Source organism: Trinickia fusca (assembly GCF_003628145.1).
Taxonomy (GTDB): domain Bacteria; phylum Pseudomonadota; class Gammaproteobacteria; order Burkholderiales; family Burkholderiaceae; genus Trinickia; species Trinickia fusca.
This window is the reverse complement of record NZ_RBZV01000001.1, coordinates 113,019-170,689: the sequence shown is the minus strand read 5'-3', so window position 1 is coordinate 170,689 and position 57,671 is coordinate 113,019. Positions and strand designations below refer to the sequence as shown.

Sequence of the window (57,671 nt, the reverse complement as noted above, 5' to 3'; positions counted from 1 at the left end):
GATTGCTATAGAGCGGCGTACACCAGATGCCTTTGATCGACGGATCGGTGGCCACCTGTGCCTCGACGAATGCCATGTCGGGGCCGTCCTCGCGCATGGGCACGGCGATCATGCGGATGCCGAGTGCCGCACAGATCGCGAAGTGCCGATCGTAGCCGGGCACGGGGCACAGAAAAGACACTTGGTCGGCCTTGCGCCAAGGCTCGCCGCCCGGCAGACCGAACAGCATCGCGAACGCGAGTGCATCGTGCATGAGCTCCAGGCTCGAATTGCCGGCCGCCACGACTTGCGCCGGCGGCACGCCGAGCAGCTCGGCGCCGAGTTCGCGCATTTCGGGCAAGCCGAGCAAGTGCCCGTAGTTGCGGCAATCGATGCCGTCGCGCGAACGGTAGCCCGCCGACCCTGCTTCATCGATCAGAGCCTGTGACAAATCGAGTTGCTCGGGCGCGGGCTTGCCGCGCGTCATGTCGATCGAAAGGCCCTTCTGCTTGAACTCGTCGTAAGTCATCGCATCGTCTCGTTGGCAAGCCGCGGCATGCGGCCATTGCCAAGCAGTATGCCGGGCACGTTGCCTTCAGACAAACGCGATATATTGAACGTTTCGATCAGTTTTCCTGATGGCAGACATCCACGATGAAAACACTCGACTTGGACGTTCTTGCGATGGTCGTCGCCGTGGCCGACGCCGGCAGCTTCGTGCGCGGCGCCACGCACGTGCATCGCTCGCAATCGGCCGTCAGCATGCAGATCAAAGCGCTCGAAAGCACGCTCGGCAAGACGCTGTTCGTGCGGCGCGCGCGCAGCGTCGTACCGACGCAGGAAGGCCACCTGCTCGTCGACTACGGGCGGCGTATGCTCGCGCTGCGCGACGAAGCGTGGGCCGCGCTCGTGCATCCCGACATCAAAGGCCGGGTGACGATCGGCGTACCTGACGACTACGCATCGTCGCTGCTGCCCCCTGTGCTGCGTCAATTCTCGGCGACGTACCCGAAGGTCGAGATCCGGGTCGTGGGCTTGCCGAGCCACGCACTCGTGCCGCTCGTGAAGGACAATAAAGTCGACCTTGCGTGCATGACGCGCGTCAAGGGCGTGCGCGGCGAATTCGTACGTCTCGAGCCGACGGTCTGGGCCGGCAGTGCGCGCGAGCACGGCGTATGGAAGGAGCGGCCGCTGCCGATCGCCGTATTCGCGGCCGGCAGCGTCGCGCGCGCGAATGCGATCCAGGCCCTCGAGCGTGCGCGCATCGCGTATCGCACCTCCTACGAGAGCCCGAGCCTGCTGGGCCTGTTCAGCATGGTCGAGGCCGGGCTCGCGATTGCCCCGATCGCGCGTTGCGCGGTGCCCGAGCGGCTCGTGCAGTTAGGTCGCGCACAGGGCTTGCCGGCCCTGCCGCCGCTCGAAATCGTGCTCGCTCGCAGCGCCCACTCGAAGCGCCCCGAGTGCGACTTTCTGGCCGAGCAGATTCTCGGTCAGTTGCGCGTCTGATCGATGGCGTTGACCGGCCAGCGCATTGCACGTTAGCATCGCCCGCATGTCCCATCTGGCCCCTTCCCCTACGCGCGTCGCGCACGTCCGAGCATGCTGTTGTCGCAGCTTGCCAGGGGAAGCTCGCGGCTAGCGCGTTCATCGCGCGTCGACATCCGAGCCCTGCTGGCCACCCGTCGCAAGACCGGTGGCCTTTTTGTTTTGCCCCTGGTTTTTCCCCTGTCAATCGCTTCGAACAACAAGGAAAAAAACGATGGCTCTCACCCTGTACGACACCTGGTCTCGCGCATTACGTCCCTTCGAGCCGCTGCAACCGGGCCGCGTGGGACTCTATTGCTGCGGCCCGACTGTCTACGACTACGCCCACATCGGCAATCTACGGACCTATCTGTTCGAAGACGTGTTGCGCCGCGTGCTCGAGCTCAACGGCTACGAGGTCCAGCACGTCGTCAACATCACCGACGTGGGCCATCTGGTCTCCGATGCCGACGACGGCGAAGACAAGATGGAAAAAGGCAGCCGGCGCACGGGTGAGACGGCCTGGGCCATCGCGGAACGCTACACGGTCGCATTCATGAACGACTGGCGTGCGCTCAATCTGCGCGAGCCTGCGTTGTGGTGCCGGGCAACCGACCACATCGCCGAGCAGATCGCGTTCGTCGCCGAACTCGAGCGCAAGGGCTACACGTACCGCTGCGCGGACGGCATCTACTTCGACACGAGCCGGCAGCCCGAGTATGGCCATCTCGCACGGCTCGACCGCGAAGGCCTGCAAGCGGGCAAGCGCGTCGCGCTCGGCGAGAAGCGCGACGTGACCGACTTCGCGCTGTGGAAGTTCAGCCCGCCCGGCACACAGCGGCAGATGGAGTGGGAAAGCCCCTGGGGCAAGGGCTTTCCGGGCTGGCACATCGAGTGCTCGGCGATGTCGGCCAAGTACCTGACGCCATGGTTCGACATCCACTGCGGCGGCGAAGATCACATCGCCGTGCATCACAGCAACGAGATCGCGCAGACCGAGGCTTGCCACGGCACGCGTCTCGCGAACTTCTGGATGCACGGCCATTTTCTGACGACCGACGAGTCGACGAAGATGTCGAAGTCGAGCGGCGAATTCCTGCGCATTCAGACGCTTGACGATCGCGGCATCGATCCGCTCGCCTATCGCTATCTGTGCCTGAGCGCGCACTACCGCGGCAAGCTGCGCTTTAGCTTCGACGCGCTCGATGCGGCGCAAGTGGCGCTCGACAAGCTGCGCAAGACGTACGCGAGCTGGCCCGAAGGCGGCGCGCCCGACGCGTCGTTCGTCGCGCGGTTCATCGACGAGGTCAACCAGGATCTGAACATGCCGCGCGCGCTCGCCGTGCTATGGGAGCTCGTCAAAAGCGATTTGCCGCCGGCGGTGCGCCGCGCCACGGTCGACCGCTTCGATGCCGTGCTCGGCTTGCAACTCGGCGAGTGGCGTGCACAGGCGTTCGACATCCCCGCCGCCATCACCGCGTTGGCCGATGAGCGTGCACAGGCGCGCGCCGCCAAGGATTGGGCGCAGTCCGACCGCCTGCGCGCCACGCTACGGACGATGGGCTGGCAGGTCGAGGACAGTGCACAGGGGCAGAAGTTGAGCCCGGTGGAATGATGGTCCGATGAAGGTGTGCGGTGCGGCCTTGCCGGATGGCCGCGCCGCACCCGTGTTACGCTGCGCTCGCTCAAGCTTGGTACTGCGCCTAATGCGCCATGTGGCACGAGGATCGTCCCGACGATGAAACCTGTCTCTACCCGCTTGCTGTTCGAATTCGAAGGAGGCCGCGCGCTCGCGCTCGGGCACGACGACATGTCTGCTCTGCAAGCCTTCTATGTGCGCAATCCCGAGTACTTCATGGCTGTCGAAGGCGAGCCGCCCGCCGCGGATGAAGCGCGCAGCACGCTCGAGGATGGACTCCCCCCCGAGATGCCCTACCGATACATTCGGACCATCGGCTTCGTCGACATGGACGGCGCATTGACAGCGATGGCCAATGTCGTGGCCGATATGTTCGTGCCGGGCGTCTGGCTGATCGGCCTGTTCATCGTCCAGACCGATCGGCACGGGCATGGGCTTGCACAGGCGAGCTATCGGGCGATGGAAACGTGGATGCGCAGTGAAGGTGCGCAGTGGATACGGCTCGGCGTCGTGATCGGCAATGCGAGAGCCGAGCGGTTTTGGGAGCGTGTAGGCTACGTCGAGGTGCGTACGCGCGAAGGCCTCGTCATGAAGTCGAAGACGAACGACCTGCGTGTGATGGTCAAGCCGCTTGTCGAAGAGAGCATCGCAGCGTATCTGGCGAAGGTGCCACGGGATCGGCCGGAGACGGAGGGGGCTTGATCAGGTTTCACGCAACCGGTTACCAAGCCTCTCCAAAATGCATCTCGAAACGAATTCACCACCCTTATTCACGTCGACCTTTTCGAAAATAGATCCGACGTATGATTTTCATTCCCCAAAAGTTACCGGAATGAGCCGATAACCCATGCATCAATGACGCCCAGGCGTCTTACGGCAAAGCATTGAATTATCCGTACATGTCTGTCTATATAACCACCCTACTCTTATCGAGCATAAAAGGAAGCAGAGCCCGATAGCGCTTACTCCGCACGCACCACCTGAATAACCGATCAGCTTCCTTTTTCCCCGCAATCGGGTAATATCCGGGCCAGCCACATTTATCGGATTACAGAAAAATACTGAGATCTCAGATGGCAACGAACCCCGAATCGGACACTCAAGCTGCGTATGTGAAAATCCGCGCGCGGATTCTCGATGGACGGCTTTCGCCCGGCCAGGCCATTTCGCCACGCGGCCTGACCGACGAGCTCGAACTCGGGCACACGCCGATCCGTTCAGCGATTCAGCGGCTCGTCGTAGAAGGGCTCGTGTATGTGGTGCCGCGCAAAGGCACCTACGTGGCCGCGCCGACCACCAAGGATCTCAGCGAGATCTTCCAGGTGCGTCTGGCACTCGAAAGCACGGCCGCCTATCTGGCGGCGCTGAATGGCCCGACCAAAGGGCTCAGCAAATCGGTCGACCGCTTACAACAGCTGCTCGATGGCGACTCCATGGACCTCATGGCCGAGCAACGCGCAGGCTGGACCTTTCACCAAGAGCTGTTCGCGGCTTCAGGCAACGACCGGCTGTTCACGACGTACCAGGTGTTTCGTGCGCAAACCGGCCTTGCACTGAAGGAACTGCCGCATCACGACATCGCCACCGTGCGGCGCGGTACGATCGAACATCTCGACATCTACGCGGCGATCAAGGTCAGAGAGCCCGAAGTGGTGCGCAACCATATGTGGAATCACATCGTGGACGGCACCGACGCACGAATCAAGCTGATCAGCGATCGTGAACATGACCTCGCGCACTAAGCCGTTCACGGCACCACTGCGCATGCTGGCCGCCATCGCGCTGGGCGTCGCCGCCGGCATCCTCGTGCCCGCACTCGGCGCCAAGCTCGGCATCATCTCGACCCTGTTCGCGCACGCGATCAAGATGGTCGTGATGCCGCTGATCCTGCTTTCGGTCACGCTCGGTACGTTCCGCGCGAGTTCGCAGCCCACCAAGTTCGCCAGGACGACGCTGCTCAGCATCGGCTTTTTTCTGGTGGCAACGCTGCTTGCGGCCGCATTGGGGCTGGGCCTGAATATGCTCTTTCGCCCGGGGCTCGGCGCAAACCTCGGGCCAACTGCCGCGATGCCCAGAAACCTTGCCGCGAGCATCGACTGGGCACAGTTCGTCGTCGATCTGGTGCCGGCCAACATCGTGGGCGCCTTGGCAGCAGGCAATGCGCTCCCCGTTCTCGTCTTCGGCGTGCTGCTGGGCTCCGCCTTGTCGGCGATCGGCAATCAGGCGTCGCCGATGATCGGCGTGCTCGAATCGATGATGGCCGCGCTGTTCAAAATGACTGAATGGGTCGTGGCGTGCTCGCCGCTGGCGATTTTCTCGGCATTGGCCACCCTGCTTGCCTCGAAAGGCGTGTCCGCCCTCCTCCCCTTGATCAAGCTGCTGGGCATCGCCTATCTCGGCTTGGCGGTCCTTGCGGCACTGCTCACGCTCGTCATCAAAGCCATGGGGTTCTCGCCGCTTCGCGTGATCAAGGGCGTCAGCGAGCCGCTGATCCTGGCCTTGACGACCCGCTCATCCGAAATCACGTTTCCCGTTCACCTCAAGAAGTTGACCGAGATGGGGGTGCCGCAGCCCATCGCGGCGACGATCCTGCCGCTGTCGTACATCTTCAATCGCGACGGCGCCGTGCTCTACACGGCCCTCGTCGTCGGCTATCTGGTGGACGTTTATCACATGGCGTGGAACTGGCCGCTGGCGCTCACGATCGTCGCATTGACGACCATCACGATCGACGGCGTCGCGAACGTGCCGTCAGGTGCCGTCGTCGCCATTACGGTCATCCTCGCCGCCGTTGGCGTGCCGATCGAGGCGGTAGCGTTGATTCTCGGCCTCGATGCGTTCTTCGACATGGGGCGTACCGCGTTGAACGTCTATGCGAGCACGACGGCAACGGCGGTAGCGATGAAGCTTTCGAAAGAAACGTACGCGGGCGCCGCCAGCGACGAACGCCTCGGCAGCCTCCACGGCATACGAAGAAAAACCCGATTGACGACCAGCGAAGCGATGCGCTGAATTCCAGGAGCTTGGCTAAGAGGAAGAATAGCTAGCGAAGCAAGAAAAGCGGCTGGCGCCAGTGCTGCAACACCGACACCAGCCTGACCACGGATGTTTAGAACGAGACCCCCATGGCTGTCCGTATTCTACGGCAAGGCCAGCGGCACGGAACGATGTCGAGCTCCGTCGGTGCCGCTCGGCCCAACGACTCGCACGTACCGCGTCTTGAACGGTATGCGGCACCTCGCGACTCGTCGTCCAAACGAACCCGCGTCGACGACACGCGCACACGACCTGCATACCAGCAGGCCGCACCATTCCCATTCGATATCTTTCACGATGATTGCTCGCAGCCGACTGAGGAGGAATCCATCGCCGCCTTTCATGCACGCTTGTCCGCGATCAAACGCGTCGCCGTGCATAGCGAGCGCCGCAGAAATGCAGCATCGCTCGAGCCCGGGCACTTCGGCATCTATCTGATCGACTGCGAAGGCAACGAATATCCGTTTCTGCGCTTCCAGCAAGCGGCGAATGCAGCATATGCGGCACTGCGTATCGCTGAGGTTTATCGGCTGGGCGTCGAATTCGGCAATTTCAAAGAGCCTAAATTGATCGGCGATCCTCAGTTGCTGGGCGCGGTGCCCTGCTGACCGCGAACCACGGCAGCGTATGAGACAGAAGCAGCGGCAGACCGCGTCTGCCGCCTCGGTATAGGCCGGCTCAGAACAACGAGCGCTGCCGTTGCTGCGCCATCGACATGACGTTCAGCTCGTCGAGCCGCTCACGCGCCTTGGCGAGATCGTGTACGAGCTGACGCTGCAGCCATGTTTCGGCGCCACCGCCGAACGCCTTGTCGAGCCTCAGCGCCATTTCAGGCGAAATGCCGGCCTTGCCGCTCAACAGGTTCGTCAGTGCCTGGCGGCTCACGCCGAGCACGGTCGCCCCTTCGGTGACGGTCAGGTTGAAACGCTGCAGACACAGTTGGCGCACGATCGCGCCAGGATGGAAATCGGAATCGGCCATGAAGCGGAACCTTATCGGCGAACGCGGCGCTCGTCAACCGACAAGTGCCGATTGTCGGAAAAGCGCCGCATCGGCACAACGCCCTCAGCTCGGTCGACATACCCATGCCGCCCCCTACTCAGGCGCCGATGCCGCAACGAGCCTATGCCCGCCGCGCCCGCTCACGCGACGAAGCGCAACGCCTCGTCGATGAGCGAGCGCATCAGCGGCACGACGCGCGCGGCCTTGTCCTCGTCGTAGCGGTACGGACGCGCCTCGTCCATGTACGTGATCTGCGCAAGCTCGAGCTGCACCGCGTGGACGCCGTCGCCGGGCACACCGTACCGACGCGTGATGTAGCCGCCCTTGAAGCGCCCGTTCGCCACCGCCGTATAACGCCCATCCTGCGTCACGCGTTCGGCCAATGCCTCGGCCAGTCCAGGTGCCGCGCTCGCGCCGTTCGCCGTGCCGAAGTTGAAATCGGGCAAACGCCCCGCGAAAAAGCGCGGCACCTGCGAGCGGATCGAATGCGCTTCCCAGAGCAGGGCGACGCCGTGCTCTGCCTTGATCGCGCTCAGTTGCTGGGCGAGCGCATCGTGATACGGCTGCCAGTAGCGTTCGCGCCGGCGCGCGATCTCGGCCGCGTCGGGCTCACGGCCGGGCAGATACAGCGGCGCCTTGTCGAACGTATCGACGGGCAAGAGCCCGGTCGTGTCCTGCCCCGGATACAGATTGGCGTCGTCGGGCGGACGGTTCAGGTCGATCACGTAGCGCGCGCAGGTCGGCACGATGCACGCAGCGCCGAGCTGTCGCGCGAACGCGTAGAGGCGCTCGAGGTGCCAGTCGCAATCGTCGACGTGAGCCGCGACGTCGGTCATCGATGCCTTGATGTCATCGGGAATCTGCGTCCCGACGTGCGGCATCGAGATCAGCAGCGGCACGGTGCCCGGGAGGGACGAATAGATCGGGAAATCGAGAGAAGCGCTCATACGTGGGTCCGTGGAAAACGAGAAGCCAGTCAGCTCATCAATTGCGCAACAGCGTCGCGATAGGCCGCATAGGCCTCGTCTTCGTCGACGTGCCTGCCCGCTTCGACGACCCGTCGCCCGCCCGCGTAGACCTCGCGAATCGGCGAGCCACCATGCTCGCAGAACACGAGACCCGCGAGCCAGTTCTCCGGCGCGCGGCCGTCGACGCTCGGATGCGCGCCGTCGAGCACGAGCCAGTCGGCGCGGCAGCCCACGCGCAACGCGCCCGTGGCGCGGCCCGTCGCTTGCGCACCGCCGGCAAGCGCGGCGTCGAACAGGCGCTCGGCCACTTGCGGCCGCGTGCTTGACGCCAGCACGTTACGCTGCCGGCGCGCGAGGCGCTGACCGTATTCGAGCAGACGCAATTCCGCGCGCCAGTCGACGGCGATATGGCTGTCCGAGCCGATGCCGATGCGACCGTGCGCCTCGAGGTAGTCGTGCGCGGGAAACAGCCCATCGCCGAGATTGGCCTCGGTCGTCGGACACAGTCCGGCCACGGCGCCGGAACGCGCAAGCGCGTTCGCCTCGGCCGCATCGACGTGCGTCGCGTGCACGAGGCACCAGCGCGCATCGACGTCGAATCGATCGAGCAGCCAGGCGACCGGCCGCTGCCCCGTCGCGGCAACGCAATCATTCACTTCGCCGGTCTGCTCGGCGATATGGATGTGCACGGGCGCCTGCGCCAGACTGGCATCGAGCGTGCGCAAGCCGTCGAGCAACGTGCGCAGCGACGCTTCGGACACGGCCCGCAGCGAATGCGGCGCCACACCGTAGACGAGCGCCGCATGCTCGGGCCGCGCGCGCCGTAGAGCGCCGATCAGTTCGAGCAGCGTCTCGGGCGTGTTGATGAAGCGCCCTTGATCAGTTCGCGGCGCACGCTCGCCGAAGCCGCTGTACTGATAAAGCACGGGCAGCATCGTGAGACCGACGCCGGCTTGCCCGGCCGCGTCGACGACACGTTCGGCAAGCTCCGCCCGATTCGCGTACGGGCGGCCGTCGGGCAAGTGGTGCACGTAGTGGAATTCGCAGACCGACGTATAGCCGGCCTTCAGCATCTCGACGTAGAGCCAGCGCGCAATGGCCGCGAGCGCGTCGGGCGTGAGCCGCGCGGCAAAGTGATACATGAGGTCGCGCCAGCTCCAGAAGTCGTCGCCCACTTGCGCGCGATATTCGGCCAGTCCTGCCATCGCGCGCTGAAACGCGTGCGAGTGCAGATTGGGCATGCCGGGCAGCAGCGGCCCGCTCGCGCGCGCCACGTCCGCATCGCATGCGGCGTCCGGTGTGACGGCCTCGAGCATGCCCTCATCGTTCCATTCCAGCAGCACGTTGCGGCACCAGCCCTGCGGCAGATAGGCGTGCTCGGCAAACAGCGCGTGTGCGTGAGTCGTCACATCAAGCTCCTTCGGCTTTGGTGAATGCGCCCGCCGCTTGCGGCCACTGCGCCCGATGCACGGTGACACCGGCGCGCACGACGCGCGCCGCGAGCGGCCGGCCGATCCAGTACGCCAGCTCGGCCAGCGTATCGACCGACCACGCGACGAAGTCCGCCTCGCGCCCCACCTCGAGCACACCATGTCGCGCGCTCTGGCCCAACGCACGCGCCGCATGCGTCGTCACGCCTTGCAGCACCTCAGGCACGGTCAGGCGAAACAGCGTGCAGCCGAGGTTCAGCATCGCCAGCAGCGAGGTGGCCGGCGAGGTGCCCGGATTGCTGTCGGTCGCGATCGCGATCGGGACTTCGTACCGGCGCAACAGCTCGATCGGCGGCAGCTGGGTCTCGCGGATGAAGTAGAACGCCCCCGGCAACAGGACAGCCACGGTACCGGCTTCCTTCATCGCGGCAACGCCCGCTTCGTCGAGAAACTCGAGATGGTCGGTCGAGAGCGCACGATAGCGAGCCGCCAGCGCCGAGCCCCCCATGAGGCTCAGTTGCTCGGCATGCATCTTGACGGGCAGGTTGCGCCGCGCGGCCGCCTCGAACACGCGCTCGCTCTGCGCGAGCGTGAAGCCGATGCGTTCGCAGAACACGTCGACCGCATCGACGAGGCCCTCGTCGGCCAGTGCCGGCAGCATGCGTTCGCAGACTTCGTCGATATAGGCATCGGCGCGCCCCGCGAATTCGGGCGGCAGCGCATGCGCGCCAAGAAATGTCGTATAGACGCTGACCGGATAGCGGCGCGCGAGCTCACGCGCCACGCGCAACATGCGCCGCTCGCTCGCGAGTTCGAGCCCATAGCCCGACTTGATCTCGATGGCGCCGACGCCCTCGGCGAGCAACGGTTCGAGACGCGCCGCCGACGCACGCAGCAGCGTTTCTTCATCGGCTGCGCGCGTGGCTCGCACCGTCGATACGATGCCGCCGCCCCGTCGCGCGATTTCTTCATAGCTCGCGCCAGCGAGCCGCAAGGCGAATTCGTCGGCACGCTGTCCCGCGTAGACGAGGTGCGTATGGCAATCGACGAGGCTCGGCGTGACCCACGCGCCGCCGAGGTCCTCGCGTGGCCACGCAGCGTACTGAACCGGCAGCGCCTGGGCGGGACCGAGCCAGACGAGCTTGCCGTCATGTACGGCGAGCGCGCAATCGCGAATGACTTCGTCGGGATTGCCGCGTGGACAGAGATGCAGGTGATGCCAGACAAGGTCGTTCATCGAGCAGCCCGAAAACGGAAGCGGCGGCCGATGACAGACGCGTCACCAGCCGCCGCAGGTCGATCATAAGTAACGGATGCGGATGGCGAGCGCGGTGCCGGTGCCGTCGATGGCGCAGGTCAGCGCGCGCGGCGCGTCGATGCGTAGCGTGTCCATCGATGCAAGCTCGACAGGCGCCTCGCCCTCTCCCGCTGCCACTGCCACTGCCAGTGTCACCGCCAGCGTGCCGTGCGCACAAAACACGAGTGCCACGTCGGCATCGAGCGTGTGCACACCGGCACCGCGCCACACCTCGAGCGTTGCACTCGCGCGCGCGCGCCGCAGCATCAAGTTGAAATCGCGCGTGGGGCCGTCGACGAGCGCAGCGTCGATACTCGCCTCGCCCGCGAAGTGCGCGACGGCAAACGGTTCGCTCAACACGTGGGTCGCCCCGCGCTCGTCGACGAGCCGCATGCCGGCGCCCTCGAGCAACACGAGCGTGCGATCGATACCGGCAAAGCGCGAGAACGGCCCCGGCTGGGCGACGTCGGCGACGCTCACGCGCCAGTCGAACGTATCGAAGCCCGCTTGCGGCGGATGGGCGGCGACTTCACGCGTGACGCCGCCACCGTTCTTCCACGGCACCGCGGCCAGCTCGCTCGCGCGCATGAGCGTGATCGCCGTGCGCGCGGCGCGAGCCTGCCCCGGTTGGGCTGCCGCTGGCATCGTCGCGACCATCAACGCCCCAGCATCGGCAGCTTGAGCCCGACCTCGCGTGCGGTTTGCTGCGCGAGCTCGTAGCCGGCATCGGCGTGGCGCATGACGCCTGTGGCCGGATCGTTGAACAGCACGCGTTCGACGCGGCGCGCCGCCGCATCGGTCCCGTCGCAGACGATCACCACGCCCGAGTGCTGACTAAAGCCCATGCCGACCCCACCGCCATGATGCAGCGAGACCCATGTCGCGCCGCCGGCCGTGTTCAGCAGCGCATTGAGCAGCGGCCAATCGCTGACGGCGTCCGAGCCGTCCTTCATCGCTTCGGTCTCGCGATTGGGGCTCGCGACCGAACCCGTGTCGAGGTGATCGCGGCCGATCACGACCGGCGCCTTCAGCTCGCCGCGCTTGACCATCTCGTTGAACGCGAGGCCCAGGCGATAGCGATCCTTCACGCCGACCCAGCAGATGCGCGCGGGCAGCCCCTGGAATGCGATGCGCTCGCGCGCCATGTCGAGCCAGTTGTGCAGATGCGGATCGTCGGGGATCAGCTCCTTGACCTTGGCATCGGTCTTGTAGATGTCCTCGGGGTCGCCCGACAGCGCGACCCAGCGGAACGGCCCCTTGCCTTCGCAAAAGAGCGGGCGGATGTAGGCCGGCACGAAGCCCGGGAAGTCGAACGCGTTCGCCACCCCCATGTCTTGCGCCATCTGACGGATGTTGTTGCCGTAATCGAGCGTGGCGGCGCCGCGCGCTTGCAGCGTCAGCATCGCTTCGACCTGCCGCGCCATCGACTGCTTCGCGGGCACGACGATGCTCTGCGGCTCGACCTTCTGCCGCTCGCGCCATTGCTCCACCGTCCAGCCTTGCGGCAGATAGCCGTTGATCGGGTCGTGCGCGCTCGTCTGGTCGGTCACGCAGTCCGGCGTGATGCCACGCTCCACGCATTGCGCGAACACATCCGCCGCGTTGCCGAGCAGGCCCACCGACACGGGCTTGCCGCTCGCCTTGGCTTGCTCGATCATCGCGAGCGCTTCGTCGAGCGTCGTCGCCTTCTTGTCGACGTAGCGCGTCTTCAGGCGGAAGTCGATGCGTGACTCGTCGCATTCGACGGCGATCATCGAGAAGCCCGCCATCGTCGCTGCGAGCGGCTGCGCGCCGCCCATGCCGCCAAGGCCGCCCGTCAGGATCCAGCGCCCTTTCGGATCGCCGTTGAAATGCTGATTGGCCACCGAGTAGAAGGTCTCATAGGTGCCTTGCACGATGCCCTGGCTGCCGATGTAGATCCAGCTGCCGGCCGTCATCTGGCCGTACATCATGAGGCCCTTGCGGTCGAGCTCGTGAAAGTGGTCCCAGTTCGCCCAGTGCGGCACGAGGTTCGAATTGGCGAGCAGCACGCGCGGCGCATCGGCGTGCGTACGGAACACGCCGACGGGCTTGCCCGACTGGATCAACAACGTCTCATCGTCTTCGAGATCCTTCAGCGTCGCGAGGATCTGATCGAAGCACGCCCAGTTGCGCGCGGCGCGGCCGATGCCACCGTACACGACGAGCGCATGCGGATGCTCGGCTACCTCGGCGTCGAGGTTGTTCTGAATCATCCGGTACGCGGCCTCGGTCAGCCAGCTCTTGCAGGTTTTCTGCGGGCCGCGCGGCGCGCGCACGGAGCGCGTCGGATCGAGGCGCGGGTCGGTGAATTTCGGATCGTTCATGAGAGCCTCTTCAGTGAGGGGGCAATGCGTTCGACTCGCTCGAGTCGGGTTCAAAAATGTCCGGTGAAGCGATAGCGGGTGCCCGGATGCCACAAGTTGACGACCGAGGCGACGAGCGTTTGCGTCCAGGTGCGCCGGTGCAGCACGAGACACGGCTCGCCCTCGCCCATCATCAGGTGACGGCCGGTCTCGAGCTCGGGCAGCGCCGCCTCGATGCGGTACTCGACACGCGAGAGCGGCGCCACGCGCACGAGATATTGGTTCGGCGTGATCGTCGAAAAGTCCTGCAGCGCATACTCGGGCGCGCACGCCGGGTTGACCCAGCGCGCTTCGAGCTGCAAGGGCTCGTCGTTCTCGAAGTGCAGCACGCGCGAATGAAACACGGGGCTGCCTGCGCTGACCTGCATCTCGTCGGCCAGGGCTTCATCGGCCACGGTCGCGCCCAGATCCAGCACGATGGCGCGATGACGATGGCCGCGCGCAGCAATCTCGTCGGAGATGCTGCGGATCGCGACCAGCGTCGATTCGTACTTGGGCCGTGCGACGAACGTGCCAGCCCCTTGCACGCGCGTGAGCACCTGCTCGGCCGTCAGTTCGCGCAGGGCACGGTTGACCGTCATGCGCGCGACCTTGAACTCGCGCGCGAGCTCGTTTTCGGACGGCACCTGATCGCCCTCGGCCCATTCACCGGAGTGAATGCGCGCGAGGATGAAGTCCTTGATGCCTTGGTACGCGGGGGCGTTCATGCGCGGCAAGTGTCCTTCGTTGCGTGCATCACTGCACAACGGGGGCTTCGGACGCGAACGAGAACGGGCTCGATTGCGCGATGGTGCCGTCCTGCACGAGCCGCGCGATGGCCGCGATGTCGGGCGCGAAATAGCGGTCCAGATCGTAGTGCGGCACGACTGCGCGCACGACGCCCATCACGGCCTGCAGCCGCTCGCTCGTGCGATGCGGCGCGCGCAGGTCGACGCCTTGCGCAGCCGCCAGCAGTTCGATCGCGAGGATGTTCGCGGTGTTCTCGGCGATGTCGGCCAGCTTGCGCGCCGCGAACGTCGCCATCGACACGTGGTCTTCCTGGTTTGCCGAAGTCGGCAGCGAATCGACGGAGGCCGGATGGGCGAGCGTCTTGTTCTCCGACGCGAGCGCCGCCGCCGTCACGTGCGCGATCATGAAGCCCGAGTTCACCCCCCCGTCCTTGACGAGGAACGGCGGCAGGCCCGAGAGCGTCGCATCGATGAGCAGCGCGATGCGGCGCTCCGCCAGCGCGCCGATTTCGGCCGCGGCAAGCGCGAGGTTGTCGGCCGCGAACGCGACGGGCTCGGCGTGGAAGTTGCCGCCCGACAGCACTTCGCCCGTGTCGGGGAAGATCAGCGGGTTGTCGGACACGGCGTTTGCTTCGATCAGCAGCACTTCAGCCGCGTGGCGCATCTGGTCGAGACAGGCGCCCATGACCTGCGGCTGGCAGCGCAGGCTGTACGGATCCTGCACCTTGCCGCAGTCGCGATGCGACAGGTTGATGCCCGAGCCTTCGAGCAGCGTGCGATAAGCCGCCGCCGCATCGACCTGACCGCGATGGCCGCGCAGTTCGTGAATGCGCGCGTCGAACGGCTTGACCGAGCCCGCGGCCGCATCGACCGACAGTGCGCCCGCCACGAGACCCGTGCGGAACAGGTCTTCGATGGCAAACAGGTTGTACAGCGCCAGCGCCGCCGAGGCCTGCGTGCCGTTCAGCAGCGCCAGCCCCTCCTTCGCTTGTAGTGTGAGCGGTGCCAGGCCCGCGAGCTTGAGGCCCTCGGCCGCGCTCATGCGCTCGCCGCGCGCATGCACTTCGCCGATACCGAGCAGCGTGGCCGACATATGCGCGAGCGGCGAGAGATCGCCCGACGCGCCGACCGAACCTTTGACGGGAATCACGGGCAGCACATCGGCGTTGAACAGCGCGACGAGCGCTTCCATGACCTCGCGACGAATACCCGAATGGCCGCGGCCGAGGCTCGAGAGTTTCAGCGCGATCAAGAGCCGCACGACCGGCGCCGCCATCGGCTCGCCGACGCCCACCGCATGCGACAGCACGAGATTGCGCTGCAGCAGCTCCAGTTGATCATGCGGAATGTGCGTGCTGGCCAGTCGCCCGAAACCCGTGTTGATGCCGTAAGCGGGATCGCCCTTCGCGGCGATGTCGGCGACGGTCTTGGCGCTTGCGTCGATGGCGGCATAGCTGGCCGGATCGAGTTTGAGCGTCACGCGCTCGCGGGCGATGCGGCGCAATTGCGGGAGAGTCAGATGGCCTGGCGTGAGAATCATGATGAGGGCGTCCTGGTTTGCTGGTTTGCGTCAGACAGTCAGTCAGTGTGTAAGCCAGTCTAGTCTTGCCAGCTTGTATATACAACTCGTTTTTGCAAAATTGACGTCAGGGATTTCCATTAGTCACCACGCGTCACACCAATGGGCTCAAGTGCTTGCACCGCAATGAATCCACGACAGAGAGCGCCATCGTCAGCACCCTGCCCCCAGCCTGCCCATGAAAATCCGTCACATGCCAAGCCGGAAAACTTGTCTATACACGCCATGACCCTTCCCGTGCCACGCAATCGGGCGACGGCACCTCGGCGGTGCATGCCGCTCGTGCCTGACGCGACGTGCCGGTGCACCGAGCCGAGCCCCGCGCCCCGTGCCGGCACTTGGCTGGCCGCGCTCGCACGGCGCGCGTACGGCGCCAGGTATGGACCATGCTTCATTCCAGGTGACCTCCGGGCACCCGCCCTTTCAGCCACGAAGAAAAGACGACAAGGACAACGACAAATGAACCTCATCGAATTGGCCAGAGAATCCGGTATGGCTGTCTTGCTCGATGCGCGGATCGGCCGCGAGGAGTACTTCAGCGTGAGCGGCTCGCTCGCCGCGCTCGCCCGTTTCGCGGACGCGGTCCGTGCCGAGCCGCAGCCAGCCGAGACGCCCGAGAACGGCAAACGCTGACGCGCGCGGTGCCGGGCCGCCGCGCTCGATCGCACCGGTTTGACCCGCCTTCCCTCTCCCCACCCTCGCTGGATTTCGTCAGGCGAATCGTCGGCGCCCGCTATACTTGTCGACGATCCGATCTGCGAGTTCGCGCGCAACCGCTCGCAGGCCCGCCGTCCTCTAGCCGGCATTCGCACGCACGAACTTGCCCATGCGCTGTCCGCTCTTCTCCGCCTTTGCGCATTCGCGCACGCCCAGCCCGCCCACCGCATCATGCTGACCCGGCGCCCCAACCTCATCATCGCGTTGAGCGCGGCGCTGGCTGTCGTGTTTCTCGCGCTGTGCGTGCTGGTGCTTTGGCAAATGCGCAACGACGCGGCCCGACGTGCCCAGGACGGCGCGCGCAACCTCGCGCTGCTGATCGAGCGCGACACGGCCCGCAACCTCACGCTGTACGACCTTTCGCTGCAAGCGGTCATCGAAGGCATGCGTCTTCCCGATATCGCGCAGTTACGCCCCGAGGTGCGCCAGATGGTGTTGTTCGACCGCTCGGCCAGCGCCGAGGACGTCGGCGCGATCCTCGTGATCGATGCCGAGGGCAACGTCGTCTACGATTCGCGCTCTCTCGCGCCCAAGCATGTGAGCGTGGCCGATCGCGACTACTTCAAGGTGCAGCGCCAGTCCGACGCCGGCCTGTACGTCAGCGGCCCGTTCATGCCGCGTCGTTCGGGCGGGTCGATCAGCATCGCGATGAGCCGCCGGCTCTCGCGCCCCGACGGCAGCTTCGCCGGCGTCGTCGTCGGCACGCTGCGGCTCAATTACTTCCGCAAGCTGTTCGCGGGCATGAATCTCGGCCCGAAAGGCTCGATCGCGCTGATGCGCGCCGACGGCACGCTGCTCATGCGCCGGCCTTACGACGAGCAGCGCATCGGTCAACCGGTCATCGACGCCGAGCGCTTCGAGCGCGCCCCGAGCGGTACGTTCTATGGCCAGGCAACCATCGATGGCGTCTGGCGCTGGTACGCGTATCGCCGCATCGGCGACTTTCCGCTGATCGTCGACGTCGCGGTGTCGACCGACGACATCTACGCCGAGTGGCGCCATCGCGCCTGGGTGCTCGGATCGATCGTCGGCGTGCTCGACATCGCCATCGTCGCGATGTCGCTGCTGTTCGCCGGCCAATTGCGGCGCCGCCTCGACGCCGAAGCGGAACTGAACGTGCTCGCGCGCACGGACGGGCTCACGCGCCTCGGCAATCGCCGCGCATTCGACGAGCTCGGCGATGCCGAGTGGCGCGCTTGCGCAGGTGGCCGGCTGCCGCTCGCCGCGCTGCTCATCGACGTCGATCATTTCAAGGGATTCAACGACCTGTACGGTCACGCGGCCGGCGACGACGCGCTGCTCGCAGTCGCGCACTGCATCAAGGAGGGACTGCGCCGCCCGACCGATCACGCGGTCCGCTACGGCGGCGAAGAGTTCGTCGTGCTACTGCCGGCCACCGAGGCCACCGGCGCCATGTGTGTGGCCGAAAGCATTCGCGCGCGCGTCGAGGCGCTCGGTGTGCGCAACGCGGCCAGCGTGCATGGCGTGCTGACGGTCAGCGTCGGCGTCGCCAGCACGACACTGCGTGCATTCGTCGAGCTGCGCGCACTCGTCGATGCAGCCGATGTGGCGCTTTACGCAGCCAAGGCAAATGGCCGCAATCGCATCGCATGTGACGGGGCGGGACCGGATGGCAGCCCCCCGTCCGACAGCGCCGTAGCGGCACCTGCACGGCCCCATTTCGATCGGGCAGTTTGAGTGTCGTTCGACGCTCGCCACCCAGTAGACGCTGCGGCTACGCAGGCGACAGGCGGCGCGCGCCGTCGGCCCCGTCAGCGCAGCGCCTCTCGCGACCACGCCACGCACGCGCTATAGCCTGCCGGCGCCACGCACCACCGCGCCTCGTACGCATCGACGCCCGAGACGCCAACCCGTGCCGGCACCGGCGTCAGATGAACGTCGGGCACGTCGACGTTCGCTCCGAGCACCGAAAAGCCGGTCATGCCGCCCTCGACCGCCATCCCCGCACCGAGCGCTTTGAGTAGCGCCTCCTTGGCGGTCCACACCGCATAGAACGCCTCACGGTGCGCTTCAGGCGAACGCGCATCGACGTACGCCCGATCGCGCGGCCCGAACGTGCTATCGGCAACCGAACGCCAATCGAAACCGTCGCGCCATGCCTCGATGTCGACGCCGACCCGGCGTCTGCGCGACAGCGCAATCAACGCGTACTCGCCCGCGTGCGAAAGATTGAAGTCGTATTGCTCGTCCCAAGGCGCGGCCAATCTCGGGCGCCCCGTCGTATCGCTGACGAAGCGCAGTGCGTGAGCGGGCACGGCGAGCCGCGCCGCCAACGCTTCGCGCAACGCGGCCCTGCCGGCGGCATGCCGCAACGCATCTTCGCGGCGCAAGAAGCGCGCAGCGCGCGCCTGTTCGTCGTCGGCCAGCACAGCGTATGCGCGCGCATCGAGCGATGCATGCATGTCGATCGAGACGCGCAACAACTCGACGCCGGCCGCTTGAGCATGCGGCACATCGAGCGCGATTGTTTCGAACGGAGAACGATCGTTATGCAAAACCATGTCGGGCAAGGGGCGGCGCGGCCTACTAGAGGAAATCCTCGAATGAAATTGATGCGCCGCGTATGCCCGCGGCATGCGGTACGTATGGTGCACGTATCTCGGCTTCGCATGCTCCTACCAAATGTGGCAGTTCCCGATTCGCATAGGAATCGCTTAAATCCGGCGACTTGAGGTCTGTTCGCATGCGGGACGCAGACACGGCTTCGCAAGCGAACAGATCGGGCCTGCTACGTCGATGCGTTGACGAGAAGGAATGCAGCTGAAGCTCACAGCGAGCCCTGTCGAAGCGTGCTCCGATGCGGCCCGTTCGCTTTGACGCCGAGCGCAGAGCACGGCTCAAGCTTCGCTTACGCCGCTCCCGTGATGCAGCGCAGGCCCGCGCTCGGAGACAAGGCGACCCGGCGCATCGCTCGCGAGCGTGCCGGTGCGAATCCAGCGCAGCGCGATCTGCCAAAGGGTGGCTTCGAAACGACGATGAAAGAACGAAAAATGTCCGATCTCCTTCACGCCGGCTTGCGCCGGCTCGACGCGCCAATGCGCGCGCGTCGCGCTGCCGCTGAAGTAGCCGAGCAGCCGCTCGATCGCAGCCACCGTGCCGAACGGATCGTCGGTCGTGCTGAAGGCGAGGATCGGCGCGCGCGCTTGCGCGAACTGGCTCACGAGCGCGGCGCGTTCGGGTTCGCTGCGGGCGAGCGCCCCATGCCGGTAGGTGTCTTCGAAGCGTGCCCGGCTGCGGCTCCACGACTGCGTGACGCCCTTGGGCGTGTCCTCCATCCAGCCGAGCCGCTGCGCGGGAAGGTAGCCGAACAGCGCGGCGAGCAGCGGCATCGCAAGATGCCATTTGACGAGCATGCCGGGCTTCGCGCGCGGCGCGTAGTCGCGCCAGTACGCGTACTGGGCGCCCATCGTGAAGATGCGCCGGATCGCATGATTCGACGGCGCGAGGCCGATGACGAACCCGCCGATGCTATGCGCGACCACATCGATCGGTTGGCCGGCGAACGCGCTTTGCGCATAGCGCAGCACCGCCTCGAAATCGAGCCGGCCCCAATCGAGCCAGGTTGCCCCGAAACCGGCGAGCTTCGCAGGCCGGCTCTCGCCGATGCCGCGATAGTCGTACACGATCACGTCGCACCCGCGCGCATGCAGGAACGCGGCGAAGCGGAAGTAGTAGCGGCAACGCACCGATGTGGCCGCGTTGACGATGACCACGGGCCGCGCGCGCCCGTGTGCCTGTTTGCTCTCGTAGCCGGCGCGCGAGCGCCAGACGAAGCCGCCGAGCGGGCAGCCGTCCGCGGCCGTCAGCGCGAGCGGCTGCGGCGCGAGTTCATTCGCTTGCGTTTCAATCATCCTCTCTCCCGCTGGGGGCCTGCGTGAAAGCGGCGCACGCTCCTCTTGACGCGGCACACGCGCACCGTTGGGCGTCATTTGACCTTGACGCGCGCATGGGCCTCAACCAATCTCTTTGCAACTTTCACATGAGGTAGACGCATGGCTACGCCCCTCGTTCGGCTCGCTTCGCTCGACCTGATCCGCGGCTTCGTCGCCGTCGGCCGGCGCATGAGCGTCACACTCGCAGCCGAAGACCTATGTCTGACGCAATCGGCCGTGAGCCGACAAATCCACTCGCTCGAAGATGCACTCGGCCTGTCGCTGTTTCATCGCGGCTACCGGTCGATCTCGTTCACGCCGGCCGGCGAGCGCCTCTATCGCACGGCCGACAGCGTCGTGCGGCAGCTGCAGGACGCGTTCGATTCGCTGCGCCCCGCCGAGCGCCAGCCCGTGACGATCACGGCCAGCATCGGCGTGACGGCATTATGGCTGCTGCCGCGACTCGGCAATCTGCAGCAACGTCATCCGTCGCTCGATGTGCGTGTCGCCGCGAACGACAAGCCGCTCGATCTGCGCGCCGAGGGCATCGACCTCGGCATTCGCTATGCCTCCGCCGAAACGGCGCCCTCCGGCGCCACGCGCCTGTTCGACGAATCGATCATTCCGGTCGCGCATCCGTCGCTGGGGCTGGCACGTCTGGACCCCCACTCGCTCTCGCAGCAGGTGCTGCTCGAGTTCGAAGGGCCGCGCCGTCCGCTGCTGCGCTGGGCCGACCACCTCGGCGCGATGGGTCTGGCCGATGTGCGTCCGCGCAGCATCCTGCGCTTCAACCAGTATGACCAGGTCGTGCAGGCGGCGCTCTCGGGCCAGGGCATCGCACTCGGCCGTGCCGCGCTCGTCGAGCCGCTCGTGGCCGACGGCCGCCTCATCGCACTGGGCGACGGCCCCGCCCGCACGAGCGGTTACGCCTATTGGCTCTATCGCGCCGACGACGCGGCACGCCAGGACGTCGCCGATGTTGCCGACTGGATCATCGGCGAAGCGCGCACGCACGAGCCGGCCAACGACAGCGTGCATACGGTGCGCGAAGCGGTTGCGGTTGCGCTGTCGTGAGGCGAGGTGAGGTGAGGCACGCGCCAACGCAAGGCGTGCGCTGACGCGACGTAACGTCTTTCGGCGAGACGGACGCGCTTCTCGAGCGGCACCCTGTCAGTTCTGGTAGTTGTCGCGACCGGATGCGGCTAGTGAAATCGACGGCATTGCGCGCAATGCCGTCGATCGGGAACGGGTGCGCCTTCAAAAAGGAGACGACGCGTGACCAGCCCGCTGCCGTTGCTGCAAATCGAAACGCTCGTTGCCGGCCACGGCAGGCTCGACGTGCTCAACGACGTATCGCTCGCCCTCGCCCCCGGCGAGCTCGCCTGCGTGCTCGGCCCTCCGGGGGCCGGCAAGACCACGCTGCTGATGGCGATCGCGGGGCTCGTGCGCGCCAAACGCGGCTCGATCCGCTTCGCCAACGAGGAAATCCGCCGCAAACGGCCCAGCGACATCCTCGCGCGCGGCATCGCGTACGTGCCTCAGAATCGACTGCTGTTCAGCAATCTGTCGGTGCGCGAAAACCTGCTCGCGGGCGTCTGGCGCGAGCCCGATCGCGCCCGCATCGAAGCCGACGTCACCCGGCTGTTCGAGCGGTTTCCCAGCCTGAAGGCACAAGCCACGCAAAGCGCCGGCAAGCTCTCCAGCGGCGAGCGGCAACGGCTGGCGATCGCGCGCGCGTTGATGTCGCGGCCGAGTCTGCTGCTGCTCGACGAGCCGTCTTCAGGACTTGCGGCACCCGACGTCGACGACGTATTTGCCCTGCTCGCCGAGCTCAACAGCGAAGGCACAGCCGTGGTATTCGCCGAGAAGACGACGCGTGAAGCGCTACGCATCGCGCGTCACGTGTACGTGCTCGAGCAAGGCCGCATCACGTTCGGCGGCGAAGCCAAGCACTTTGGCGCCGCCGGCTTCGCCCAACCGGCCTGAACGCCGCTGGACGCCCGCCCGCCGGCCCCGCATCGCATGCCTATGACGCATGCGATGCATTCCGAACTTTCGGTTGAGACGGACCCTTCCCGCGCGCTCCAATGGGTGTGAGCCGCCGGCATCGGGCCGCGGCGACACTCGGGGGAACGGGCGATGGGCAGTATCGGCAAAGCTTCGCTGCATCGGTGGTGGATCGTGATCGCGGGCGGTGCGGTCATGGGCGCGGCGCTCGGCACACGTCACGTACAAGGCCTGTTTCTGACGCCCGTCACACTCGATCGGGGCTGGACGCGCGAAGCGTTCGGCTTCGCGCTGGCGCTCCAGAATCTGCTGTGGGGGCTCGCGCAGCCATTCACAGGCATGATCGCCGATCGCTTCGGGTCGGCCAAGGTCCTCTTCGCGGGCCTGCTGGCTTATGCGTTGGGCCTCTTCGCGATGGCGCATTCGACGTCGCTCAGCGCCTATACGCTCGGTGCCGGCGTGCTCGTGGGGACGGCGTTGTCAGGGACAGCGTTCGGCACCGTCTATGGCGCATTGAGCCGGCTCGTCACGCCGGAGCAGCGCGGCTGGGCGCTCGGCGTCGCCGGTGCGGTCGGCGGGCTCGGCCAGTTCTGCATGGTGCCGATCACTCAGAGTCTGCTATCCGCTGTCGGCTGGGTCGCAACGTTGACCATCCTTGCCGTCGGGATGGCCATACTCGCGCCGCTCGCCATCGTACTGCGCGAGCCGGCCGTCGCAAGCACGGACAACGTCGCGCGCGAATCGCTGCGCACAGCCCTCGCGCAGGCGTTCTCGCACCGCGGCTTTTGGCTGCTCAACGGCGGCTTTTTCGCATGCGGGTTTCAGCTCGCCTTCATCGGCGCCCACCTGCCGGCCTACCTGCTCGACAAGGGCTTGAGCGCACGCGACGCCAGCACGGCCCTCGCGCTCATCGCGCTGGCCAACGTCGCGGGCACTTATCTATGCGGCCACGCGGGCACGTTGATGCGTCGCAAGTATGTGTTGTCGGCCATCTACTTTGCCCGCGCGGCGGCCACCGCGCTGTTCCTCGCGCTACCGCTCACGCCGCTCAGCGTCGACCTGTTCTCGTTCGCGATGGGCTTCATCTGGCTCGGCACGGTCCCGCTCACGAACGGCATCGTCTCGCAAGTGTTCGGCGTACGGTACATCGCGACGCTGTTCGGCTTCGTGTTCTTCGGCCATCAGCTGGGCGGCTTCTTCGGCGTGTGGCTGGGCGGGATCGTCTTCGATGCCACACATTCGTACGATCTGCTCTGGTACGGGTCGATCGCACTCGGCATGGTCGCGGGCATCATGCATCTGCCGATCGACGACGCTGCGCTTGCTGACCGCGCAGCACCGGTTGCACACGCCGCATGACGATGCGTACCGCCTCAGGCCGCCAGATCTTGCGCCGCGTGCGGGGCAAGTGCGCGGTCGGCGCGCTCTGCGCGGCGATCGCTGCGCTCATCGCCTGGTGCTTTGCCGGCTACCTGACGCCCACCGCCCTTTTATCACTGCTCACGACGATTTCCTTTTGCAGTTAATTGCAGATCGTTTCGCGAATTCCCTCTTTTCATCACCCAGTCACGATTACTGATCCCGGATATTTTCGGTTAATTTTTCGCGCCACAACCAGCGCCTGAAAAGGCTTTCACCGATACCGACCGATCTCACCCGCTTCCATGCCGCCGAGAAATCGACCTTAATTCCCAACCGTCGTTTGAATAGAGTTTGGAAACGATATTTCCGCCTCCATTTCCATTTTAGCAATACTGCAATGACACAGCACATGCCCATGAAGGCAATTGATCGCCGCCGGCGCAATTGCACGCCGCGTTTCGCTGCGCCTGCCGCGCCACCGACTCGCTCAGTTCAGCAAGCCCAGCATCGCGGCACGCACCACGGCCGCCGTCTTGTTCGTGGTCTTGAGCTTGGTGACCGCATTCTTCACGTGGAAGTTGACCGTATCGACCGAGATCACGAGGATCTTCGAGATCTCGCCAGAGGTCTTGCCGTCTGCCGCCCACTTGAGCACCTCGACCTCGCGGTCGGTCAAGCCGCGCTCGGGATCGGCCATCAACGTCGGCATCAGCACGCGCTTGAGCGACAGGTGCGCGGTATTCACCAGCCAGCGCATCTTCAGTTCGTTTTCAGCCAGCTCGGTCGCGCCGAGCGGTTCGCGCGAGCGCGCCAACGTGAGCATGCCGCCCACGCCGCAGCTATCGAATGCCGATTGCGCCCAGCCGAAGCGCAGCCCCGCCGCCTGCGCCTCGCCCCAGAACTCGGGCACTCCCGAGAACAACGAGTCGCTCCAGACCACTGGCGTTTGCGACCGGCGTGCGTGCTGCACCGTCGGGTCGATCTCGATGTAACGCGCTTCCTGATAGCGCTTCTGCCATGCCTCGGGGTAATTGTTGACCAAGCGCGTCTTCGGCTTGGACAGCGGCCAAGGTGCGCGCAGCCCATACGCGCAATATTCGAAGCCAAGCCCTTGTGCCGCGGCTTCGATTTTGCGAAATATCTCCAAATCGGAGGTTGATTGATTCAGTTCGTGCAACAGCTCTTCGGCCCAGCTTTTCATTGTTGCCTCCTTGTCGTCGCGCAACCGCACGCACGGCATGCGCGATACCGGAACGGCCGCACTTGGCGGCGGTAATCTCGACATCCCGGCGCACGCCCTCTCCACGCCCGGCCTATCGCCGGTCGCGGCTCTCGAAAGAGGAGCGCGCACCAAAGGCTCTTTATTTCAACACTGAACTGCGATTGAAGACTGCGGGACTCGCGCCTCGTCGCGATACTCAGCCGATCAGCTCAAGGGCCGCCGGCCGTTTTCTAATAAGGGGTATATGCTACCCCATTACAGCAATCGTGTATTGCCACCACCTCGCTTTACTTCAGCGCCAGCCTGACTGGACAACGCCAATGCTACCGCCCTATTGGCAGCGGGGCCCGCCACGATTTAAACACGACAATGATCGCACATTTTCGCGAAACAAGAATTCGAAGCAATGCTCTTTAAAATTACCGCCCGGAACGCAATTAAGAAATTAATACCGAAAATAATCGGGCGATTTTCCATGAACGTCAGAATTACACCAAGCCGTCGATGTCGTGCCCCGGCGCGCCGATATCCTAATTCTTACGAATGATCAGAGCAAACGAAAATCGTTTCCAGCTCTCGTAGTCAGGCCTTTGAAGCGAACCGGTCCCATCGGGCCGGCCCTTCGCGCCTTGCCTCGGGCTCGTGTTTTGCTCGCTTGACAGGCGAGTCGTGCTTACGCCTTCACGCGCGCGGCATGACCGGACAGCCCATTCGTGCGCCAGGCAACACCGGCTGTACAGGCGTTCCAGCATGATTAAACTAGTACCCAACGTCATCGGCGAAAAGCCGACGACACGGTGCACGGCGCGAGGCGCCGTTTTGCGCCGCGTACCCGGGGCGATATTCGGGGCCGGATGGGGAACGTCTTCCGACGCTGCCTTTCGGGCTGTGCGCGGCGCCGAGGCACTTCAGGAGTCACCATGAACCGCCCGCTTGCCCGCCTGCCGTTTCGCGCCATCGCCACGATGTCGCCGGGCACCCGTCTGAAGTGGCTCCTGATCCTTGCCGTGGCCGGCGCACTGGGCCTGCTGGCCTACTTCCTGGCACTGGAAATGCAGACTTCGCGCCTACAGGCGCGCTATCTGGCCGGCATCGGGCGCGAAGTCTCGTTCATGGTCGAGCCCGGCGCAAGCAACAGCATCCGCTTCCCGTCGCACGGCGGCCCCTACGACATGCGCCTCGGCTACGCGCGGCTGCCCGATATCGAGCAACGTCTGCGCGCGCGCGGCTACGTCGTGACGAGCCAAGCCCGCGACTCGTCGATGATGACCTCGATCGTCGACCGGGGACTGTTCGTGCCCTATGCGGAAAAAGATCAAGCCGGCCTGCAATTGTTCGATTCGCAAGGCGAACTCCTGTTCGACGCGCGCTACCCCGCGCTCGCCTATGACAGTTTCGAGGCGATTCCGCCGATCATCGTGAGCGCGCTCACGTTCATCGAGGATCGCTATCTGCTCGACATCAAGGAGCCGACCCGCAACCCCGCGATCGACTGGGGCCGATTCTCGCGCGCCCTGTCCGACCAGGCGTTGCGACTCGTCCATCGGGGTCAAGCGACGCCGGGCGGCAGTACGCTCGCCACACAGACCGAGAAGTTCCGCCATTCGCCGGGCGGTCGCACCGGATCGCCCCCCGAGAAACTGCGGCAGATCGCGTCTGCCTCGGTGCGCGCCTATCTAGGTGGCGAAAACACGCTGCCGGCACGCAAGATCATCGTCATGCACTACCTGAACACCGTGCCGCTCGCCGCGCAGCCCGGCATCGGCGAAATCCAGGGGCTCGGCGACGGCGTGACCGCCTGGTATGGGCGCAACTTCGACGACGTCAACCGGCTGCTCACCCAGGCGAGCTTCACGACGGGCGACGCGCTTGCGCCGGCCGAACTCGCCGCGCAAGGGCTCGCGTTCAAGCAGGTGCTGTCGCTGATCATCGCGCAGCGCGCGCCGTCACACTACCTCGTGCGCAACCGCGCAGCGCTCGATCGGCTCACCGACAGCTATCTGCGCGTGCTCGCCGCCAATGGCGTGATCTCGCCACCGTTGCGCGATGCGGCGCTCGCCGCCCCGCTCGAGTTGCACCGCGCGGCGCCCCCTGCGCCCGTCGAATCGTTCGTCGCGCGCAAGGCCCTCACGCTGTTGCGCGCTCGGCTACAAGGCGCGCTCGGCGTCGACAGCTTCTACGACCTCGATCGCTTCGATCTGACCGCGCGCGCGACGCTGAACAATGCCGTGCAGCGCACCGTCAGCGAAGGACTCGCGCGCGCGACGACCGTCGACGGCGCCAAGGCCGATGGGCTGTTCGGCTTCGAGATGCTGCGCCCGGGCGACAACCCGGCGAGAATCGCCTACAGCTTCACGCTGTTCGAGCGCCGCAACGGCGAAAATCTGCTGCGCGTGCAGACCGACAGTCTGAACCAGCCGTTCGACGTCAACAGCGGCGCGCGGCTGAACCTCGGCTCCACCGCGAAACTGCGCACGATCATCACGTACCTGCAGATCGTGACGACGCTGCACGAGCGTTATGCGTCGCTGTCGAACACCGAGCTCAAGCGCGTGCAACCCGATCCGCTCGATGGGCTGACGCGCTGGGCTCTCGACTACCTGCAGCACACCTCCGATCGCTCACTTCCTGCGATGCTCGACGCGGCCGTTGCGCGCAAGTACTCGGCGAGCCCGGGTGAAGCGTTCTATACGGGCGGCGGCGCACAGACCTTCACGAACTTCGACAAGTCCGACAACGGCCGCATCCTGACCGTGCACGACGCGTTTCAGCACTCGGTCAATCTCGTATTCGTGCGGCTCATGCGCGACATCGTTCACTACGAGATGGTGCAGGCCGCCGGCCCGTCGGAACACTGGCTCGACGATCCCCAACTGCGCCGCTCGTACCTGCTGCGCTTTGCCGATCAGGAAAGCCTCGTCTATCTGCATCGCTTCTACGTGAGGTACCACGGCAAGCGACCCGACGAGGCGCTCGATACGCTCATCGCCGACATGCGCAAATCGCCGCCGAAGCTCGCGACGGCACTGCGCAGCGTGGCGCCCGACGCACCGCAGTCGTGGTTCAACGCGCGCATGCGCGCAGCGCTGAAGGGCACGCCCGCGGCGACCATCCTCGACGACGAAGACCTAGCCAAGCTCTACGCGAAGTACGGCATCGACAAGTTCAATCTGAACGACCGCGGCTACATCGCAAGCGTGCATCCCATCGAACTGTGGCTGCTCGCCTATCTGCGCACGCATCCCGACGCGAGCGAGGACGAAGTGCGCAAGGCCAGCAAGGACGCGCGGCTCACGTCGTATGCGTGGCTCTTCAAGACGCGCCATCACCTGACGCAGGACCGCCGCATTCGCCGGATGGTCGAGCTGCAGGCCTATGACGCAATCGGCAAGTCGTGGCGCGCGCTCGGCTATCCGTTCGAGCGGGTCACGCCGTCGTTCGCGGCCGCCGTCGGTGCGTCCGGCGACCGGCCCGATGCGCTCGCGCAGTTGATCGGCATCGTCGCCAACGACGGCAGGATGCTGCCGCCGCAGACGATCGGCACGCTCGACTTCGCCGTCGGCACACCGTATGAAACGCACTTCGCGCATGCCGCCACGCCGGGCCGCGCCGCCGTGAGCCCCGAGATCGTCGACGTCGTGCACGGACTGCTGCGCGACGTCGTGCTCGGCGGCACAGGCGCCCGGCTCGCCACCGGCCTGCCGCTCGGCAACGGGCGCGTCGTCGACGTCTACGGCAAGACCGGCACCGGCGACCAGCGCTTCGATGTCTACGCGCGCGGCGCGCGACTGATCGAATCGCGCAAGGTCAACCGGACGGCCACGTTCGTGTTCGTCGTCGACCATCGCTTCTTCGGCACGCTGACAGCCTATGTCCACGAACCGTACGCCGCGCGCTACGCGTTCACGAGCGCGATGGCCGTACAGTTGCTGAAGTCGCTCGGCCCGTCGCTCGCCCCGCTGTTCGCCGATGACGGCAAAGCGCATCCGAGTGCCCCGCCAGCAAGCGCGCAAGCGCTCGACGCTTCGCCGCCCTCGTTCTAAGGCTGCCCGCGCCAGTGCCAGGCTTCCCAGCCGCATCGGCCGCATCAGCCGCAACGTCAAAATCCATTTGACGGTCTGTCAATTTAAGCTTGAATTGTCAATTGCGCTTAACCGCTCGACAATCGGTGCACGCTCTTCCTGCCCGGAACTCGGAATAGACCCACCATGACCCAATCGACTCCTGCCCCCGTCGTGTCCTCGACGTTGCACGGCAACGTTCTCGTTCTCGCCATCGATCATCCCCCCGTCAACGCGCTCAGCGTCGATGTGCGCCGCGGCCTGCTCGCGGCCATCGAAGCCGCCGAGCTCGACGCCGCCGTCGCGGCCGTGCTGATCGTCGGTGCCGGCCGCAACTTCATCGCCGGTGCCGACATCCGAGAATTCGGCAAGCCGCCGCTGCCGCCCCTGCTCCCGGCCGTCTGCAATCGCATCGAAGCCTGCTCGAAGCCTGTCGTCGCCGCCATTCACGGCGCGGCGCTCGGCGGCGGACTCGAGATCGCGCTGGCCGCGCACTATCGTCTGGCCGTGGCCGGCGCCAAGCTCGGCCTGCCTGAAGTGCAGCTCGGTCTGCTGCCAGGCGCGGGCGGCACCCAGCGCACGCCGCGTCTGATCGGCGCCGCCGCTGCGCTCGATCTCATGCTGTCGGGCCGTCATGCAAGCGCCGAGGAAGCCGCGACACTCGGGCTCGTCGACCGGCTCGGCACGAGCGACGACGTGCTCGGCGAAGGCCTCGCCTACGTGCGCGAGCTGCTGGCTGCAGGGAGCGCAGCGCGTCCGACGCGCGCCGCCGACGCATTGGCCGACGAAGCCGCCAGCCGCGCCGCAATCGATGCGGCGCGCAAGCAGACGGCATCGCGCTCGCGCGGACTGTTCTCGCCGCTGAAGATCATCGAGGCCACTGAAGCCGCGCTGACGCTGCCGTTCGACGAAGGCCTCGCGCTCGAGCGCAAGTTCTTCCTCGAATGCCTCGAGAGCCCGCAACGCGCGGGGCTCGTGCATGCGTTCTTCGCCGAGCGTGAAGTCGCGAAGGCCCCCGAAACCCGGGCGGCCACGGCGCGCCCGATCGCCAGCGTCGGCGTCATCGGCGGCGGCACGATGGGTGCCGGCATCGCCGTGGCCGTGCTCGACGCGGGGCTGCCCGTCACCATGATCGAACGTGACGATGCCGCGCTCGCACGTGGCAAAGCGCAGGTCGAGCGGGTCTACGACGGCCTCGTCGCAAAAGGCCGCATCAGTGCCGATGCGAAGGCCGCCGCGCTGGCGCGCTTCACGGGCAGCACCTCGTATGACGCGCTGGCCCAGGTCGATCTCGTCATCGAAGCCGTGTTCGAGGACATGGCCGTCAAGAAAGCCGTCTTCACCGAACTCGAGCGCGTCTGCAAGCCTGGCGCGATCCTCGCGACGAACACCTCGTACCTCGACATCGACGACATCGCAGCCACGACCTCGCGCCCCGCCGACGTCGTCGGCCTGCACTTCTTCTCGCCGGCCAACGTGATGAAGCTGCTCGAAGTGGTCGTGCCGGCGCGCGTGTCCGCCGACGTCGTCGCAACGGCGTTCGAATTCGCCAAGCGCCTGCGCAAGGTGCCCGTGCGGGCGGGCGTCTGCGACGGCTTCATCGGCAATCGGCTGCTGGCCGTGTACCGCACGGCAGCCGACTACTTGATGGAAGACGGCGCTTCGCCCTACCAGATCGATCGCGCGATGCGCGAGTTCGGCTATCCGATGGGCCCGTACCAGGTCGTCGATCTCGCGGGCGGCGACATCGGCTGGGCGGCACGCAAGCGCCGCGCGCCGACACGTGATCCGCGCGCCCGCTACGTGCAGATCGCCGACCGGCTGTGCGAGCGCGGCTGGTTCGGCCAAAAGACGGGCCGCGGCTTCTATCTGTATCCCGAGGGCGCACGCACGGGCACGCCCGACCCCGAAGTCGAAGCGATCATCGACGAGGAACGGCAACGCGCTGGCATCACGCCGCGCAGCTTCGGCGACGAGGAGATCGTGCGCCGCCTCATGTGCGCCGTCATCAACGAAGCCGCGAACGTGGTACGCGAAGGCATCGCGCTGCGTCCGCTCGACGTCGACGTGACGCTCGTGCACGGCTACGGTTTTCCGCGTTATCGCGGCGGCCCGATGAAATACGCCGACATGCTGGGCCTGGCCCACGTGCTGGCCGATCTGCGCACGTTCGAGCAAGAAGATGCGCTGTTCTGGAAGCCGTCGCCGCTGATCGTCGAACTCGTCGAACGCGGTGCCGACTTCGCCAGCCTGAACGGCACGGACGCCTAACGCCTCTCCTGTCAATCGATACCCTACCCGCATGGGTGCCCGGCGCGCATCACGGATGGGCGCGTCGGGTGCCCTCGTGCAACGTCCCGATCAAGAACGAGGTGACGCGATGGACTTGAATTTCACCGCGCAGGAGCAGGCATTCCGTGAGGAGGTGCGGCATTTTCTCGATGGCGAGTTGCCGCTGCGCATCGCCGACAAGGTCAAGCACGGCCGACGCCTCACGCGTGAGGACATGGCGCACTGGCACGCGATCCTGAACACACGTGGCTGGCTCGCGAGCCACTGGCCGCGTGAATACGGCGGCACGGGATGGAACCCGATCGAACGCTTCATCTTCGACAACGAGTGCGCGCTGGCCGGCGCACCGCGCATCGTGCCGTTCGGCGTGAACATGCTGGGACCCGTGCTGATCAAGTACGGCAGCGAAGCACAAAAGCGCCACTGGCTGCCGCGCATTCTCGACGGCTCCGACTGGTGGTGCCAGGGCTACTCCGAACCCGGCGCGGGCTCCGATTTGGCCTCGGTGAAGACGAGCGCCGTGCGCGCAATCGATCGCGACGGCAAGCACTACATCGTCAACGGACAGAAGACGTGGACCACGCTCGGCCACTACGCGAACATGATCTTCTGCCTCGTGCGCACGGCCACCGACGTGCGCAAGCAGGAAGGCATCAGCTTCTTGCTGATCGACATGACGACGCCCGGTATCGAAGTACGCCCGATCGTCACGCTCGATGGCGAGCATGAGATCAACGAAGTGTTCTTCACGGACGTGCGCGTCCCGGTCGAGAATCTGGTCGGCGAAGAGAACAAGGGCTGGACGTATGCGAAGTATCTGCTGACGTACGAGCGCACGAACATCGCGGGCGTGGGCTTTTCGGTCGCGGCGCTCGAGCGGCTCGAATGCGTAGCGGTATCGGTGCTGAGCCACGGCCGTCCGCTGATCGAAGATCCGCTGTTCTCGGCCCGTCTAGCGCGCGTCGCGATCGAACTCGAAAACATGAAGACGACGAACCTGCGCACGCTCGCGGCCGTCGCGGGCGGTGGCGCACCCGGCACGCAGAGCTCGATGCTGAAGATTCGCGGCACCGAAATCCGTCAGGAACTGGCCGCGCTGATGCGGCGCGCGATGGGCCCCTACGCGCAGCCGTTCGTCGATGCCGCGTTCGACGAGGACTACGACGGTCGATCGATCGGCCCGGCCGACGCGGCCGACGCCGCCAAGAGCGACTTCAATCACTACAAGCTGTCGATCTTCGGCGGCTCGAACGAAATCCAGAAGAACATCATCGCGAAAGCGATGCTGGGACTGTGAGGGCGCCACGATGAACTTCGATCTGACCGAAGAGCAGCGCATGCTCGCCGCCACGCTGACACGCTTCATCGCCGAGCAATATAGCTTCGCCACGCGCAGCAGCAGCGCGTGCTCGCCCGAAGGCATGAGTCGTGCGCTTTGGCGGCGCTTCGGTGAGCTTGGTGCGATCGGCGCGTTGTTCGATCCTGCCGATGGCGGCTTCGGCGGCACCGGCGATGACATCGCCGTCGTGTTCGAGTGTCTGGGCCGCGGGCTCGTCGTCGAGCCGTTCTTCGGCGCGCTCGTGGCGGGGCGTGCGATCGCGCGCGCGGGCAGCACTGCTCAACGCACTTGGCTCGCCCGGCTCATCGATGGCGAGGCCGTCATGGCACTCGCACACGGCGAGCCCGAATCGCGCTACGAGCTGGCCCGCGTCGCCACACGCGCCACGCGCACCAGCGACGGCTGGCGACTCGACGGCGCCAAAGCGGTCGTGATCGGCGCCGAACAAGCCGACGCCCTCGTGGTCTCGGCGCGCACACAAGGTGCGCTCGACGATGAAGACGGCATCTCGCTGTTTCTCGTGCCGCGCGACACGCCGGGCTTCACGCTGACCGGCTATGCGCTGATCGACGGCGGACGCGGTGCCGACCTGACGCTCACGGGCGTGACGCTCCCACCCGACGCTCTGTTGGGCGCCGAAGGCGAAGGCTTCGCGACGCTCGAGTCCGCGTTGGGCGGCGGGCTGCTCGCCTTGTCGGCCGAAGCGCTGGGTGCGATGGAGACGGCCTTCGCGGCCACGCTCGACTATCTGCGTACGCGTCGCCAGTTCGGCGTGCCGATCGGCAGCTTCCAGGCGCTGCAACATCGCATGGCCGATCTGGCCATCGAGCTCGAACAGGCGCGCTCGGCCGTCATCAATGCGCAAGCCGCGCTCGATGGCCCACGCCTTGCGCGTGAGCGCGCGCTGTCGGCGGCCAAGTACACGATAGGCCGCACGGGTGGGCACCTCGCGCGCGAAGCCGTGCAGTTGCACGGCGGCATCGGCATGACGTGGGAACTGCCGCTGTCGCACTACGCCAAGCGCCTCGTGATGATCGACCACCAGCTCGGCGACGAAGACCATCACCTCGCCCGCTACATCGCACTCGGACGCGCGGCGCCGCACGCATAGCGGCGAAACGCTCGATGCGTGCACCTGCGCGCATCGAGCAAGCGGTATTCAGTGCCGATGCCGGTGATGAATGTCGGGGAAATGCGCGTGGGTATGCGTGATCGGCTCGTGCCGATGCGGATGCGCATGCGGCTCGCTGCCGTCCCAGGCGAAATCGTGCTCGTGTTGATGATGAGCGTCGTGCCGATGGCGATGGCTGTGCTCGAGCGCCTCGTGCGTATGCTCGTGCTCGTGACGCTCGCGCAGGTGCAGCCAGATCCCGAGTGCCATCAGCACGGCCGCGATCCAGAACGAAGCCGGTGGCACGGCCGGCCATAGCGCCAACGACAGCACGACGCCGAACAGTGGTGCGACCGAGAAATACGCGCCGGTCCGCGCGGTACCGAGATTGCGCAGCGCGACGACGAACAGGACGAGGCTCACGCCGTAGCCGGCGAAGCCGGTCACCATGGCAGCGGCCACGCTTGCCGCATGCGGCAGCCGCGCGCCCGCCGCGAGCCCGATGGCGAGATTGACCGAACCGGCGACGAGCCCTTTCACGCACGCGATGACGGTCGCATCGTTGGTCGACACCTTGCGCGTCAAGTTATTGTCGACGGCCCACGACGCGCAGGCGGCGATCACGAGCAAGGCGCCGAGCGGCACGCCGGCCGCACCGGGCTGCCACGACAGGGCGACGCCCCCCGCGACGATCGCGACCATGCCGAGGAACACCTGCCAGTCGACGTTCTCGCGAAACACGACCCACGCGATAACGGCCGTGAAGACGCCCTCGAGATTGAGCAGCAGCGAAGTGACGGTGGCCGGCGTCGTCGTCAGGCCGAACATCAGGAAGGCGGGCCCGGCCACACCACCGGCCGCGATCGCACCCGCGAGCCACGGCAGCTCCCGCGCCGGAATGCGACGCGCCTCGCGTGCCTGAGCGCGCGCTTGCGGCGATTGTGTTGAACGCGAGAGGCTCTGCACGAGCATCGTCACGGCGAGCCCGATCCCGCTGCCGAGATAGAACAGGCCGGCCAGCACGAACGGCGACAGCGTGCCGAGCAACGCCTTGGCAAGCGGCGTGGTGGCGCCGAACAACGCGGCGGCGAGGAGTGCCGTCAAAGCGGCGGAGTGGATGCGATGGGTCATGCGAAAGAAAGATACGGCGAGGAAATGCGGCGAGCGTAGGCGGGACGGTATGCGGCGTCAACCGTGCACGATGGACCTCGGGCCTCACTCGCCGACGTTGATCTGCAGCGTCTCTTTGATCTCTTCCATGACGACGTAGCTCTTGGACTGCACGGCGCCCGGCAATTGCAGCAGGATGTCGCCGAGGAGCTTGCGGTAGTCGGCCATCTCGCCGATACGCGCTTTGATCAGGTAATCGAAGTCGCCTGACACGAGGTGGCACTCGAGCACTTCGGGAATCTTCTGCACCTCGCGCCGGAACTGCTCGAACATGTTGCCGCTCTTCTGGCCCAGCGTGATCTCGACGAACACGAGCAGCGCGGCGCCAAGCTGGGCCGGATCGAGGTGAGCATGGTAACCGGTGATCACGCGGTCGCGCTCCATGCGCTTGACGCGCTCGATACACGGCGTCACCGTCAATCCGACGCGCTCCGCGAGATCCTTCATCGCGATGCGTCCGTCCTCCTGCAGCAGCTTCAGGATCTTGTGATCGAGTTTGTCAAGCTTGCGGACAGGCTGTCGTTCCGTTCTCATTGTATTTCTACCAAAAACCGGAAAAGTACAGAAACAAAAACTGCCTTCGTAGCAATAGTATAGCGGCGATAACTGGATCGGCCGGTTTTTTTGGAGTTGCTATGCGAGTCATCGTTCTGGGCAGCGGCGTCGTTGGCGTGACGACTGCGTACTATCTGGCGCGTGAGGGTCACGAAGTCACCGTGATCGACCGCGAAGCCAGCCCTGCGCTCGAGACGAGCTTTGCGAACGCCGGCCAGATCTCACCGGGCTACGCCGCGCCGTGGGCCGCACCGGGCGTGCCGCTGAAGGCCGTCAAATGGATGTTCCAGAAGCATGCGCCGCTCGCGATCCGTCTCGACGGTACCGCGTTCCAGCTGCGCTGGATGTGGCAGATGCTGCAGAACTGCACGGCCGATCGCTACGCCGTCAACAAAGGCCGCATGGTGCGCCTGGCCGAGTACAGCCGTGACTGTCTGCAAGCGCTGCGCGCCGAAACCGGCATTCAATACGAAGGCCGCACGGGCGGCACGCTGCAAGTGTTCCGCACGCAACAGCAGCTCGACGGAGCACAAAAGGACATCGCCGTCCTCAAGGACGCAAACGTGCCGTTCGAGCTGCTCGGCCCCGACGAGCTCTCGCGGGCCGAGCCGGCGCTCGCGGCCGTCTCGGGCAAGCTCACGGGCGGGCTGCGCCTGCCTGGCGACGAAACGGGCGACTGCCAGCTGTTCACGACGCGCCTGGCCGCGCTCGCCGAAACGCTCGGCGTGAAGTTCCGCTTCCATACGCAGATCGACGCGCTCGAGATGGCCGGTGACCGCATCGTCGGCGTGCGCTGCGCCAATGAAACGCTGCGCGCCGACACCTACGTCGTCGCACTGGGCTCGTACTCGACGCATCTGCTCTCGGGCATCGTGAAGATTCCGGTCTACCCGCTCAAGGGCTACTCGATCACGGCGCCGATCGTCAACGCGGACGCCGCGCCCGTGTCGACGGTGCTCGACGAAACCTACAAGATCGCGATCACGCGCTTCGACGATCGCATCCGCGTCGGCGGCATGGCCGAGATCGTCGGCTACGACAAGAAGCTGCGTCAGGCGCGCCGCGAAACGCTCGAGCTGTGCGTGAACGACCTGTTCCCGGGCGGTGGCGACACGTCGCGCGCCTCGTTCTGGACGGGGCTGCGTCCGATGACGCCCGACGGCACGCCTGTCGTGGGCCGCACGCCGGTCTCGAACCTGTACCTGAACACGGGTCATGGCACGCTCGGCTGGACGATGTCGTGCGGTTCGGGCCAGCTGCTGGCCGACCTGATCTCGGGCAAGCGCCCGGCGATCCAGGCAGACGACCTGTCCGTGCACCGCTACCTCGGCGATACCGGCAACAGCCCGCGCCCTGTCTACGCGTAACGGCTCACGCTTACCGAAGCAGCCGACACTGCCCGTAGCAAGACAAAAGGCGCCCAACCGGGCGCCTTTTGCGTTTATGGCCAGCGGGGCAACGAATGCCGCCCGCCCCTTCGCGCGAGCGGGTCCGGCCCCGATCAGCAATCAGAACTGATCTTCGCTGAGTGCGAGCACACCCTCGCCGCCCTTGCAGCTGCGAATCGCCACTTCGAGCGCCGCCGCTTGCGGCAGCACTTGCTCGGCATAGAAGCGTGCCGTCGCGAGCTTGGCGCCGTAGAACGCCGGATCGCTCGCTTGCTCGCGCGCCGCGACGAGCATCGCACGCGCCATCTGCCAGCCGCACAGCACGATGCCCGCGAGCTTCAGGTACGGCACGCTGCCGGCAAAGACGGCGTTCGGATCCTGCTTCGCGTTGGCGAGCACGAAGTCGACGACGTTGGCCAGCGCTTGCTGTCCATGAGCCAGTTGCTCACGCATCACCGCGAACGCCACATCGTCTTGCGCAGCCAGTTCCTGGATCGTCTCGCCGACACGCGCGATCAGCTTCCTGGCCACCGCGCCGCCGTCGCGCAGCGTCTTGCGGCCGACGAGGTCGTTCGCCTGGATGGCCGTCGTGCCTTCGTAGATCGGCAGAATGCGCGCGTCGCGGTAGTACTGCGCGGCGCCCGTTTCTTCGATGAAGCCCATGCCGCCGTGCACTTGCACGCCGAGGCTCGCCACGTCGATCGACAGCTCGGTGCTCCAGCCCTTCACGACCGGCACGAGATATTCGTAGATGGCCTGATGCTCGTCGCGCACCGCAGCATCGGCATGGCGATGCGCGATGTCGCTATGCGCGGCGGCCACGTAGGCGAGCGCACGGGCGCCTTCGGTCAGCGCGCGCATCGTCGAGAGCATACGACGGACGTCGGGGTGGTGAATGATCGACACGGCGTTCTTGGCCGAACCGTCGACGGGCCGGCTCTGCACACGCTCCTTCGCATACGCGACGGCCTTCTGATAGGCACGATCGGCGACGGCGACGCCCTGCATGCCGACCGCGAAGCGCGCGGCGTTCATCATGATGAACATGTACTCGAGGCCGCGGTTCGCTTCGCCGATGAGATAGCCGATGGCGCCGCCGTGGTCGCCGAATTGCAGCACGGCCGTCGGGCTCGCCTTGATGCCGAGCTTGTGCTCGATCGACACGCAATGCACGTCGTTGCGCGCGCCGAGCGAGTCATCATCGTTGACGAGGAACTTGGGCACGATGAACAGCGAGATGCCCTTGACGCCTTCGGGCGCGTCGGGCGTGCGTGCCAGCACGAGATGGACGATGTTCTTCGCCATGTCGTGCTCGCCCCACGTGATGAAGATCTTCGTGCCGAACACGCGATAGGTGCCGTCACCCTGCGGCTCGGCGCGCGTCCTGACGAGCGCGAGATCCGAGCCGGCCTGCGGCTCGGTCAGATTCATCGTGCCGGTCCACTCGCCCGAGATCAGCTTGGGCACATAGCGCTGCTTTTGTTCTTCGGTGCCGGCCGTCAACAGCGCCTCGATGGCGCCGTCGGTCAGCAGCGGACACAGCGCAAACGACAGGTTCGCCGCGTTGAGCATCTCGACGCACGGCGTCGCGATCAGCTTCGGCAGACCTTGTCCTTCGTAATCGGTGGGATGCTGCACGCCTTGCCAACCGCCTTCGGCGAACTGGCGGAAGGCGTCCTTGAAGCCGGGCGCAGCCGTGACGGCGCCGTCCTTCCATACGCTCGGATTGCGATCGCCTTCGACGTTCAACGGCGCCAGCACCTCGCCGCAGAGCTTCGCCGACTCGTCGAGAACGGCTGCCGCCGTCTCCACCGTGGCATCTTCGAAGCCCGGCAATGCCGCGACTTCGGGCAGGCCGGCCAACTCTTTCATCACGAACAGCATGTCCTTGATGGGCGCGGTGTAGCTCATCGTGTTCTCCTCCGAGGATATGAAAAAGGGGCGCGTCGTGCGCCCCTTCGTTTGCGGTCAGGCGCCTTCCCTACCGGCGCATGTGCGTTCAGCCGAGCTCGTTCACGAGCTCCGGCACGACCGTGAACAGATCGCCGACGAGGCCGTAGTCGGCCACGCTGAAGATCGGTGCTTCGGGATCTTTGTTGATCGCCACGATCACCTTCGAGTCCTTCATGCCGGCCAAGTGCTGGATCGCACCCGAGATCCCCACCGCCACGTACAGCTGCGGCGCGACGATCTTGCCGGTCTGGCCCACTTGGTAGTCGTTCGGCACGTAGCCCGCATCGACCGCCGCGCGCGAAGCGCCCAGCGCCGCACCGAGCTTGTCCGCCAGCGGCTCGAGCACCTTCGTATAGTTCTCGCCGCTGCCCAGGCCGCGGCCACCCGACACGATGATCGACGCCGAGGTCAGTTCCGGGCGATCGAGCTTCGTCACTTCGCGGTTCACGAACTGCGAGATGCCGCGGTCAGCCGCTGCTTCGATTTTCTCCACCGCTGCGCTGCCGCCTTCGGCCGCCACCGCGTCGAAGCCCGTTGCACGGACCGTGATCACCTTGAGCGCGTCGCTCGATTGCACCGTCGCGATCGCGTTGCCCGCGTAGATCGGGCGCTCGAACGTGTCGGCCGACACCACTGCGGTGATTTCGCTGATCTGCGCCACGTCGAGCTTGGCCGCGATACGCGGGGCCACGTTCTTGCCGTAGGCCGTGGCCGGCGCGACGATGTGCGAGTAGTCCTTCGCCACGTTCAGCACCGTGGCTTCCACGTTCTCGGCCAGCCCCTCGGCGAGCTGCGGCGCATCGGCCAGCAGCACCTTCGAGACGCCTGCAATCTTTGCTGCCGCGTCTGCCGCGCCTTGCGCGTTGTGACCCGCCACCAGCACGTGGATGTCGCCGCCGATCTTCTGCGCAGCAGCCACCGTGTTCAGCGTGGCGCCCTTGATCGACGCGTTGTCGTGTTCGGCAATTACCAGAATCGTCATCTTTCTCGCTCCCTCTTACAACACCTTGGCTTCGGTCTTGAGCTTCTCGACCAGCGTCTTCACGTCGGGCACCATCACGCCCGCGCTGCGCTTCGGCGGCTCGGCCACCTTCAAGGTCTTCAGGCGTGCAGTCACGTCCACGCCAAGGTCTTCGGGCTTGATCGTCTCGAGCGGCTTCTTCTTCGCCTTCATGATGTTGGGCAGCGTCACGTAACGCGGCTCGTTCAGGCGCAGATCCGTCGTCACCACGGCCGGCAGCGTCAACGTCAGCGTTTCCGCGCCGCCGTCCACTTCACGCGCGACCGTAGCCTTGCCGTCGGCGACCGTCACCTTCGACGCGAACGTCGCCTGCGGCAGGTTCGCCAGGGCCGCCAGCATCTGGCCCGTCTGGTTCGAATCGTCGTCGATCGCCTGCTTGCCCAGGATCACCAGCTGCGGCTGCTCCTTGTCCACCAGCGCCTTGAGCAGCTTGGCCACGGCCAGCGGCTGCAGATCCTCGTTCGATTCGATGAGGATCGCGCGGTCCGCGCCGATCGCCAGCGCCGTGCGCAGCGTCTCCTGCGCTTGCGCCACGCCCGCCGACACCGCGATCACTTCGGTCGCCACGCCGGCTTCCTTCAGGCGCACGGCTTCCTCGACCGCGATCTCGTCGAACGGGTTCATCGACATCTTCACATTCGCAATGTCGACGCCCGTACCGTCCGACTTCACTCGGACTTTGACGTTGTAGTCGACCACGCGCTTGACTGGCACCAAAATTTTCATGCACACGCTCCAAAGTTACGAATACGTCAACCCAGCGGCCATTATAACGACAGCCAATACGGCAACCGCACTGGGCCTAGGATGTCCAAGGGTTTCCCCTTTGACGGCGCGCTTTAGATAACGAACGATCGTTTTATTTTAATGACAAAGAATCCCGGACGCCAAGTCCGGGTTTTCGATCAATGCCTCTAGGTCTAGGACTTGTCGTGCGCGCCGTTCAACAAGTCCCGCCCTGTTCACCGGTGGCTGAGCCGCCGCACGAGCCAGTCGCCGAACGACTGCACGAGCTGCACGAACACGATCAGGATCACGACGACGGTCAGCATGACCTCCGGCAGGAAGCGCTGATAGCCATAGCGGATGCCGAGATCGCCGAGCCCGCCGCCGCCGATCGCGCCGGCCATCGCCGAGTAGCCGACCAGCGACACGAACGTGATCGTGAGGCCCGCCAGGACGCCGGGCAGCGCTTCGGGCAGCAGCACCTTGAACACGATCTGGCTCGTCGTCGCGCCGAGCGCCTGAGCCGTCTCGATGAGGCCGCGATCGACCTCGCGCAGCGCCGTCTCGACGAGCCGCGCGATGAACGGTGCGGCGGCGATCGTCAGCGGCACGATCGCCGCGGCCGTCCCGATCGACGTGCCGACGACGAGCCGGGTGAACGGAATCACGGCCACGAGCAGGATGATGAACGGCACCGAGCGCACGGCATTGACGATCGCGCCCATGACGCGGTTCGCCGTCACGTTCTCGAGCACACCGCCGCGTTCGGTCAGGAAAATCAGCACGCCGAGCGGCAGCCCCGCGAGTGCGCCGAGCACGCCCGAGACGATCACCATCTCGAGTGTTTCCCAGAACGACTGGACGAACATCGAGGTCATTTCATCAAACATGCGACAACTCCTCTACCACCACGCCTTGTTCGCGCAGGAAGGCCAGCGCGGCGTCGAGCTGCTCGGGCTCGCCGTCGGCCAGCACGGCCAGCGAGCCGAACGCGCGGCCTTGAATTTCGTCGACCTGCCCGTGCAGGATGTTGAAGTCGAGCGCGTAGCGCCGGATCGTCTCGGACAGGACCGGCTTGTCGACGCTCGCCCCCGCGAACGCAAGCCGCAGCAGTTGGCCGGCGCCCGTCTCGAGATGTGCGGCCACGCGCGTCTTCACGGCGCTCGGCAGCTCGTGCGCAATGACGTCGCCGAGCAGCGCGCGCGTCACGTCATGACGCGGCTGCAGGAACACGTCGACCACGCGGCCCTCTTCCACGACGCGGCCCGCATCGAGCACGGCCACGCGGTCGCACACCTGTTTGATGACCTCCATCTGATGCGTGATCATGACGATCGTGAGGCCGAGTTCGCGGTTGATGCGCTTGAGCAAATCGAGGATCGCGCGCGTCGTCTCGGGATCGAGCGCCGACGTCGCCTCGTCCGATAGCAGCACCTTCGGTTTGTTCGCGAGTGCGCGGGCGATGCCGACGCGCTGCTTCTGCCCGCCGCTGATCTGCGCGGGATAGCGGTCCTTGTGCGCGGCGAGGCCCACGAGATCGAGCAGCGGCAGCACCACCGCGTCGATCGCGGCGCGCTTCATGCCGGCGAGCTCGAGCGGCAGCGCGACGTTCTCGAACACCGTGCGCGAGTTGAGCAGGTTGAAGTGCTGGAAGATCATGCCGATCTCGCGGCGCGCCTCGCGCAATTGCGCGCTTGTCAGCGTATTGAGCACGCGAGCGCCGACCACGACCTCGCCGGCGCTCGGGCGCTGAAGCAGATTGATCGTGCGCACGAGCGTGCTCTTGCCCGCGCCGCTGCGCCCGATGATGCCGAAGATCTCGCCCGAAGGAATCGTCAGATTGATGTCGTGCAGCGCCTGGACCCAGCCCTCGGGGCCGCGAAAACGCTGCGAAATGTTGCGTAGTTCGATCATGAGAAAAACAAAACGGCGACACCGTCGAAAGTGCGTCTCGCGTTTCGACAGTTGGCCGCCGTTGCTCGTTTGGAATGGTGCGATTTTACCGCGCCGCACATATGAGCTTTAATAATTAATCGACAAGTTCAAATAACGAAAGGAAATTAGAGGCCGGTGCCGCCTGTGAAGCCGTGCAGCGCGCGCCGCGCACACTATCATCCTTGCCACCGTAGCCCTTCCCCCTTCGCAAAGGACCTGTCATGGCAAGCGTCGAGACGACCTCCGCGCACGCGGCATCCGGCATGGATGCGCGCCCCCCGCAAGCGAGCACCGTGCAGACCGACGACGGTGTGAGGCTCGCGCTGTACCGCTGGCCAGTCGATGGCGCGCGCGCCGTACGCGCCACCGTCGCGCTCGTGCACGGTCTGGCCGAGCATGCCGGCCGTTATGCGGCCCTCGCCGAACGGCTGAACGCGGCCGGCATCGAGCTCGTCGCCGTCGATCTGCGCGGCCATGGCCGCTCACCCGGCGAACGCACGTGGGTCACGCGCTTCGACGACTATCTGCTCGACGGCGAAGCATTGCTGGGCGCCGCGGCCCGCCCAGGCACGCCGCTGTTTCTGATGGGACACAGTATGGGCGGCACGGTCGCCACGCTGTTCGCGATCGAGCGGCTTGCGCGCTTTGCGGAGCGCACGCGCGCGCTGTCCGGCCTGATCCTGTCGAGTCCCGCGCTGGCACCCGGGCACGACGTGCCGCGCTGGAAGATCGCGGCAGGCAGCTTCATGAGCCGTGTCTGGCCGCGCTTTCCGGCCATGAAGATCGATGCCGGGTTGCTTTCGCGCGATCGCGCGGTCGTCGACGCGAACCGCGCCGATCCGCTCGTGCATCACGGCAACGTGCCAGCTCGCACGGGCGCCGAGATTCTCGCCGCGATGGCACGCATCGAGAACGGCCGCGCAACGCTCGCGTTACCGGTCCTCGTCTATCACGGCACCGAGGACAAGCTGACCGAACCCGACGGTAGCCGAGACTTCGCCGCGCAGGTGGGCTCGCCCGATTGCACGTTGACGATTTACGAAGGCAGCTATCACGAGACGATGAACGATCTCGATCGCGACCAAGTCATCGCGTGGCTGATCGACTGGATCGCCGCGCACCCGTAACCGTCGCCGTCACGCCGAGCCGCCTCATGCGCGCCAGTTCGGCGCGCGCTTGTCGACGAACGCCTGCATGCCCTCCTGGGCGGCCTCGTCCATCGCGTTGCAGGCAATCGTCTGCCCAGCCAGCTGATAAGCGGCTTCGATGCCCATCTCGAGCTGGCGGTAAAACAGCGTCTTGCCGGCCCGAACGGCGCTAGCAGGCTTTGCGCAGATACTGGCAGCGAGCGAATGCACTTCGGCGTCGAGCGCGTCCGCCGGCACCATCCGGTTGATGAGACCCAGTTCGCGCGCTTTGGCCGCATCGATGAACTCGCCCGTCAGCAGCATCTCGAGCGCGGCCTTGCGCGAGATGTTGCGCGACAGCGGCACGGCCGGCGTCGCACAGAACAGGCCGAAGTTGATGCCCGAGACGGCAAAGCGCGCCGTATCGGCAGCCACGGCCAAATCGCACATCGCCACGAGCTGACAGCCGGCCGCGGTCGCCATGCCCTGCACGCGCGCGATGACGGGCTGCGGCATGCGCTGGATCGTCATCATCAGCGCCGAGCAGCGCGCAAAGAGCGCCTGGTAGTACTCGAGCGACGGACTCGTGCGCATCTCCTTCAAGTCGTGCCCCGCACAGAACGCCCGCCCGTCCGCCGCGATGACGGCCACCCGAGCCTCGGTTCGCGCGATATCGGCCAGCGTGGCCTGCAATCGCTCCAGCAGCGCCTCCGACAACGCATTGAAGGCCTCAGGCCGGCTCAACGTCACGCATACGGCACCGGGCAGCCCATAGGCATCGCGCTCGATGCGCAACATGTCTCCATCGGACGATGCCGATGCGGACGACGAAAGCGTAGTCGAATTCATGGTGGCGCCTCTCTTTTTCGCGAACGCCGGCAGGTCATGCCTGCCCGGCGCCGCTCAAATGCCTGCGAGCGCGCGCAGGTGCGCGACGACGCTGCGTCCGAGCGCCGACAAGTTGTAACCGCCTTCGAGGCAGCTGACGATGCGTCCGCGCGCATGGCGCTCGGCGATCTGGCGGATCTGCTCGGTAATCCAGGCGTAGTCGTTCTCGACGAGTCCCATGTTGCCGAGATCGTCTTCCCGATGCGCATCGAAGCCGGCCGACACGAAGATCATCTCGGGCTTGAACGCATCGAGGCGCGGCAGCCAGATCATGTCGATGGCTTCGCGCACGGCCGTCCCATTCGTGCGGGCGGGCAGCGGCAGATTCACCATGTTCGCGGCCTGGTTCTCGGCGCCGCTGAACGGGTAGAACGGATGCTGGAAGAAGCTGCACATGAGCACGCGCTCGTCGCCGGCGAACGCCGCTTCGGTCCCGTTGCCGTGGTGCACGTCGAAGTCGACGATCGCCACGCGCGCCAGAGCGTGCACTTCGAGCGCATGCCGCGCCGCGATCGCCACGTTGTTGAAGAAGCAAAAGCCCATCGCGCGGGCGGGTTCGGCATGATGGCCAGGTGGGCGAATGCTGCAAAACGCGTTCTCGTAGCGGCCTTCGATGACGGCATCGGTCGCCGCCACCGCCGCGCCGGCCGCGCGCAGCGCCGCCTGCCACGTATGCGGATTCATTGCCGTGTCCGGGTCGAGCCACGTGTGGCCCTCGCCGGGCGCCTGACGCTGTACGTAGTCGATGTGCGCGCGCGTGTGCACGCGCGCGATCTCGGCCACGTCGGCAAGCGGCGCCTGCTCGCGCTGAAGGAACGACTCGATGCGGCTCGCGATCAACTGGTCTTCGATCGCCTGCAAGCGCTCCGGGCACTCGGGATGCCCCGGGCCCATCTCGTGCAGCAGGCAATCGGGATGTGAGTAAAAAGCAGTCGCCATGATCGTTCGCTTGCCGCCACGCGGCACATCTCCTTGTTATCGGCTCAGGCTCGAAATCGGGACACGTTACCACAGGCCGCATGCGCTGCTCGCGCGAGCCATGCCCGTACGCCGCCTCCTGTCTCTTTTCTCCCCTGCCAGCAACGGCCCCGTTTCGCGGCCGACGCCCCTTCGTTATACTGCGCCGAACCCTGGTGTCATGCTTGCGCAGGGCACGTCCGCCGTCTTTTTACGTTCGCCATGACCGTCAATCTCGCCTCACCCGCAGCCAAGCCGCTGCGCCTTGCCGTGCTCGTCGCCGCCGTCTGCTCGAGTCTGGCCGTCGCCAGCTGGCCGAGCCTTGCACAGGCGCAGAAGGCGCCCGCCAAGCGCTCCACCCTGCACGTCGCGCAACAAAGCCCTTCGGCGTCTCCTTCGAGCGGCCAGACCTTCGAAGAAGAAATCGTGCCGCAGCGCTATGCGAACAACCCCAATGTCGACGCGTTCATCGACGACATGGCCGCCCGCTACGACTTCGACCCCGCCGCGCTGCGCACCATGTTTGCGGGCGTCAATTACTCGGCGACGGTCGTCAAGCTCGTCACGCCCGCTCCCACGCCGTCGATCAAGAACTGGCATGTCTATCAAGCGCGCTTTCTCGACCCGGTGCGCATCAACGCGGGCGTGAAGTTCTGGCATGACAATCAGGCCACGCTGCAGCGCGCTTACGAACAATTCGGCGTGCCGCCCGAAGTCATCGTCGGCATCATCGGCGTCGAGACGATTTACGGCCGCTACATGGGCAACTTCCGCGTGCTCGATGCGCTGACGACGCTCGCGTTCGACTACCCGAACACACCCAATCGCGCCGAGCGCGAGATCACGTTCCGCAAGAACCTCGAGGACTATCTCGTGTGGACGCGCGACGCGCAGCTGGATCCCACCAGCGTGCTCGGCTCGTACACGGGTGCGGTCGGCATCCCGCAGTTCCTGCCGAGCAGCATCATGAAGTACGCGGTCGACTACGAGGGCAACAAGCACATCGATCTGCGCAAGAGCCCGGCCGACGCCATTGGCAGCGTCGCCAACTATCTGAAGGAAAACGGCTGGGAAACGGGGCGCCCGGTCGTGTGGAAAATCGCACGGGACGCCGGCAGCATCGGCATCGCGCAAGCGGCCGCGGACGGCCAGCCCGAACCGCATTGGCCGCTCGAGCAAATGCTGCGGGCCGGCATGACGCTCGACGAGCCGGGCCTCGACACGACGGCCGAAGCCGCCACGCCCGTCGCCGTCGTCGATCTGCCGACGCCCGCACAACCGACCGAGTACATGCTGGGCCTGCAAAACTTCTACGTGCTCACGCGCTACAACCGCAGCTTCTTCTACGCGCTCGCGGTCTATCAGCTCGGCGAACGCGTGAAGGCACACATGGGCGCCGACGTCGTGACAGCCGGCTCGAACGCGGCCGCGAACAGCGCGCCGGCACCTGTGCTCGCACCCGCTTCCTCATCCCCGGCTGTACTGCCCGCCCCTGCGATGGCGCCCGCTCCTGCCGCTGCCCCGGCGCCTGCGCCTGCGGCTGCACCTACACCCGCGCCGGCTCCGGCTTTCGCACCAGCCCCGGCTACGGCTCCCGCACCGGCTTCGTACTGAGCCCGCACCGCGGCCCCCGCGCAATGTCCGCGCCGGGGCCGCTCATGCTTGAAGGCTTCAAGACCGGATCAACACCGGAATCAGAACGTCAGACTCGCGCTCGTTGGCGCGACGTTCACGCCATAGTTGCACGCGGGCGCATCGCTCGGCATGAGACCACTCGACTGCCACGGCACCTGCGTGTTCTGCTTGTTGACGTCTTGCACCAAGACGTCCGTGAAGTCGACGAAGCCATTGCTTGGATAGTGATCGCATGAGCTCACGCCATAGACCTCCACGACGCCCGCCATCACCCAGTCAAAGGTTTGGCCATAGCTGCTCGACTGCTTGAGCAGCGTGCGTTGCGTGTTGTTGTTGTCGGTCGTGACGATGTCCCACGTCGAGCATACCGAGCCGGCCGCGCAATCGCCGCGGATCGCGCCGACGATCTGGTCGCCGGTCGACACACTGACCGGGTTGCTATGATCGGCATTGCCGCCCATGCAGCAGTTCCAGCTCGCGATCGTCCAAGCCGAATCGTTGAAGCCATTCCAGCCGAGCACCGGTTGGAGGATCGTCTGGACGTTTTCGGCATCCTCGAGGCCCGGGAAGAAATAGAGCACCTGACCCACGTTGGTGGCCGGCCCCGATGGCACCAGCCACTTGGCGCTGATGCCGCCGTACGGCGCGCTGTTGGTATACCAGCTCGCTTCGAGCCAGCCGTTGACGTCCGGCGCCTTCGCGGACCGGCTTTGCATCATCGGATGCGACGGCAGCGCATTGCCCTCGAGCCGCACACCGTCTTTCGTGTAGTGCGGATAGCGGCAAGCCGAGGCGCGCGTGACACTGCCGTCAGCCTCCTTGACGCTGCCGTCGGCCTGCAGCACGCTGCGTTCGCCGATCGTGCGCACACACGACGCATGGAAATAGCCGAACGGCGTGACGACATAGCCGAACGGCACGTTAGCCGGCGCGTGCTTCGCCATAGTCGGCGAGCTTGTGGCGGTCAGCCCGCCTGTGCTGCTCGCGGTATCGGCCGCGTGGGCCATGGCCGCACCGAACAACGAGACGATGAAGATAAAAAAGCCGCCCAAGGCGGCCATCGACGACCCCAAACGCTGAGCTCTCATAGTGCCTCCGGTTGAAACGACAGATTGCGCCGGGCCTTGTAGGGCCCAGCCCCTAACCGAGACAACTATAGGTAGCGAAATGGAGAGGAGTACCTATTACTTCCAGTAGGTTGGCGGAATCGCCCGCCGCGTGCTGCGTTTTTGGCAGCACGCGACGAACGGAAAACAGAAAGGTCAGGCCGGGAAGACGCCCGTCGACAGATAGCGGTCACCACGATCGCAGACGATGAACACGATCGTCGCATTCTCGACCTGCCGTGCGACGCGCAGCGCGACCTCGCAGGCCCCGCCCGACGAGATGCCGCAGAAGATGCCTTCGACGGAGGCGAGGCGTCGCGCCATCGCCTCCGCTGCCGCCTGCGAGACGTTCTCGGTGCGGTCCACGCGCGAGCGGTCGAAGATCTTCGGCAGATAAGCCTCGGGCCACTTACGGATACCGGGAATGCGCGAACCTTCCTCGGGCTGCGCGCCGATGATCTCGATCGAGCTCGACTGCTCCTTCAGATACTGCGACACGCCCATGATCGTGCCCGTCGTGCCCATCGACGAGACGAAGTGCGTGATGCGCCCTTCCGTGTCGCGCCAGATCTCGGGGCCCGTGCCCTCGTAGTGCGCCAGCGGATTGTCGAGGTTCGCGAATTGATCGAGGATGACGCCCTTGCCCTCGCGCTGCATTTGATCGGCCAGATCGCGCGCGTACTCCATGCCGCCCTTCACGGGCGTCAGCAGAATCTCTGCGCCGTAGGCGGCCATGCTCTGCCGGCGTTCGACCGACAGATCCTCGGGCATGATCAGGATCATCTTGTAGCCGCGAACCGCCGCGGCCATCGCAAGCGCGATACCGGTGTTGCCGCTCGTCGCCTCGATCAGCGTATCGCCGGGCTTGATGCGTCCGCGCGCTTCGGCCTTCCTGATCATCGACAACGCCGGGCGGTCTTTCACGGAGCCGGCCGGATTGTTGCCTTCGAGCTTGGCGAGGATCACGTTGTTGCGGCTGCGGATTTCGTCGTCCGGCACACGGACGAGCTGCACGAGCGGAGTATTGCCGATCGTATCTTCGATGGTCTTATAGGACATGGACGTTGCGCCTTGCGCGCTTTATGCGTGAACGGTGACAGGATTGGCACGATTGTAAAACACCGCATGATTGCGCGCCGAAACCGCCCTCGCCGGGCGCCGCGCATGCAAAAAACCCGCGGCAGGAACCGCGGGAAGCCGTCATTGAACTGACGGCTGAAGGAGCCATGGATCCGAGGCAAATGGACGGCTCGAGCGGCACGCGCACCGTACGCGTGCCGCACCGATCAACGCTTTACCGCCACTGTGGCGCGGTTCTTCTGCGCACCTGTTGTGCGAGGCGCTTGCGTGGCTCGTGCGGCGGGCACCGCGTCGACCACGCCGATCGCCAGCCCCTCGGCTTGCAGACGCTCGACGGTCTGCCCACCGAGACCTTTGACGCGCTGCCCGAGATCGGCTGCATCCTTGAATGGCCCGTGCGCGCCGCGCTCGTCGACGATGGCTTTGGCTTTGGCGGGGCCGATACCCTTGATGCCGCGCAGCGCGGCTTCATCGGCGGAATTGACGTCGACGGCGGCAAAGGCCTGACCGATGGCAGCAACGAGCGCCGCCGCGGCGAGAAATCGTTTGAGCATGGGATCTCCGTTGAAGATGGCGGCCGGCAAGCACCGGCCGCGAGATCCCAGTGTAGGGAGCGCTGCTGGTGGCTTACAGCTGGCCGGACAGCCAACGCACGTAGCGATCGACGCCCTCTTGCACCGTCAGGAACGGCGCGTCGTAGCCGGCTGCGCGCAGGCGCGTGGGGTCGGCCTGCGTGAAGCACTGGTACTTGCCGCGCAGCGCATCGGGGAACGGCACATACTCGATGAGCCCGCGCTGTACGAGCTCGGCCAACGACAGCGGCGCTTGCCCCTCGAGCGCGCGCAGCGTGTTGACGACGCTCGAGGCGATGTCGTTGAACGGCTGCGCACGACCTGTGCCGAGATTGAAGATGCCCGACTTCTCGGGATGATCGAAGAAGAACAGATTCACCTTCGCGACGTCTTCGACCGACACGAAATCGCGCGTCTGCTCGCCTGCCGCATAGCCGTTGTATTCGCCGAACAGCTTGACCTTGCCCTCGGCGCGGAACTGGTTGAAGTTATGGAACGCGACCGAGGCCATGCGACCTTTATGGCCTTCGCGCGGCCCGTACACGTTGAAGTACCGGAAGCCGACGATCTGGCTCTTGGCCGTCGGCAGCACGCGGCGAATCAACTGGTCGAACAGGAACTTCGAGTAGCCGTACACGTTGAGCGGCGCTTCCACTTCACGGTCCTCGACGAAGCGCGTCGAGCCACCGTAGATCGCCGCCGACGACGCGTACAGGAACTGCGTCCCTTGCGCGAGACACGCATCGAGCACCGCACGGCTGTAGCGGAAGTTGTTGTCCATCATGTAGCGGCCGTCGGTTTCCATCGTGTCCGAGCAGGCGCCTTCATGGAACACCGCGCGCACCTTGCCGAAGTCGCCGCGCGCAAAGCGTTCGACGAACTCGGTCTTGTCGAGATAGTCGTCGATCTCGCAATCGACGAGGTTCTTGAATTTGTCGGCCCGCGTCAGATTGTCGACGGCGACGATGCGTGCTTCACCGCGGTCGTTGAGTGCCTTGACGATGTTGCTGCCGATAAAACCGGCCGCGCCGGTGACGATGATGGTCATGGTCGTGGTAACTGGTGAATGTAAGATGGCTGCTTGACGAGGGCCGCGTGTCCGTACCGGCCGCTTCAGCGCACGCCTGAAAAGAGTTCGTCATAGTCGACGGTGGCCGTGCCGAGCTTGCCGACGACGATGCCCGCGGCACGGTTCGCCAGCGCGACCGCATCGACGAGCGAGAGCCGTGCGCCGAGCATGACCGCGAGCGTCGCGATGACGGTGTCGCCGGCACCCGATACGTCGTACACTTCGCGCGCCAACGCAGGCGTGTGCAGGGCTTCGCCGTCGGCCGTGAACAGCGTCATCCCCTCTTCCGAGCGCGTGAGCAGCAGCGAATCGATTTCGAGCGACGCACGCAGCGCGGACACGCGTGCGAACAAGTCTTCTTCGGATTTCCACTGCCCCACCACTTCGCGCAGCTCGGCGCGATTCGGCGTGATCAGTGTCGCACCGCGATAGCGCTCCCAGTCGTCGCCTTTCGGATCGACGAGCACCGGTTTGCCCGCGGCGCGCGCCTTCTCGATCATGCGCGTGACGTGCGTGAGGCCGCCCTTCGCGTAGTCCGACATCAGGATCACGTCGTGTTCGGCCAGCAGCGCGTCGAAACGCGCGAGGCCGGCCAACAGCACCTCGTGCGCGGGCGTCTTCTCGAAATCGACGCGCAGCAACTGCTGCTGACGCGACAGCACACGCAGCTTGATCGTCGTCGGCAGTTCGGGGTCGCGTTCGAGATGCTGCGCGACGCCGCTGTCCTGGAGCAGTTCGACGATGCGCTCACCGGGTTCGTCGCCACCGACCACGCATAGCAAGCCGGCCTGCGCGCCGAGCGCCGCCGCGTTGCGCGCCACGTTGGCCGCGCCGCCGAGGCGGTCTTCCTGTCGCTGCACGTGCACGACGGGCACCGGCGCTTCCGGCGAAATGCGGTTGACGTCGCCGAACCAGTAGCGATCGAGCATGACGTCGCCGACGACGAGCACACGGGCGGCGGCCAGCCGCTCGCGCGGCACCACGGGCACATCGGCGCCCGGATTGGCGCTCGGCCCGCGAAGCACGCTACCCACGGCGGCGTCAGGCACGTTCATCGGCTGAGGAATCGATTTGGACATGAGGACGCCCGATCGCGTAGTAATCGATGCCCAGTTCGGCCATCGCTTGTGGTTCGTAGAGATTGCGGCCATCGAAGATGACGGGCGATTTCAGCGCGGCCTTGATGGACACGAAGTCGGGGCTCTTGAATTCCTTCCACTCGGTCAGGATCACGAGCGCGTCGGCACCGGCCAGCGCCTCTTCCTGCGTCGTCACGAACGACACGCGAGTGAGCGCATCGGGCGTCTCTTTCAGATCGAGCGCAAGCACGCGTCGCGCTTCGTCGAGCGCCACCGGATCATAGGCGCGCACGTGCGCGCCGCGTGCGAGCAGCGCCGCGATCACGCGCCGGCTCGACGCCTCGCGCATGTCGTCGGTATTCGGCTTGAACGACAGGCCCCAGACCGCGAACGTGCGCCCGCTCAGGTCCTGGCCCAGCGAGCGCTCGATCTTGCGCACGAGCACTTCCTTCTGCTCGTGGTTCACGTCCTCGACGGCCTCGAGAATGCGCAGACGATGACCGTTCTCGCTGGCCGTGCGCACGAGCGCCTGCACGTCCTTCGGGAAGCACGAGCCGCCATAGCCGACGCCCGCATAGAGAAAGTGATAGCCGATACGCGGATCGGAGCCGATGCCGCGACGCACGGCCTCGATATCGGCACCGACGCGGTCGGCCAGATTCGACATCTCGTTCATGAACGAGATGCGCGTGGCCAACATCGCGTTGGCCGCGTACTTCGTGAATTCGGCCGAGCGCACGTCCATGTACAGCGTACGCTCGTGATTGCGATTGAACGGCGCGTAAAGGCGCTTCATCTTCTCGCGTGCCAGCAGCCCGGCTTCGTCGTCGTCGTTGCCGATCACGATGCGGTCCGGCCGCATGAAATCGTCGACAGCCGCGCCTTCCTTGAGGAATTCGGGGTTCGACACGACCGAGAAGCTGTGCTGCGCGCTATTGCCGAAGCCGCGCGCCGCGAGTTCGTCGGCGACGACGGCACGCACGCGCTCGGCCGTGCCGACCGGCACCGTCGACTTGTCGACGATCACCTTGAAGCCGTTCATATAGCGGCCGATGTTGCGTGACGCTTCGAGCACGTACTGCAAATCGGCCGAGCCGTCCTCGTCAGGCGGCGTACCGACGGCAATGAACTGGATCTCGCCGTGCTCGACGCTCGCCTTCACGTCGGTCGAGAACGTGATGCGGCCGTGGGCGCGCAAGCGCGCGATCATCTCTTGCAAGCCCGGTTCGTGAATCGGCACACCGCCATTGTTCAGGATGTCGATCTTGCGCTGATCGACATCGAGACAAAAGACGTCATGGCCGATTTCGGCAAGGCAGGCACCCGTGACAAGGCCGACGTAGCCCGTGCCGATAATGGTGATTTTCATACGCGTTCCGGTGGTTGATGCCGGCCATCCATGACGGCCACTAATCGGTGGCGGCCGAACCGTCCGGCACCCTGCTCCGGCGCCGGCGGCCTGCTCGCCGCGTCAATCGTATTGGGCGAGGCGCACGTTGCCACGCGCCTCACGGTCGAGGTCAACTTTGCGCCGCCATCGCCTCGACACGGCGTGGCGCATAAGTCTCCCAGCCACTGCAGCCAGGACACTGCCAATAAAACAGGCGCGCCCTGAAGCCGCAATTCTGGCATGTGTATCGTGGCAAATTTTTGGTGCGCTGCTTGATCAGCGTGCGCATGAGGTCGAGCTCGGTGCGCCGCGGCTCCTCGGCCGTGGCCATCTGCGCTTCGATCAGCCGCGTCATGCCGGCCAGATTCGGTGCGCGCTGCATTTGCGCGCGGGCCAACCCATGCGCGGCCTCGGCACCGGAGAGTTCGGCGACGTGCGGATAGGCCAGCTCGAGCAGATCGTTGGAGCCATAGCGCTCGACGTATTCGGTCAACCGCGCGGCGCCGTCGGCGGCACGCCCGAGCGCCGCATAGCCCTTCATCAGCTTCTCGGCCACGAGCGGCAGATAAGCGGGATTCTGACCTTCCACGCGCAACCATGCCTCGATCGCTTGCGCGTGATGGCCGGCCGCTTGCTCGACGTCGCCGGCCAAAATCGTCGCCCGAACGTTCTGAGCATTGGCTTGCAACGCGAGCTTCAATTGCTCGGCGGCCTCGGCCGTCTGTTTGCGTTGCAGCGCTTCCTGGGCAAGCTCGCAATGAAACTGCGCGATCTCCTTCGCGAGCGAATCGGTGCCCATCGTCTCGAGCCGGCGCGCCGCACCGATTGCCTTGATCCAATCCTTCTCGATCTCGTAGATCGTCAGCAGCGCACGCTGCGCGTCGCTCGCGTACTCGCCCGCCTCGAGCTTCATCAGCGCGTCTTCGGCGCGGTCGAGCAAGCCCGCCTTGAGGAAGTCCTGCCCCAGTTCGAACAGCGCGTGATCGCGCTCGTTCTCGGGTAGATCGGGACGTCCGAGCAGATTCTGGTGGATGCGAATCGCGCGGTCCGTCTCACCGCGCCGGCGAAACAGGTTGCCGAGCGCGAAATGCAGTTCGATCGTGTCGGGATCGAGTTTGACGACCTCGATAAACGCGTCGATCGCCTGGTCAGGCTGCTCGTTCAACAGGAAATTGAGGCCGCGGAAGTACGACCGCGGCAAATTGGCGCTCTCTGACAGCAGCGTCTTCAGGTCATAGCGTGCCGCCGCCCACCCGAGCGCGAACGCCAGGGGAATAACGAGCAGCCACCAGAAATCGAGATCCATGCGAAGGTCGTGAATGCGAAAGAAAGGCAGGTTGGCGCGTGTGCAGCGCTCAGACGATCGGGGGCATCGGCGGCTCGACCGTCACGGCCGGCGTCTCGCGAGCCGTGCGCAAGTCACGCCGCAAGCGCCCGTTCTCGAGCTTCAGCCGAACGAGCGACGGCAATGCCGAGACGAGGCCCGCCAGCAAGCCTACGCCGAAGAACGCGAGGCCGATCAGAATCAGCGGCGCTTGCCAGGGATGAGTGAGCAAGTTCAGCGTGGCGCTATGCATATTGTCGAGCGCCAGCACGAGCAACAGCACGAACACGAGCACGCGGATCAACCAGACGATGAATTTCATAGAAGGTCTCTTGACTGCGACGGCAGCGGCTCACGTACGCCGCCGGTTCAGAAGTGCCCCGTATTGTAAAGGAAGCCCTCGCAGGCAGGCGCGCCGGTGGGATATCGACAACGATGGCCAAGTCAACAGACATAAAAAAAGCGCCCGAAGGCGCTTTTTCGATCGTTGCCGGCCCGGCTGTCGGAAGTCGGCGGCAATCCGCACAGGTCGTGGACCCTACGTGCCCGAGGGAGCCTAGCCCTCCCCCAGGCGACGCTCACAGATTGTCGTCCGCCTCCGCAAGCTTCAGCGGCTCGCCTGCCCTGCCATCCACCCGCTCGCGCAACTCCTTGCCGGGTTTGAAGTGCGGCACGTGCTTCTCGGGCACCAGCACTTTTTCCCCCGACTTCGGATTACGCCCCACGCGGGACGGACGGCGGTTCAGACCGAAACTACCGAAGCCACGAATTTCGATGCGATGACCTTTGGCAAGCGCCTCCGACATCGCATCGAGCATCGTCTTCACCGCGAAATCCGCATCCTTGAGGACAAGTTGCGGAAATCGCGCTGCCAACTGGGCGACCAATTCCGATTTGGTCATACTGCGGCAGACCTCTTAAGGCTTATTACTGATTCTGGCCGTCGAGCTTGGCCTTCAGCAGCGCGCCGAGGTTCGTCGTACCCGACGCAGCCGAGCTCGAGTCGGCCGCGAGGCCACGCATCGCTTCTTGCTGCTCAGCCGAATCCTTCGCCTTGATCGACAGGTTGATACCACGCGACTTGCGATCGATGTTGATGATCATCGCGTTGACCTTATCGCCTTCCTTCAGCACGTTGCGAGCATCTTCCACGCGGTCTTGCGCGATTTCCGAAGCACGCAGGTAGCCTTCGACTTCAGCCGACAGCGCAACCACAGCGCCCTTGGCATCGACCGACTTGACGATACCGTCGACGATCGAGCCCTTGTCGTTCATCGCAACGAAGTTGCTGAACGGGTCGCCCTCGAGCTGCTTGATGCCGAGCGAAATGCGTTCCTTCTCGACGTCGATGCCGAGCACGACCGCTTCCACTTCGTCGCCCTTCTTGTACTTGCGAACCGCTTCTTCGCCAGTTTCGCTCCACGACAGGTCCGACAGGTGGACCAGGCCGTCGATGCCGCCAGGCAGGCCGATGAACACGCCGAAGTCGGTGATCGACTTGATCGCGCCGCTGATCTTGTCGCCCTTCTTGAAGTTACGGCTGAAGTCGTCCCACGGATTCGGCTTGCACTGCTTCATGCCGAGGCTGATACGACGACGGTCTTCGTCGATCTCGAGCACCATGACTTCGACTTCGTCGCCGAGCTGAACAACCTTCGACGGTGCGACGTTCTTGTTCGTCCAGTCCATTTCCGACACGTGGACCAGGCCTTCGATGCCCGATTCCACTTCGACGAATGCGCCGTAGTCGGTGATGTTCGTGACCTTGCCGAACAGGCGCGTGCCCGACGGATAGCGACGCGAGATGCCTTCCCACGGATCGTCGCCCAGTTGCTTGATGCCGAGCGAGACGCGGTTCTTCTCTTGGTCGAACTTGAGGATCTTGGCCGTGACTTCCTGGCCGACCGACAGGACTTCGCTCGGGTGACGCACGCGGCGCCATGCGATGTCGGTGATGTGCAGCAGGCCGTCGATGCCGCCGAGGTCCACGAACGCACCGTAGTCGGTGATGTTCTTGACCACGCCGTTGACGATCGCGCCTTCCTTGAGCGTCTCGAGCAGCTTCGCGCGCTCTTCGCCTTGCGTCGCTTCGATCACGGCGCGGCGCGACAGCACGACGTTGTTACGCTTGCGGTCGAGCTTGATGACGCGGAATTCGAGGGTCTTGCCTTCGTACGGCGTCGTGTCCTTGACGGGACGCGTGTCGACGAGCGAGCCGGGCAGGAACGCGCGGATGCCGTTGACCATCACGGTCATGCCGCCCTTGACCTTGCCCGTGATCGTGCCGGTCACGAGTTCGTTGTTGTCGAGCGCCTTTTCGAGCGACAGCCACGAAGCGAGACGCTTCGCCTTGTCGCGCGACAGGATCGTGTCACCGTAGCCGTTTTCGAGCGCGTCGATCGCGACCGAAACGAAGTCACCCGCCTGCACTTCTACCTCGCCCTGATCGTTCAGGAATTCCTCAATGGGAATGTAGGCTTCGGACTTGAGACCAGCGTTGACGACCACAAAGTTGTGGTCCACACGCACGACTTCGGCGGAGATCACTTCGCCGGCGCGCATGTCTTGCTTGGTCAGCGACTCTTCGAAAAGGGCCGCAAAAGATTCGGTGTTCGGGTTGGAGGTTTGCAGGTCGGACATAAAAATCGTAATTGCATGGCTTCGCGCTGCCAGCCCGATCGATCAGACCGGGACAAATACGGCATGGCTGCGAGCACCATACGGGGTTAAGGGTTGATACCACGCTCCGCGCGCGAACGCGCGAAACACCTACTGTGCCTGATACCACTGCACCACTTGATCGACCGCCTGGTCGATCGTCAGCGCCGAGGTATCGAGCAGCTTTGCATCTGCTGCGGGTTTGAGCGGCGCGACTGCGCGATTGCTGTCGCGCGCATCACGTTCACGCAAATCCCGGAGCAAGTCATCCATATTAGCAGAAAATCCTTTTTGGATCAATTGCTTATACCGCCTCGCCGCGCGGGCCTCGACGCTCGCCGTCAAAAACACCTTGAGCGGGGCGTCCGGGAAGATCACCGTGCCCATGTCGCGGCCGTCCGCGACGAGCCCCGGCTCCTTGCGGAACGCGCGCTGGCGGGCGACGAGCGCGGCACGCACGGCCTGGTG

The 57,671-nt window shown here is 65.4% G+C and carries 50 protein-coding genes and 1 pseudogene (2 of these 51 cut by a window edge); 19 read left to right on the top strand and 32 right to left on the bottom strand.

The annotated features are described in order from the left end of the window. Nucleotides 1-535, bottom strand: a pseudogene (locus D7S89_RS00800) (aspartate aminotransferase type Ic) (its annotated part extends 716 nt beyond the left edge of the window); the annotation flags it as partial. Nucleotides 536-633: 98 nt separating this feature from the next. Between D7S89_RS00800 and D7S89_RS00795 the strand changes: the two are divergent. The 6 genes from D7S89_RS00795 to D7S89_RS00770 all read left to right on the top strand — a co-directional run bounded on the left by D7S89_RS00795 (nt 634) and on the right by D7S89_RS00770 (nt 6,786). Further along, nucleotides 634-1,485 carry a LysR substrate-binding domain-containing protein gene (locus D7S89_RS00795; RefSeq protein ID WP_121274836.1) on the top strand — a complete coding sequence of 284 codons (852 nt, stop codon included), beginning with the start codon at nt 634-636 and terminating at the stop codon, nt 1,483-1,485. A gap of 253 nt (nt 1,486-1,738) precedes the next feature. Further along, nucleotides 1,739-3,118, top strand: coding sequence for a cysteine--tRNA ligase (cysS, locus tag D7S89_RS00790; protein WP_121274835.1), 1,380 nt, complete (start codon nt 1,739-1,741; stop codon nt 3,116-3,118). Nucleotides 3,119-3,241: 123 nt separating this feature from the next. Beyond that, nucleotides 3,242-3,844 (top strand): GNAT family N-acetyltransferase, encoded by a 603-nt coding sequence (locus D7S89_RS00785; protein WP_121274834.1) that lies wholly within the window; start codon nt 3,242-3,244, stop codon nt 3,842-3,844. 371 nt (nt 3,845-4,215) lie between these two features. Continuing rightward, nucleotides 4,216-4,884 (top strand): GntR family transcriptional regulator, encoded by a 669-nt coding sequence (locus tag D7S89_RS00780; protein WP_121274833.1) that lies wholly within the window; start codon nt 4,216-4,218, stop codon nt 4,882-4,884. Then, a complete protein-coding gene (locus tag D7S89_RS00775) occupies nt 4,868-6,154 on the top strand; it encodes a dicarboxylate/amino acid:cation symporter (protein WP_121274832.1) in 1,287 nt (428 codons plus the stop codon). Before D7S89_RS00780 ends, D7S89_RS00775 begins: the two co-directional genes overlap by 17 nt. A gap of 113 nt (nt 6,155-6,267) precedes the next feature. After that, nucleotides 6,268-6,786 (top strand): hypothetical protein, encoded by a 519-nt coding sequence (locus D7S89_RS00770; protein WP_147426575.1) that lies wholly within the window; start codon nt 6,268-6,270, stop codon nt 6,784-6,786. Nucleotides 6,787-6,856: 70 nt separating this feature from the next. On the opposite strand, the gene D7S89_RS00765 is transcribed toward D7S89_RS00770, so the two are convergent. The 8 genes from D7S89_RS00765 to hutH all read right to left on the bottom strand — a co-directional run bounded on the left by D7S89_RS00765 (nt 6,857) and on the right by hutH (nt 15,527). Further along, the gene (locus tag D7S89_RS00765; protein WP_121274830.1) at nt 6,857-7,159 is read right to left on the bottom strand and encodes a HigA family addiction module antitoxin; all 303 of its coding nucleotides are present in this window, start codon (nt 7,157-7,159) and stop codon (nt 6,857-6,859) included. 161 nt (nt 7,160-7,320) lie between these two features. Further along, nucleotides 7,321-8,127: an N-formylglutamate deformylase gene (gene hutG, locus D7S89_RS00760; RefSeq protein WP_121274829.1), complete on the bottom strand. Its 807-nt coding sequence runs from the start codon at nt 8,125-8,127 to the stop codon at nt 7,321-7,323. 29 nt (nt 8,128-8,156) lie between these two features. Continuing rightward, nucleotides 8,157-9,557: a formimidoylglutamate deiminase gene (locus D7S89_RS00755; RefSeq protein WP_121274828.1), complete on the bottom strand. Its 1,401-nt coding sequence runs from the start codon at nt 9,555-9,557 to the stop codon at nt 8,157-8,159. A gap of 1 nt (nt 9,558) precedes the next feature. Continuing rightward, a complete protein-coding gene (hutI, locus tag D7S89_RS00750; RefSeq protein ID WP_121274827.1) occupies nt 9,559-10,815 on the bottom strand; it encodes an imidazolonepropionase in 1,257 nt (418 codons plus the stop codon). A gap of 63 nt (nt 10,816-10,878) precedes the next feature. Continuing rightward, nucleotides 10,879-11,532, bottom strand: coding sequence for a HutD/Ves family protein (locus tag D7S89_RS00745; protein ID WP_245982572.1), 654 nt, complete (start codon nt 11,530-11,532; stop codon nt 10,879-10,881). Then, complete coding sequence (gene hutU, locus D7S89_RS00740) at nt 11,532-13,220, bottom strand: urocanate hydratase (RefSeq protein WP_121274826.1); 1,689 nt, start codon at nt 13,218-13,220, stop codon at nt 11,532-11,534. Before hutU ends, D7S89_RS00745 begins: the two co-directional genes overlap by 1 nt. A 50-nt stretch (nt 13,221-13,270) precedes the next feature. Then, complete coding sequence (gene hutC, locus D7S89_RS00735) at nt 13,271-13,966, bottom strand: histidine utilization transcriptional repressor HutC (protein ID WP_121275938.1); 696 nt, start codon at nt 13,964-13,966, stop codon at nt 13,271-13,273. Nucleotides 13,967-13,994: 28 nt separating this feature from the next. Next, entirely contained in the window at nt 13,995-15,527 is a 1,533-nt protein-coding gene (hutH, locus tag D7S89_RS00730) for a histidine ammonia-lyase (protein WP_121274825.1), read from the bottom strand. A gap of 498 nt (nt 15,528-16,025) precedes the next feature. On the opposite strand from hutH, the gene D7S89_RS27325 reads away from it, so the two are divergent. Both D7S89_RS27325 and D7S89_RS00725 read left to right on the top strand, forming a co-directional pair. After that, nucleotides 16,026-16,199, top strand: a complete 174-nt coding sequence (locus D7S89_RS27325; RefSeq protein WP_183085053.1) for a hypothetical protein — start codon at nt 16,026-16,028, stop codon at nt 16,197-16,199. Nucleotides 16,200-16,454: 255 nt separating this feature from the next. Next, the gene (locus tag D7S89_RS00725) at nt 16,455-17,981 is read left to right on the top strand and encodes a GGDEF domain-containing protein (RefSeq protein WP_121274824.1); all 1,527 of its coding nucleotides are present in this window, start codon (nt 16,455-16,457) and stop codon (nt 17,979-17,981) included. Nucleotides 17,982-18,055: 74 nt separating this feature from the next. On the opposite strand, the gene D7S89_RS00720 is transcribed toward D7S89_RS00725, so the two are convergent. Next, a complete protein-coding gene (locus D7S89_RS00720; protein ID WP_245982571.1) occupies nt 18,056-18,799 on the bottom strand; it encodes a 4'-phosphopantetheinyl transferase family protein in 744 nt (247 codons plus the stop codon). Nucleotides 18,800-19,141: 342 nt separating this feature from the next. Further along, entirely contained in the window at nt 19,142-20,155 is a 1,014-nt protein-coding gene (locus D7S89_RS00715; protein WP_121274823.1) for an alpha/beta hydrolase family protein, read from the bottom strand. A 141-nt stretch (nt 20,156-20,296) separates the two neighbouring features. On the opposite strand from D7S89_RS00715, the gene D7S89_RS00710 reads away from it, so the two are divergent. From D7S89_RS00710 to D7S89_RS27320, 4 genes are all read left to right on the top strand, one after another. Continuing rightward, complete coding sequence (locus D7S89_RS00710; protein WP_121274822.1) at nt 20,297-21,250, top strand: LysR substrate-binding domain-containing protein; 954 nt, start codon at nt 20,297-20,299, stop codon at nt 21,248-21,250. Nucleotides 21,251-21,451: 201 nt separating this feature from the next. Next, entirely contained in the window at nt 21,452-22,162 is a 711-nt protein-coding gene (locus D7S89_RS00705) for an ABC transporter ATP-binding protein (protein ID WP_121274821.1), read from the top strand. A 153-nt stretch (nt 22,163-22,315) separates the two neighbouring features. Next, nucleotides 22,316-23,542: an MFS transporter gene (locus tag D7S89_RS00700; protein WP_245982570.1), complete on the top strand. Its 1,227-nt coding sequence runs from the start codon at nt 22,316-22,318 to the stop codon at nt 23,540-23,542. Then, complete coding sequence (locus tag D7S89_RS27320; RefSeq protein ID WP_183085098.1) at nt 23,539-23,709, top strand: hypothetical protein; 171 nt, start codon at nt 23,539-23,541, stop codon at nt 23,707-23,709. The genes D7S89_RS00700 and D7S89_RS27320 overlap by 4 nt, the downstream gene beginning before the upstream one ends. A 323-nt stretch (nt 23,710-24,032) precedes the next feature. Here the strand turns inward: D7S89_RS27320 and D7S89_RS00695 are convergent, their stop codons facing one another. After that, on the bottom strand, nt 24,033-24,746 hold the full coding sequence (locus tag D7S89_RS00695) for an autoinducer binding domain-containing protein (RefSeq protein ID WP_121275932.1): 714 nt from the start codon (nt 24,744-24,746) through the stop codon (nt 24,033-24,035). 941 nt (nt 24,747-25,687) lie between these two features. Here D7S89_RS00695 and D7S89_RS00690 point away from each other — a divergent pair. From D7S89_RS00690 to D7S89_RS00675, 4 genes are all read left to right on the top strand, one after another. Further along, complete coding sequence (locus tag D7S89_RS00690) at nt 25,688-28,810, top strand: transglycosylase domain-containing protein (protein ID WP_121274820.1); 3,123 nt, start codon at nt 25,688-25,690, stop codon at nt 28,808-28,810. A gap of 165 nt (nt 28,811-28,975) precedes the next feature. Continuing rightward, the gene (locus tag D7S89_RS00685; RefSeq protein WP_121274819.1) at nt 28,976-31,099 is read left to right on the top strand and encodes a 3-hydroxyacyl-CoA dehydrogenase NAD-binding domain-containing protein; all 2,124 of its coding nucleotides are present in this window, start codon (nt 28,976-28,978) and stop codon (nt 31,097-31,099) included. A 109-nt stretch (nt 31,100-31,208) separates the two neighbouring features. Beyond that, entirely contained in the window at nt 31,209-32,417 is a 1,209-nt protein-coding gene (locus D7S89_RS00680; protein ID WP_121275930.1) for an acyl-CoA dehydrogenase family protein, read from the top strand. Nucleotides 32,418-32,427: 10 nt separating this feature from the next. Next, complete coding sequence (locus D7S89_RS00675) at nt 32,428-33,570, top strand: acyl-CoA dehydrogenase family protein (RefSeq protein WP_121274818.1); 1,143 nt, start codon at nt 32,428-32,430, stop codon at nt 33,568-33,570. Nucleotides 33,571-33,618: 48 nt separating this feature from the next. On the opposite strand, the gene D7S89_RS00670 is transcribed toward D7S89_RS00675, so the two are convergent. Both D7S89_RS00670 and D7S89_RS00665 read right to left on the bottom strand, forming a co-directional pair. Continuing rightward, nucleotides 33,619-34,701, bottom strand: a complete 1,083-nt coding sequence (locus D7S89_RS00670; RefSeq protein WP_121274817.1) for a DMT family transporter — start codon at nt 34,699-34,701, stop codon at nt 33,619-33,621. A gap of 84 nt (nt 34,702-34,785) precedes the next feature. Then, nucleotides 34,786-35,274: an Lrp/AsnC ligand binding domain-containing protein gene (locus D7S89_RS00665; RefSeq protein WP_121274816.1), complete on the bottom strand. Its 489-nt coding sequence runs from the start codon at nt 35,272-35,274 to the stop codon at nt 34,786-34,788. 101 nt (nt 35,275-35,375) lie between these two features. Here D7S89_RS00665 and D7S89_RS00660 point away from each other — a divergent pair, with 101 nt between their 5' ends. Then, nucleotides 35,376-36,662 carry a D-amino acid dehydrogenase gene (locus D7S89_RS00660; RefSeq protein ID WP_121274815.1) on the top strand — a complete coding sequence of 429 codons (1,287 nt, stop codon included), beginning with the start codon at nt 35,376-35,378 and terminating at the stop codon, nt 36,660-36,662. Nucleotides 36,663-36,803: 141 nt separating this feature from the next. On the opposite strand, the gene D7S89_RS00655 is transcribed toward D7S89_RS00660, so the two are convergent. From D7S89_RS00655 to D7S89_RS00635, 5 genes are all read right to left on the bottom strand, one after another. Continuing rightward, nucleotides 36,804-38,594: an acyl-CoA dehydrogenase gene (locus D7S89_RS00655; protein ID WP_121274814.1), complete on the bottom strand. Its 1,791-nt coding sequence runs from the start codon at nt 38,592-38,594 to the stop codon at nt 36,804-36,806. 88 nt (nt 38,595-38,682) lie between these two features. Beyond that, nucleotides 38,683-39,618 (bottom strand): electron transfer flavoprotein subunit alpha/FixB family protein, encoded by a 936-nt coding sequence (locus tag D7S89_RS00650; RefSeq protein WP_121274813.1) that lies wholly within the window; start codon nt 39,616-39,618, stop codon nt 38,683-38,685. Between the two features lie 15 nt (nt 39,619-39,633). After that, a complete protein-coding gene (locus D7S89_RS00645) occupies nt 39,634-40,383 on the bottom strand; it encodes an electron transfer flavoprotein subunit beta/FixA family protein (protein ID WP_121274812.1) in 750 nt (249 codons plus the stop codon). A 236-nt stretch (nt 40,384-40,619) separates the two neighbouring features. Further along, entirely contained in the window at nt 40,620-41,273 is a 654-nt protein-coding gene (locus D7S89_RS00640; RefSeq protein WP_121274811.1) for a methionine ABC transporter permease, read from the bottom strand. Then, nucleotides 41,266-42,297, bottom strand: a complete 1,032-nt coding sequence (locus D7S89_RS00635) for a methionine ABC transporter ATP-binding protein (protein WP_121274810.1) — start codon at nt 42,295-42,297, stop codon at nt 41,266-41,268. Before D7S89_RS00635 ends, D7S89_RS00640 begins: the two co-directional genes overlap by 8 nt. 314 nt (nt 42,298-42,611) lie before the next feature. On the opposite strand from D7S89_RS00635, the gene D7S89_RS00630 reads away from it, so the two are divergent. After that, a complete protein-coding gene (locus D7S89_RS00630; protein WP_121275929.1) occupies nt 42,612-43,445 on the top strand; it encodes an alpha/beta hydrolase in 834 nt (277 codons plus the stop codon). Nucleotides 43,446-43,469: 24 nt separating this feature from the next. Here the strand turns inward: D7S89_RS00630 and D7S89_RS00625 are convergent, their stop codons facing one another. Next, nucleotides 43,470-44,243 carry an enoyl-CoA hydratase gene (locus D7S89_RS00625; RefSeq protein WP_425470727.1) on the bottom strand — a complete coding sequence of 258 codons (774 nt, stop codon included), beginning with the start codon at nt 44,241-44,243 and terminating at the stop codon, nt 43,470-43,472. Nucleotides 44,244-44,348: 105 nt separating this feature from the next. After that, nucleotides 44,349-45,272: a histone deacetylase family protein gene (locus D7S89_RS00620; protein WP_121275927.1), complete on the bottom strand. Its 924-nt coding sequence runs from the start codon at nt 45,270-45,272 to the stop codon at nt 44,349-44,351. A 240-nt stretch (nt 45,273-45,512) separates the two neighbouring features. On the opposite strand from D7S89_RS00620, the gene mltB reads away from it, so the two are divergent. Next, nucleotides 45,513-46,904: a lytic murein transglycosylase B gene (mltB, locus tag D7S89_RS00615; RefSeq protein WP_121274808.1), complete on the top strand. Its 1,392-nt coding sequence runs from the start codon at nt 45,513-45,515 to the stop codon at nt 46,902-46,904. Nucleotides 46,905-46,984: 80 nt separating this feature from the next. On the opposite strand, the gene D7S89_RS00610 is transcribed toward mltB, so the two are convergent. The 11 genes from D7S89_RS00610 to cmk form a co-directional block, all read right to left on the bottom strand. Then, on the bottom strand, nt 46,985-48,013 hold the full coding sequence (locus D7S89_RS00610) for a hypothetical protein (protein WP_147426574.1): 1,029 nt from the start codon (nt 48,011-48,013) through the stop codon (nt 46,985-46,987). A gap of 174 nt (nt 48,014-48,187) precedes the next feature. Beyond that, complete coding sequence (cysM, locus tag D7S89_RS00605; protein ID WP_121274806.1) at nt 48,188-49,090, bottom strand: cysteine synthase CysM; 903 nt, start codon at nt 49,088-49,090, stop codon at nt 48,188-48,190. 227 nt (nt 49,091-49,317) lie between these two features. After that, nucleotides 49,318-49,665 (bottom strand): ComEA family DNA-binding protein, encoded by a 348-nt coding sequence (locus tag D7S89_RS00600; RefSeq protein ID WP_121274805.1) that lies wholly within the window; start codon nt 49,663-49,665, stop codon nt 49,318-49,320. Between the two features lie 73 nt (nt 49,666-49,738). Next, on the bottom strand, nt 49,739-50,731 hold the full coding sequence (gene rfaD / locus D7S89_RS00595; RefSeq protein ID WP_121274804.1) for an ADP-glyceromanno-heptose 6-epimerase: 993 nt from the start codon (nt 50,729-50,731) through the stop codon (nt 49,739-49,741). Nucleotides 50,732-50,796: 65 nt separating this feature from the next. Next, complete coding sequence (gene rfaE1 / locus D7S89_RS00590) at nt 50,797-51,831, bottom strand: D-glycero-beta-D-manno-heptose-7-phosphate kinase (protein ID WP_245982568.1); 1,035 nt, start codon at nt 51,829-51,831, stop codon at nt 50,797-50,799. Continuing rightward, complete coding sequence (locus tag D7S89_RS00585; RefSeq protein WP_121274803.1) at nt 51,794-53,200, bottom strand: UDP-glucose dehydrogenase family protein; 1,407 nt, start codon at nt 53,198-53,200, stop codon at nt 51,794-51,796. The genes rfaE1 and D7S89_RS00585 overlap by 38 nt, the downstream gene beginning before the upstream one ends. Nucleotides 53,201-53,351: 151 nt before the next feature. After that, a complete protein-coding gene (gene lapB, locus D7S89_RS00580) occupies nt 53,352-54,527 on the bottom strand; it encodes a lipopolysaccharide assembly protein LapB (RefSeq protein ID WP_121274802.1) in 1,176 nt (391 codons plus the stop codon). Between the two features lie 49 nt (nt 54,528-54,576). After that, the gene (locus D7S89_RS00575) at nt 54,577-54,867 is read right to left on the bottom strand and encodes a LapA family protein (RefSeq protein ID WP_121274801.1); all 291 of its coding nucleotides are present in this window, start codon (nt 54,865-54,867) and stop codon (nt 54,577-54,579) included. Nucleotides 54,868-55,123: 256 nt separating this feature from the next. Further along, nucleotides 55,124-55,447, bottom strand: a complete 324-nt coding sequence (locus D7S89_RS00570; RefSeq protein WP_121274800.1) for an integration host factor subunit beta — start codon at nt 55,445-55,447, stop codon at nt 55,124-55,126. 25 nt (nt 55,448-55,472) lie between these two features. Further along, nucleotides 55,473-57,185 (bottom strand): 30S ribosomal protein S1, encoded by a 1,713-nt coding sequence (gene rpsA / locus D7S89_RS00565; protein WP_121274799.1) that lies wholly within the window; start codon nt 57,183-57,185, stop codon nt 55,473-55,475. Nucleotides 57,186-57,314: 129 nt separating this feature from the next. After that, nucleotides 57,315-57,671: the 3' portion of a (d)CMP kinase gene (gene cmk, locus D7S89_RS00560; protein WP_121274798.1), read on the bottom strand. 318 nt of this gene lie beyond the right edge of the window; 357 of the gene's 675 nt are visible here — the last part of the coding sequence; its start codon lies beyond the right edge, outside the window; the stop codon is at nt 57,315-57,317.

Bases quoted from the DNA above. Each gene is read 5' to 3' on its own strand.
- D7S89_RS00690 (WP_121274820.1), top strand. From the start codon at position 25,688: ATGAACCGCCCGCTTGCCCGCCTGCCGTTTCGCGCCATCGCCACGATG.
- D7S89_RS00650 (WP_121274813.1), bottom strand. From the start codon at position 39,618: ATGACGATTCTGGTAATTGCCGAACACGACAACGCGTCGATCAAGGGC.
- D7S89_RS00575 (WP_121274801.1), bottom strand. From the start codon at position 54,867: ATGAAATTCATCGTCTGGTTGATCCGCGTGCTCGTGTTCGTGCTGTTG.
- D7S89_RS00795 (WP_121274836.1), top strand. From the start codon at position 634: ATGAAAACACTCGACTTGGACGTTCTTGCGATGGTCGTCGCCGTGGCC.
- D7S89_RS00620 (WP_121275927.1), bottom strand. From the start codon at position 45,272: ATGGCGACTGCTTTTTACTCACATCCCGATTGCCTGCTGCACGAGATG.
- D7S89_RS27325 (WP_183085053.1), top strand. From the start codon at position 16,026: ATGAACCTCATCGAATTGGCCAGAGAATCCGGTATGGCTGTCTTGCTC.
- D7S89_RS00775 (WP_121274832.1), top strand. From the start codon at position 4,868: ATGACCTCGCGCACTAAGCCGTTCACGGCACCACTGCGCATGCTGGCC.
- D7S89_RS00660 (WP_121274815.1), top strand. From the start codon at position 35,376: ATGCGAGTCATCGTTCTGGGCAGCGGCGTCGTTGGCGTGACGACTGCG.
- D7S89_RS00640 (WP_121274811.1), bottom strand. From the start codon at position 41,273: ATGTTTGATGAAATGACCTCGATGTTCGTCCAGTCGTTCTGGGAAACA.
- D7S89_RS00610 (WP_147426574.1), bottom strand. From the start codon at position 48,013: ATGAGAGCTCAGCGTTTGGGGTCGTCGATGGCCGCCTTGGGCGGCTTT.
- D7S89_RS00670 (WP_121274817.1), bottom strand. From the start codon at position 34,701: ATGACCCATCGCATCCACTCCGCCGCTTTGACGGCACTCCTCGCCGCC.
- D7S89_RS00600 (WP_121274805.1), bottom strand. From the start codon at position 49,665: ATGCTCAAACGATTTCTCGCCGCGGCGGCGCTCGTTGCTGCCATCGGT.
- D7S89_RS00745 (WP_245982572.1), bottom strand. From the start codon at position 11,532: ATGGTCGCGACGATGCCAGCGGCAGCCCAACCGGGGCAGGCTCGCGCC.
- D7S89_RS00695 (WP_121275932.1), bottom strand. From the start codon at position 24,746: ATGAAAAGCTGGGCCGAAGAGCTGTTGCACGAACTGAATCAATCAACC.
- rfaD (WP_121274804.1), bottom strand. From the start codon at position 50,731: ATGACCATCATCGTCACCGGCGCGGCCGGTTTTATCGGCAGCAACATC.
- cysS (WP_121274835.1), top strand. From the start codon at position 1,739: ATGGCTCTCACCCTGTACGACACCTGGTCTCGCGCATTACGTCCCTTC.
- D7S89_RS00570 (WP_121274800.1), bottom strand. From the start codon at position 55,447: ATGACCAAATCGGAATTGGTCGCCCAGTTGGCAGCGCGATTTCCGCAA.
- D7S89_RS00680 (WP_121275930.1), top strand. From the start codon at position 31,209: ATGGACTTGAATTTCACCGCGCAGGAGCAGGCATTCCGTGAGGAGGTG.
- rpsA (WP_121274799.1), bottom strand. From the start codon at position 57,185: ATGTCCGACCTGCAAACCTCCAACCCGAACACCGAATCTTTTGCGGCC.
- D7S89_RS00655 (WP_121274814.1), bottom strand. From the start codon at position 38,594: ATGAGCTACACCGCGCCCATCAAGGACATGCTGTTCGTGATGAAAGAG.
- D7S89_RS00685 (WP_121274819.1), top strand. From the start codon at position 28,976: ATGACCCAATCGACTCCTGCCCCCGTCGTGTCCTCGACGTTGCACGGC.
- D7S89_RS00665 (WP_121274816.1), bottom strand. From the start codon at position 35,274: ATGAGAACGGAACGACAGCCTGTCCGCAAGCTTGACAAACTCGATCAC.
- hutI (WP_121274827.1), bottom strand. From the start codon at position 10,815: ATGAACGACCTTGTCTGGCATCACCTGCATCTCTGTCCACGCGGCAAT.
- hutG (WP_121274829.1), bottom strand. From the start codon at position 8,127: ATGAGCGCTTCTCTCGATTTCCCGATCTATTCGTCCCTCCCGGGCACC.
- D7S89_RS00725 (WP_121274824.1), top strand. From the start codon at position 16,455: ATGCTGACCCGGCGCCCCAACCTCATCATCGCGTTGAGCGCGGCGCTG.
- D7S89_RS00585 (WP_121274803.1), bottom strand. From the start codon at position 53,200: ATGAAAATCACCATTATCGGCACGGGCTACGTCGGCCTTGTCACGGGT.
- rfaE1 (WP_245982568.1), bottom strand. From the start codon at position 51,831: ATGTCCAAATCGATTCCTCAGCCGATGAACGTGCCTGACGCCGCCGTG.
- hutH (WP_121274825.1), bottom strand. From the start codon at position 15,527: ATGATTCTCACGCCAGGCCATCTGACTCTCCCGCAATTGCGCCGCATC.
- D7S89_RS27320 (WP_183085098.1), top strand. From the start codon at position 23,539: ATGACGATGCGTACCGCCTCAGGCCGCCAGATCTTGCGCCGCGTGCGG.
- D7S89_RS00765 (WP_121274830.1), bottom strand. From the start codon at position 7,159: ATGGCCGATTCCGATTTCCATCCTGGCGCGATCGTGCGCCAACTGTGT.
- D7S89_RS00700 (WP_245982570.1), top strand. From the start codon at position 22,316: ATGGGCAGTATCGGCAAAGCTTCGCTGCATCGGTGGTGGATCGTGATC.
- D7S89_RS00785 (WP_121274834.1), top strand. From the start codon at position 3,242: ATGAAACCTGTCTCTACCCGCTTGCTGTTCGAATTCGAAGGAGGCCGC.
- D7S89_RS00770 (WP_147426575.1), top strand. From the start codon at position 6,268: ATGGCTGTCCGTATTCTACGGCAAGGCCAGCGGCACGGAACGATGTCG.
- hutC (WP_121275938.1), bottom strand. From the start codon at position 13,966: ATGAACGCCCCCGCGTACCAAGGCATCAAGGACTTCATCCTCGCGCGC.
- mltB (WP_121274808.1), top strand. From the start codon at position 45,513: ATGACCGTCAATCTCGCCTCACCCGCAGCCAAGCCGCTGCGCCTTGCC.
- D7S89_RS00645 (WP_121274812.1), bottom strand. From the start codon at position 40,383: ATGAAAATTTTGGTGCCAGTCAAGCGCGTGGTCGACTACAACGTCAAA.
- lapB (WP_121274802.1), bottom strand. From the start codon at position 54,527: ATGGATCTCGATTTCTGGTGGCTGCTCGTTATTCCCCTGGCGTTCGCG.
- hutU (WP_121274826.1), bottom strand. From the start codon at position 13,220: ATGAACGATCCGAAATTCACCGACCCGCGCCTCGATCCGACGCGCTCC.
- D7S89_RS00635 (WP_121274810.1), bottom strand. From the start codon at position 42,297: ATGATCGAACTACGCAACATTTCGCAGCGTTTTCGCGGCCCCGAGGGC.
- D7S89_RS00710 (WP_121274822.1), top strand. From the start codon at position 20,297: ATGGCTACGCCCCTCGTTCGGCTCGCTTCGCTCGACCTGATCCGCGGC.
- D7S89_RS00625 (WP_425470727.1), bottom strand. From the start codon at position 44,243: ATGTTGCGCATCGAGCGCGATGCCTATGGGCTGCCCGGTGCCGTATGC.
- D7S89_RS00675 (WP_121274818.1), top strand. From the start codon at position 32,428: ATGAACTTCGATCTGACCGAAGAGCAGCGCATGCTCGCCGCCACGCTG.
- D7S89_RS00715 (WP_121274823.1), bottom strand. From the start codon at position 20,155: ATGATTGAAACGCAAGCGAATGAACTCGCGCCGCAGCCGCTCGCGCTG.
- cysM (WP_121274806.1), bottom strand. From the start codon at position 49,090: ATGTCCTATAAGACCATCGAAGATACGATCGGCAATACTCCGCTCGTG.
- D7S89_RS00780 (WP_121274833.1), top strand. From the start codon at position 4,216: ATGGCAACGAACCCCGAATCGGACACTCAAGCTGCGTATGTGAAAATC.